Here is a 55,527-nt window from a genome sequence, read left to right as displayed (position 1 = left end):
GCCGCCATCGATCCCGGCGGCGGATTCCTGCGCATCCGATCCTGTACCCCGTCCGAACCCGCCGCGGAGAGCGAGGAGGCGTCCACCTCCAGGACCCTTGAAGACCCTGCAAGCCCGGCCCTGCCGGCAGTCGCTTCCGCGGCCACTGCCGCGACGACGTCCCCCCTCGCGTCCTCCCATGCGTCCAGCATTCCGCCGGCCATGCCGCCCGTCCCCGTCCGCCACTCCGTAACCCCCGGAGGCAGCGTTCTGCGCGTGCCGGGGGAGGTGGTCGACCGTTTCATGGCGCGCATCGACGGCATGGTTCTGCTGTCCGGCGACCTCAATGCCACGGCGCACGACCCGCGCTTCGAAAAGGCGCTGGCGGCTCTGACCGAACGGCTCGGCGCCGGCGATCCCGATCTGCGCGCCCTGCACGAGGCCATGGACCATCATCGCCGCGATCTGCACGATCTCGACACACAGCTCAGCCGTTCCGTCGATCGGCTGCGCGAGGCCGCGCTCGACCTGCGCGTCGTGCCTGTGGAAACCCTGTTCAACCAGTTCCCCCGCGTCGTGCGCGAACTGGCGCGCATTCAGGGCAAATCGGTGCGCTTCGTCATGGAGGGCGGCGAGGTGCGCATCGACAAGAGCATGGTGGAGACGCTCTACGACCCGTTGATGCACATGGTCCGCAACGCCATCGACCACGGCATCGAAACTCCGGCCGACCGCGAGGCCGGAGGCAAGCCGGCCCAGGCGACGCTTTGCCTCCGCGCCATCCAGCGCAACAGCCGGGTGGTGGTGGAGATCGCCGACGATGGCCGTGGGATCGCCACCGAAGCGGTACGGGCCAAGGCGGTTCGCCAGAGGTTGGTCGGCGAGGAGGACAGTCTGCAACTCTCGCCCGAAGCGGTGCGCGAGTTCATCTTCGCACCCGGCTTCTCCACTGCCGATACGGTGACCGAAACATCGGGCCGCGGCGTTGGCATGGACGTGGTGCGCACTGCCATAACGCGGTTGGGCGGCAGCATCTCCATCCGCACGCGGGAGGGGGCGGGCACAGCCTTCGCCATCGATCTGCCGCTATCGGCAGCGATCCTGCGCACCTTGCTGGTCCAGGTGGATGATCAGGTGTTGGCGATCCCCGACCGCTTCGTGGAGGAGGTCTGCGGCTTCACCGCCGACGATTTCCATCTTGTGTCCGGTTGCTGGACCGTGCTGCGGCGCAAGCGGGTGCTTCCCGTGGTCAGGCTGGCCGATGCGCTGGGCTTTTCCGCCGAAGGAGATTGGCCGCCGGTCGGCTCCGGCCAGCGCCTTATCGTCGTGCTCCGCCACGGCAACCGCCGCATCGGGCTGGAGATCGACAGGCTCCTGCGCCGGGGCGACTTGTTCGTCCGCGAAAGCCACCCCGGTCTTGCAGATGTGCCTGGGGTCGGTGGCGTCTCCCTTCTGAATGACGGCCGCATCGTCATCATCCTGGACGGCGATGAGCTCTACCGGCTGGCCGCAGCTGCCCAGCGGCGGGAGGCGGCCACAGCAGCGCTTCACCCCCGCATGAACGCCGGTTCATGACGCCGATTTCATGGTCGGGTCAGGTTCGGGACAGGGCGGCCACGCTAATGTCCTTCTTGTGACGCGGTCGGGCCAGCCCCCCAGAAACACCGGCCGGTCACGAGAGAGCGTCTTCTCATCTGGTGTCTCTTCCCGATGGTCCCCTGCCATCGGACTTGGCCGTCCGGTTCTCCCGTTTGCCCCCGGACGGCACCTATCGGCGGAGCGCGTCCATGGCCTTTCCCCCGGCCGACGTTGCCCCCCACCGCAGGCCCCGGCCATTGGTGCGCTCCGCCGTTCCTTCTTTTCCCCGCCCGCTTTTCTCGGATCGCCTCCAGCGGTCTTGACGCCACGCCGCCCAACCGGCTTTCTGAAGGCCGTCCAAGGCTTTTCCGATAGCGTCCCGCCCGTGCGTCCCGCCATCCTGTTTCCGTTGTTCAAACCGGTCACGGCACTTCCCGGCCTCGGTCCCCGTCTGGGCAAGCTGGTGGAGAAGCTGGCCGGCGCCCATGTGGTCGATCTGCTCTGGCATCTGCCCTGCGGGATCGTCGACCGCCGCTTCTCGCCGAAAATCGCGCAGGCGCCGCACGGCCGCATCGCCACCCTGACGGTGCGCATCGATTCGCATGCGCCGCCGGTGAACCCGCGCCATCCCTACAAGATCCGCTGCACCGACGAGACCGGCGTTCTGGAGCTTGTGTATTTCCACATCCGCGGTGACTGGCTGTCGAAGCAGATTCCGGCGGGAACCACGATGGTGGTCTTCGGGAAGGTGGAATGGTTCAACGACACCGCCCAGATCACCCACCCCGATGCCGTCGTTCCGGTCGATTCGAAGGACGATCTGGAGCTGGTGGAGCCGGTCTATCCCATGACGGCCGGCCTGCCGGCAAAGACCCTGCGCAAGGCGGTGCGCGCCGCGCTCGGCGATGTTCCGAAGCTCGACGAATGGCAGGACCCGGCTTGGCTCGCCCGCCGGCAATGGCCGACCTGGGCTGAGGCACTGACCCGCGCCCACACGCCGGAGGATGAGGGCGATCTTGCCGCGACCTCTCCCATCCGCTGCCGCCTCGCCTATGACGAATTGCTGGCGAACCAGCTGGCGCTGATGCTGGTGCGGGCGAGCCAAAGGCGGCTGGCCGGCCGGGTGACGCAGGGGAACGGCAGCCTGCGCCGTGCCGCACTGGCGGCGCTGCCCTTCTCGCTGACCGGATCTCAGGCGGCATCGCTGGAAGACATCTACGCCGACATGGCGGCTGAGCGACGCATGCTGCGGCTTCTGCAGGGCGACGTCGGCAGCGGCAAGACCGTCGTCGCGCTGATGGCGATGCTGAACGCGGTGGAGGCCGGTGCCCAGGCCGCGTTGATGGCGCCGACCGAGATCCTTGCCCGCCAGCATGCCGAGAGCCTGGCGCCGCTGTGCAAGGCGGCGGGGGTGGAGATCGGGCTGCTGACCGGGCGCGACAAGGGCAAGGCGCGCCAGGCCGTGCTCGACCGGCTGGCGTCGGGTGAACTGCCGCTGCTGGTCGGCACCCACGCCCTGTTCCAGGAGGATGTCGCCTTCAAGGATCTGGCGCTGGCGGTGATCGACGAGCAGCACCGGTTCGGCGTCCACCAGCGCCTGCAGCTGTCGGCCAAGGGTCGTGCAGTGGATGTGCTGGTGATGACCGCGACGCCGATCCCGCGCACTCTGACGCTGACCGCCTATGGCGACATGGACGTGTCGCGCCTGACCGAGAAGCCGGCCGGCCGCAAGCCGGTGCAGACCGTCACAATCGCTCTCGACCGGTTGGAGGAGGTTGTCAACGGCATCCAGCGCAAGGTGGCGGAGGGCGCCAGGGTCTATTGGGTCTGTCCGCTGGTCGACGAATCGGAGCAGAGCGATCTCGCCGCCGCCACCGAACGCCATGCCTTTCTACGCGCCACCTTCGGCGACAGGGTCGGGCTGGTGCATGGCAAGATGCGCGGGCCGGACAAGGATGCGGTGATGGCGGCTTTCGCCGCCGGCAGCCTGGACGTGCTGGTCGCCACCACCGTGATCGAGGTCGGCGTGAATGTGCCGGAAGCGACGGTGATGGTGATCGAGCATGCAGAGCGCTTCGGTCTCGCCCAGCTCCATCAGCTGCGCGGCCGGGTCGGGCGCGGCGAGAAGCCGTCGAGCTGCCTGCTGCTGTTCGAGTCGAACCTGACCGAGACGGCGCGGGCCCGGCTGAAGACGCTGCGGGATACCGAGGACGGCTTCATCATCGCCGAGGAGGATTTGCGCCTGCGTGGCGCCGGCGAAGTGCTCGGTACGCGTCAATCCGGCCTGCCTGGATTCCGGATGGCCGATCTGGCGGTTCACGGTGATCTGCTGGCGGTGGCGCGCGACGACGCCCGTCTGGTGGTGGAACGTGACCCCAACCTCGCCAGCCAGCGCGGGCAGGCGTTGCGGACCCTGCTCTACCTCTTCGAACGCGACGCGGCGGCCAAGACCTTGCGGTCTGGCTGATCACGGCCGTCGTTCTGATCCGGCCCACTCTCGGCCATCGGCTCCACCAGGGTCGGGCGGCGCTCGGGCGGAACGACGATGCCGCCGGACATCACCAGCTTCAGGCCGTCTTCCACCGACATGTTCAGCGCAGTCACCTCGCGCCGCGGCACCATCGCCAGATAGCCGGCGGTGGGCGGAGCGCAGGGGATGAAGACGTTGACCATGTCCTCTGCCTGTCCGGCCAGCTGCAACTGCACCTCCGGATGGGCATTGCCGGTGATGAAGCCCAGAGACCACACGCCGGGACGCGGATACTGGACGATCACCACTTCGCGGAATGCATTGGATTTCTTGGCCAGCACCGTTTCGAAGATTTGCTTCACCGCACCATAGACGGAGCGGACGACCGGCATGCGCCCGACCACCCCTTCGCCGACGCCCAGGACCAGGCGTCCGACATAGCCGGCAGCGAAGGCGCCGATCAGCGTCACGACCACGATCACCACCAGCAGCCCAAGGCCGGGGATCGAGAAGGGAAGGTAATTTTCAGGGTTGTAGGCGGTGGGGATCAAGGGCCTGATATGGCCGTCGATCAGCGAAACGAACCACCAGGCGATATAGGCGGTGATGGCGATCGGAGCAGTGACCAGGATGCCGGCCAGGAAATAGGCGCGCAGGCGTCCCATGAAGCCGATGCCCTCGCGGCGGTGCCGCGCCGGTTCCGCCGGCTGGAATTTCTCCTGTGCCTTCAGGTCTTTCTGATCTCCGCTCACGCCTGTCCATCCGCCCGTCGTCTGCCCGCGCCATAGTGGGGCAAGCGCGCGCCTCTCTCAACTGCCGTGTGGAGCGGACGGGATCAGCCGACAAGCGAACCGGCGATCACGCTCACCAGGGTGACGGCACCGGCGATGGCGGCGCCGTCGACATGGTTGGGGAAGGCCTGCCAGAACTCTTCGCCGGAGATCGGTTGTGGCGCGTCGAACTCGTCCATCGACAGGCCGGCGGCCATCCCGCCGCAGGTGCGGTCGGCGATCGCGCCCGACAGATGGGCCATAGCGACGGCCAGATAACAGAATGTGGTGAAGTCCAGGAGGAAGCCGAGCGTGCTGGTCGATTCGCCCAGCGGGCTGGCCGTGAAGCCGGTGGCGGCGACCGTGCTCGCCATGGCGATGGACGCGGCGAAGGGGATCAGGGCGACGGACAGCAGGCGATGGGAATCGATGCGGCGTGCGGTGGGCACGGGGAACAGGCTGGGCATGATCGACGCTCCGGCAACAGGTGAGGGGGCGGAGGAGGGCTGGTCGGCGGGATTTGAGTCCCTTCTGCCCGCTCAGCGTTAACGGAGGGTTGACATCGCCCATTGGTCACAACGCCTTCCCCCTTTGTGCAGGTCGAGCTATCCTTTCGCGCAACAAGCAATCCGGGCCGGAGGCCGAAACAGTCCCGTGTCTAAAGCCGAATTGCCGCACGAAGACACTTTGCCCGAAGCGCCGCCCGGCGGGTTGGACCGGATCGCGCTGCTGCGTCCGCTGACTGCCGAGCAGCGGTTGGCCGTGGCGCGCCAATGCCGCTGGCGCCGCTTTGCCCCGGACGAGCAGTTGATCGACCATTGGGCGGACACCCGCGACGTCGCCTTCATTGTGGATGGGCGTGTGCGGGTGGTCAGCCACTCCGCCGGTGGGCGCGAGGTGAGCTTCAGCGACATCGAAAGCGGGGAGTTGGTCGGGGAGATGTCAGCGCTGGACGGCCGACCGCGTTCGGCCTCCGTCGTGGCGTTGGGGGAGGGGACGTTGATCGCTTTCCTGCCGGCCCGGCCCTTCCAGCAACTGGTGGCGGCCCATCCCGAACTGGCGATGGCGATGATGCTGCGGCTGTGCGACAAGCTGCGGAGCGCGACCGACCGCATCATGGAACTGTCTACGCTGGGCGCCAACAACCGCATTCATGCCGAGCTTTTGCGCCTTGCCAAACGCGGCACGCGGCGGGGGACCTCGGCGATCATCGCTCCCATTCCGGTCCATTCGGACATCGCTGCCCGCGTCAGCACGACCCGTGAGACCGTCGCCCGTGTGCTGAGCGATCTGACCCGCGATGGAGTATTGGAACGGCGCTCCGATGCGCTGGTGGTGCGTGACCTGCCAAGGCTCGAACTGCTGGTCGAGGATGTTCGCGGCGGCACATGACGCGCCGATGGTCGGATCCTGTTCTCTTCGGGGCCGGGTTGATCGAGAAACAAGTCCAAAAATGAAAAGGCCGCGGCCGCCCGTGTGAACGGGCCATGCCGCGGTCGCCTTTCGGATCCGGTCGAGGTGATGCGCCGACGTCAGCGCTGCAGCGAGCGGAACAGGATCGCCATCGGGGTGGCCTGCACCCAGTCCGTCAGGAATGTGCCGACCGGACGCATCACGATGGCCGCCGGGGTGGCTTCCAGCCAGTCCGCGGCGAAATCGCGGACCGGATGCAGCGACAGACCGTCGTCCTGGATGTCGTGATCACCGCGATGAAGGCTGAGGCTGCTCATGATGGTCTCCGTTGAAGAGAGCGGGAAGGTTGGCGCCGGGATCAGTGCTTCAGCAAGCCGAGAACGATGCCGGCCGGAGTGGCGGCGACCCAATCGTGCAGGAAGGCCGCAACCGGGCGCAGGACCAGATAAGCCGGAGTGGCTTCGAACCAGGCCACCGGGAATTCGGCGACGGCATGCAGGGCATCGGTCGAAGCGTGGTTGTCGGTGCCGGGCTGGAAAGTGGCGGTGGTCATGATCGGTCTCCATCGAGCTGATAAGGGGACTGTATACTGGTATACCCAATGCCAAATGCGTTTCCTTTGCATTGCTGGTTGCTGCAAAAATTACAGCTACCCCGAGATTTTCTCGGGCAAATCATTTGATGTACTGGTAATCGGCAATCCCAACAATCTATCGCCGGCTGGAGGGGCGGACGTGGTCTAGCCGCACGGCTTATATATTCGGACGACCAACCAACATCTTGACAGTTCGGGCAGAAAAACCGACTTCAAGTCCATGGTTCAATATATCGGTCCTGATCCGCTCCGCAGCCTGTACGAAGCCGTGCAAGCCCTGCGGCGCGAACCTTCCGCTGCTCCCGAAGCCTCACGCACGGCAAAGCTGCTTGCGCAGGGGCGTGCCCGCATGGCGCGCAAGGTGGGGGAGGAAGCGATCGAGGTGGCGATCGAGGCCATGCGCGGCGATCGTGACGCGCTGGTGATGGAGGGGGCCGACCTTCTCTACAATCTCGTCGTCCTGCTGGCGGACCTGGAGATCGCGCCCGACGAAATTCTGGCCGAACTGCGCCGGCGGGAACTGGCCTATGGCATCGCGGAAAAATTGCCTAAGTCCGACGATCCCATCAACGGTGTTTCACCCGCAATGGCCAAACGCGACAAGCGCCGCGACTAAGCAGGTTTTCCGAACTCCGCCCACAGATGGGCGGGCTCGGAAAAGCTGCAAAACCATAGAGTCCGCAGGTTTCTCCAGGCCGGGCCTGTGGCCCGATCTGGAGAAACCTGCTTAGGATGCCTCGTCCTCCCGCGGAAAGACCAGGTCGAAGCGGGTGCCGTCATTGTGGGTGAAGCGGTACTCGCCGTGAATTTGGCGGGTAAAGGCGCGGATCAGATCCATACCCATGGATCGCCGTGCCGGCCGGGGCGCAGGCTCCGGGTCGGGAGCGCCGGTGCCGTCGTCCTCCACCGTCAGGTGCAGCATGCCGTCCTCCGCCATGAAGGTTATGGTGACGGTGCCGGAACAGCGATCCGCAAAGGCGTGCTTGAAGGCGTTCGAAAGCACCTCGTTGAGGATCAGGGCGAAGGGAACCACCCTGTTCACGTCGATGGCAACCGGCTCGACGTCATGGCGGATGGCGATCTCCCGGCCTGGGCGCCTGTGGAAGCTGCTGAGATGGCCGACCAGTGCCTCGATGAAATCATCGATCCGGACCGAGGACACTCCGGTGGAGCGGTAGATCTGCTCATGGATCAGTCCCATGGTGTTGATGCGGCTCAACGCTTCGCTGAACGGCGCTTCCAACTCCGGCGAGCGCTGCGCCTGCAATTCCAGCAGGCTGAGAATGACCTGCAGGTTGTTCTTCACCCGGTGATGGATGTCGCGCACCAGCACCTCCTTGTCGGCCAGCGCCTGGTCCAAGTGGCGGGTCCGTTCGGCGATGCGACTCTCCAGCGCTTCGTTGGCACTGCGCAACGCCTCCTGCGCATCGGCGGCCTGCCGAGAACGGCGCACCGCGATGACGCCGAGCAGTCCAAGCAGTCCGATCGACGGGATCGCGAACAGGGCATAAGGCGCCACCCGGTCGCGCCATGCGGCGTCGATGGAGGCGACATCGGTGCCGTAGACCACATAGACCGGAAGATTGGGAACCTTGCGGCGGGCCAGCACCCGCTCCACCCCGTCGAAGGAGGTCACGGCCCGGAAGGTGCCGTTGGCGTCGGGCGTGGTGAGCAGTTCAGGAAAATGGCCGATCTCGGTGTCGTTCGGGGCGCTGTTCAGCGGTTCCCGGACAATTGCGCGGCCGTCGTCGCGCAGAAGCAGGACGACGTCACGGGGATCATGCAGGACTGACCGGTAGAAATCGGCGAAATAGCCGGGCAGCAGAGAGATCTGCGCCACTCCCTGGAACCGGTTGCCGGGCAGTTCCATCCGGCGGCTGAGGGTGAAGAATATCTCCGAGAGGATCTTGCCGCTCAACCGCGGGCCGATATGGATGGCGTTCCCGGCCCCGAGATGGGCACGGAAATACTCTCGGTCGGCAGCGCTCAGCACGCGCATCGGCCATTCGAAGCTGCTGGCGCGGACACGTCCCGCCTCGTCGATGATCCAGTAGGACTGAACCTCCGGCGTTTGCGATGCCAGCGCCTTCAGTCGTTCGTGCAGCAGGGGGGAGGCGTCTATCCGGTCCCATCCCAGATCGTCGACCATCCATTCCAGGTGCGACAGCGTCATGGCGTGGATGCCGAGAGTCCGTGCCGCATGCTCCTCCAGAACGCGGGCGATCGCGGCACTGCGGTTCTCCGCCTCCGTCATCACCTGGCTGTGGTACTGGTGGGACGCGAACGCCAGCATTGCGACCGTTAGGGCAAGGGCGACTGCCAGCAACGCCAGGACCGCAGGCGAGGCGGTCTTGCGTCCCATTCGAACCGCATCCGGCCCGTGCCTGCATGTCGGAGTCCCGGCAGCGCGCGCATTCTGTTCGAAGCCGGCAGGGGGCATCTGGACGTGGCGTTCCGTTGGAGGGCGATGGCTACGCTCAAGCATAGCGCAACGCCGCTCATTCGTCACCCCGCAACCAAGGGATGATTTGATATAAATGACTATCTCGCCATGGTCGGATTGCTGCGCGGGGACTCCGTCTAATGGCGCGCAGCAGTGGGAACTAACAGTGGGAACTCGGAAGGAAACCATCCGAGCTCTACGGATAAAGGGAAGTGCTGAGGCGCGGTGCTTCCGGTTGAAAGCCCTATGGCCGTAAACACACTGAGCTTATCCGTACAGAATCATCCGTTCATAGTCGAAGCGGCATCTTCTTTCAGAAGATTATCAGCTGCCGGCGACAATCTTCTGTCATATGCGACAAATTGAAACGAATGCTATCGAGAGGGCCGAAACGGCCTTGGAAGTGGTCGCGTACAATGCTTCCATCACAGCTGGACAACGTACGGGGGCGGGTCAGGCGGGAGGGCCGGGGCCAACCTGCAGGCTACGGGAGGGGGAATGTCGGGTATGGAAGGAGGACCGGATGACGAACTGCTGTTCGGTCCTGAGGATGGGGCCGTCACGGCGGTACGTCCCCACCGGCCGTCCGGCTTGCCGTGGCCCATCCTTGTGGTGGACGATGATCCGCAGGTTCATGCGATGACCGCAGTGCTTCTGCGCGATTTCGACTTCGATGGCCGTCCCTTCGAGGTGGTCAGCGCCTTGTCGGCGGAAGAGGCGAAGGCAGTGCTGGAACTGCGGCCGGATCTTCCCGTCGCCCTGCTGGATGTGGTGATGGAGACGGAGGATGCCGGTCTCCGGCTGGTGCGCCACATCCGGGAGGAGTTGAGGAACCAGCGCATGCGCATCATCCTGCGCACCGGACAGCCAGGGCAGGCGCCGGAGCGCGACGTCATCGTCGGCTATGACATCAACGACTACAAGGCCAAGAGCGAACTGACGGCACAGCGCCTGTTCACCACGCTGGTCAGCGCGTTGCGGGCGTGGCGCGACATCGTGACGATCGAACGCAACAGGCAGGGGCTGGAGCGGATCCTGAATGCATCGGCCTCCCTGTTCGAAATGCGGTCGATGCGCGCGTTCGTCGAACAGCTGGTGGAGCAGATCGCACGCCTCGTCGATCCGGGCAGAAGCCCGTCCGTGCTTGCCTGCCGGCCGCTGGAGCGCGGTGACGGCAGCCGGTCGGTGGCGCTGGTGGCCGGACTTGGGGTGTTCGCCCGCAGCATCGGCATGCCCATTGCCGAAATTCTTCCGGCCGGCGCGGCAGCAGAAATCGAGGATGTGCTGCTGAGCCAGCGCAATCTGTACCAGGACGACCGGTGTGTCCTGGTTTTCCGAACACGCGAGCATGGCGTGACGGTTTTTCGGCTGGAGCGGGAGGAGCCCTATACCCCCGACGAGCACCGGTTGCTGGAGCTGTTCTGCAACCGTGTCGCGATCGGTTTCGACAATGTCTGCCTGTATGAAGAGCTGGTGGCGCTCAACCGTTCGCTTGAGCAGCGCGTGGAGGAGCGCACCACCGAATTGGCCGCCAACCAGAAGGCGCTGATCCTGGCCAAGGAGAGGGTGGAGCGCGCGCTGGAGTGCGAATTGCTGGCACACGACCGGCAGCGCCAATTCCTGGGTATGGTCAGCCATGAGTTCCGCACCCCGCTCGCCATCATCGACAGCGCCGCCCAACTGCTCGCCATGAAGGCTGAACAGGTGGAACCGGAGATGCTGGAAAGGCTGGCGGTGATCCGTGGCAGCGTCCAGCGATTGACCGGCCTGATCGACGTCCATCTGACCGACGAACGGCTGCAAAGCAATGCGCTGGTGCTAGAGCGTGCTGAAGTCGATCTTCCCGACTTGATCCGCAGCGTCGTCCGCCCCTTCTGCGTCGCCTACCCGGATCGTGAATTCCGGATGGAACTGGATGGGTTGCCGCGTCGCGTGGAAATCGATGCCCATCTCATCGGACTGGTCATGACCAATCTGGTCAACAATGCGGTCAAGTATTCCGGATCGGACAGCGCGATTCTGCTGCATGGCGATGCCGATGGCGCGATGGCCGTGATCGAGGTGACCGACCATGGCCGGGGGATACCGGCCCCGGAGATTCCGCACCTGTTCGACCGGTTCTTTCGCGGTTCCGGCGCGTCGGGCATTCCTGGGACAGGCATAGGACTGCACACGGTGCAGCAGATCGTCCTGCTTCATGGTGGTGCCGTGGCGGTGGACAGTGAACTTGGACGGGGATCGACCTTCCGGGTCGTCTTGCCGGTGTGATGGCACCGGATGTCGCGCCTGTTCAAAAGGCTATGGCCCTTTGGCTTAGGGAGTGAGATAGTCGGCGTATGTCAGGCACTGACGGAAAATCCGGCGGCTCCCATGCTTGCACAGCAGTATGCGGCTATAAAACGCGATCTTGATGACAAGGGTATCCTGTTTTCCTTTAGCGGATACTTGTCCGAAGGGATACTTTATTCCTTGGGCGAGGCTTTGCGGGAAAAGATGGCTTTGGAAGAGGCTGATGGACCCACCATACGCAGGGTCTTCTCCGTGTTTGTCGAGCAGATGCAGAACATCATCCGCTATTCGGCGGAAAAGATGTCCGGCAGGGCCGGCCATCCGGTCGAACTCAGCGCTGGAATGGTGACCATCGGGATGGAGGACGGCAAGGTCTTCATCGTCTGCGGCAACACCGTGCGCAACGGCGACGTTCCACGCCTGAAGCAGAGGTTGGACCATCTGAAGAGCCTGGACCGCAACGGTATCAAGAGCTACTACCGTGAACAGCTTCGGGAGGACCCGGATGACGGCAGTCGCGGTGCGACACTTGGCCTGATCGAAATTGCCCGGCGGGCCAGCGATCCCATCGATTACGACTTCGACGCGATGGATGCGGACCGCAGCTTCTTCTGCCTCAAGGTCCGCGTCTGAGCGGCCGAATCAAGCGACGAGCCATGGACAGCCTGATCATCCCCGCCACCGGACGCACGCCGGGCGTCTCCTTCGATTTCGTCGGCGGCCATTTACGCATGACGGGCGAATCCTATCCCGACGATGTCGCCGGCTTCTTCGGCCCGGTTTTCGACGCATTGCGTGGCTACCTGTCCTGCCCCGATGGCGGTCCGATCCGTTTCGACATGGAGTTGCTGTACTTCAACAGTTCCAGTGCCAAAGCGTTGATGAACATCCTCCAGATGCTGGAGACCGTTGCCAAGGCCGGACGGCCGGTGACGCTGACCTGGTGCGTGGAGGAAAATGACGAGTCCATGCGCGAACTGGGCGAGGACTTCGCCGAGGATTTGCGTCATGTCGTCTTCCGTATGCGGGAGATCCCCGCCGGCGGCGGACCATGAACTTCAACCTCTTCGCCGCGGAGGAGGAGGCCCTTGCCAAAGCCCGCGCGCTGGAGACGCGGCTGGAGGCGCTGGCGCCGCAGTGCCTGTCCGAATTCCGTGAACTCGTCGCCGCCTTCGAACTCAGCACCAGGGAGCAGCAGCGGCTGGTGCGGGTCAGCGATCGGCTGCAGGCACAGTTGAGCGACGCAAACCACGAGCTGGAACGTCGGCGCACCGAGGCAGAAGCCGCATTGGAAAGCCTGCGCGAGGCGCAGGAGGCGATGGTCCAGTCTGAAAAGCTGGCTTCCCTCGGTGCGCTGGTTGCCGGAGTTGCGCACGAGATCAACACACCGGTCGGGATCGCCGTCTCCTGTGCGTCCCATCTTGCCGATGCGACCCAGACCCTCCGCCGCCGGGCGCAGGAGGGAGAACTGGGGAAGGCGGAATTCGCCCGTTACCTCGCCACCGCCATCGATACCACCGATCTGATCCTTGGCAATTGTGAACGGGCGTCGCAACTGATCGCCGGCTTCAAACAAGTCGCGGTCGACCGGGCCAGCGCAGAGCGGCGCGGTGTCAATCTCGCCGCCTACATCCAGGATACGCTGGTCAGCCTGCAGCCGAAGCTGCGACCGTCCGGCCATGTGGTGGCGGTCAACTGTCCCAGCGATCTGGAATTGGACAGCTATCCCGGCGTGCTGTCGCAAATCCTGTCGAATCTGGTGATGAACGCCCTTACCCATGCCTTCGCCGACGGGCGGCCCGGTGACATGGCGATTGCGGTGGACCTCCCAACCCAGGAGACCGTCCGCCTGTGCTTCACCGACAATGGCCGCGGCATGAGCGAGGAGGAGCGTGCCCGGGTGTTCGAGCCGTTCTTTACGACTCGCCGTGGACGCGGCGGCAGCGGACTGGGGCTGCACATCGTCCACAATCTGGTGGTCGGTGTTCTGAAGGGATCGATAACGGTGAACAGTGCGCTGGACCGAGGGACCAGCTTCACGCTGCTGTTTCCGCGGCGGACACCGGGGAAAGACTGACCTAGCCTTGTGCCGCGCCCATCACCCGAATTGGCGCGGAGAAGACGTAGCCGACGCCATGGACCGACTTCAGCGGGGCGGGGCCGCCGATGGCACCCTCCACCTTGTGGCGCAGCCGGCCGACGACGGTGTCGATGGAGCGGTCTTCCGGGTTCCAGCGGCGATTGTACAGAGCCTGGGAGATCTGGTCGCGAGTGGCCGGCTTGCGTGCTTGGGCGGCCAGCAGGCTGGTCAGTTTCATCTCCATGCTGGTCAAACTGATGCGGATGCCGGAGGGATTGGTCAGGCTCCATTCCGTTGGATCCAGAGACCAGCGCGCCTCGTCCATGCCGTCATGGACTGCGTCCGCGGGCACGGTGGTGCCCGTTGCCTGGGCCACCGATTCGGCCGCGCGCTCACTCAGTCGACGCAGCAGGGATTTCACCTGCGCTTCCAGTTCGCGCAGTTCGACAGGTTTCACCAGATAGGCATCGGCGCCGATTTCCAACCCGACAACGCGATCGACTGTTGAACTGCGGGCGGTGACCATGATGATGCCGGCGCCATGGCCATCGCGCAGACGCGCGGCGATCTTGAACCCGTCCTCGTCCGGCAGGTTCACATCCAGGACAACGATGGACGCGTTATGGCTCTGCAGCAGACGGTCGAGTTCCGCACCGTCGCGTGCGCCGATCACATGAAATCCGCAGCCCGTCAGGTATTCCACCATGTCGGACCGGAGCGAATTCTCATCTTCGACCACGACGATCGTCGGACCTGCCATGCCGTGCTCTCCCTGATGCCGCGACCATGAATACCACCGCAACGGGTGGACCATACCCCAGAATGACTAAACTTTGAAACAAAGTTGATGCGTTTCGGAAACCACCCCTGCGCCTATCCCTGACCTGTCGCAGACGGCGCGTCACAACCTGTTACAAAAGGTGACATCTCTGTAACAGATTTGCGCAATCGGTCCATGTCTTTTATGCGGCTCGCCGACCGGAATCCGGTCGGTCAGCGGCGGCTGCGTCGGTCAGCCGCACGCGGAATCCGAATAGTGTTATGTCGTCGCGCTGTTCGCGCCCGGACTGGAAATGGTCGAGGGAGCATTCCAACTCCGACTTCAGCCGATCCAGCGGACCGGTGCCGCCCCGCCGGAGCATCTCCCGCAGGCGGACTTTGCCGAAGCTGCGTCCGTGCTCGCCGCCGCTCTGATCGGTCAGCCCGTCGGTTCCCAGGATGAAGGTCTGACCCGGTCGCAGGCGAATGCTGTGATTCGTGAAGCACGACTCGGCACCACACCGTCCGGCGGGCTGCCCGGCCGGACGGTAACCCAGGCTGCGCCGGTCGCCGCGCAGCTCCGCCACGCCCTCGTCGCTGACGACCAGCAAGGGAATGCGTGCACCCGCGTAAACCAGCCTTCCTTCTGCAGGCTGGATATGGCAGAGCGCGAGATCAAGCCCGTTGTCGAAACACTCGGCCCTGCTGCGGGCTTCACCCTCCTGGTGCAGGGCGGCGCGTACCTTGCGGTCGACGGCGGAGAGCACCGCAGCCGGATCGGACGCGCCCATAAGGTCCAGCGCGTTGTTCAGCATCGCGCTGGCGGTCATCGTCATGAAGGCGCCGGGCACGCCATGCCCTGTGCAGTCGGCGACCGCGACGACGTATCCGTCCTGTACTTCCCGGCAGACATAGAAATCGCCGCTGACCACGTCGCGCGGACGCCACAGAACGAAGTGTTCGGTAAGGCCGGCCGACAGGGCCTCTGTCGATGGCAGGATGGCGGACTGGATCAGCCGAGCGTAGTTGATGCTGTCCATGATGGCGCGGTTGGTGGCGGCCAATGCCTCGGTCCTTTCGCGGACCCGGCTTTCCAGCGTGCCGGTATGCTCTTGCACAGTGGCGGCCATTCGGTTGAAGCCGTCCGCCAGCACGCCGATTTCGTCGCTGCGGCCAGTCCCCATGCGAGCCCCGTAGTCGCCGCGCGCCATGGCGCTGGCCAGCTGGGTCAACCGGCGCAACGGGCGCAGCACCATGCGGTCAAGCGTCAGGCCAAGGGCCGCCATCGCACCCAGCAGAGACAGCACCAAGAGTCCGACCACCGGTATCAGCGCATCGAGGGTCGCCTGCCGGACCTCTGCGGTCGAATAGGCGATCTGCAGGGTTCCGACCGTCTGGACCCGTCCCTCGCGTCCGTGCAGGACGATGGGCCGTTCGACGGTGATGAGTTCGGCGTCGCTCTCGCCGCCAGCACCGATATCGGCGAGAGGCACGTCGCGGTCGGCTTCAAAGACCCTGATGGAGCGGATGGCGGGATCGCGGCCGGTCAGCGCCTCGATCATACGCTGGGCACTGCGGCTGTCGAGTTCCCATACCGGGCCGCTCAATGCGTCGGCCTGGGTCGCCGTGACGAGTTCGGCACGACGCAGCAGGTCCTGGTGGCGTTGGCCCTCGACGATCCATTCCGACAGCAGCACGGCTGCCGATCCGATGGTCGCGGTTGTCAGCAGGATGGCTCCGGCCACCCGCGCCAGCAGGGAGGAGCGGCGTTTCATGACAGGATCCCGCTCCGCCGCCACAGTGTTTCCAGCTGCCCGTCCGCGGCGAGCCGGTCGAGCAGCGTATCGAGCCAGGCGATCGTGACGGGGCCATCCCGTCTGGTCAGGAGGGTATGCTCGTAAATCTGGTCGGACCGCTGGGACACCACCAGCTGCCGGGCCAGTTCGGGTTCGCGTTGCAGGAAGCGGCTCAGGAAGGAGCGGGTGACGATGGCAAGATCGGCACGGCCGGCGACCACGCTGCGGACATTGCCCTCATGAGTCACCGTTACACGGGTGCGGAACCGCTGTTCGAGGATCTTCGGGTCGGCCTCGAACCCGGCGAACGCATAATGGAAGCCAAGCCGTCCGAGAATCGACTTGCCGGACAGATCGTCGAAATAGCTCTGGTCGATCCCTGGGGCCGCCCGTGCGATGAACACTTCGGCATCGCGCAGGAAGGGACGGCTGGCCTCCACTGCCCGGCCTTCCCAGCCCCAATTGCGGCATTCGAAGGCGATCATGTCGAAACGCCCCTGCTCCAGGTCGTCGTACCGCCGCTGCGGGGCGGTGCGGACCATCTCGAATCGTCGCTCCGATTGTGTGGCGTTGAACAGGTTCAGCAGCTCACGGGTGACGCCGGCGCCCGTCTCGTCGACGTAAGGAGGAAATTCGTAAGCGCCGACCCTGATGACGGCCGAATCGCCGGAGGACGCCGCATACGCCTCGGCCGGGCGTCCCGCCAGCAGGGGCAGGCAGGACAGAAGGGGCAGCGCGGTTTGCAGAATTGTGCGGCGGGATAGCGGTCCCGTCATCGCCTACCCCCCTCATGTTACCCTATTCGGATCAAGATTAATCTACCCCGGTATGCACCGGCGCCGCAATGCGGGACATTTCCTGTTGGTGGAGGGGGGAAACAACGGCGTCCAGCCCACCATTTCGGCTGCGTGGTCTCAGGCCGCCTCCGTTGCGCGTTCCTCCTGGCGCTGCGCCAGTTCCGCGATCTCGTCGCCGCTCAGCGTCTCACGCTCCAGAAGGGCGTGGGCGATACCGTCCAACGCTGTGCGGTCGGTGCGCAGCAGGCGGCGGGCATGCTCCATGCCTTCGTCGGTGATGCGGCGGACCTCCTCGTCGATGCGCCATGCGGTGCGCTCGGACCGGGCTCCGGGCTCCGCCGCGGCATGGGCGACATAGCCGATCTCCTCGCTCATTCCCCATGCCGTGACCATGCGGCGGGCGAGGTCGGTGGCGGCGCGGAAGTCGGCCTCGGCGCCGGTGGTGACGTGATCGGGCCCGAAGACGATCTCCTCCGCCGCCCGGCCGGCCATGGCGACGGCGATGTCGGCCATCAGCTTGGCGCGCGAAACCGACACGCGGTCGCCCTCCGGCAGCCGCACGACCATGCCCAGTGCGCCGCCGCGCGGGATGATGGTGGCCTTGTGGATCGGGTCGGCCTGCGGGCAGCGCAGGGACACCAGCGCGTGGCCAGCCTCATGCACCGCGATCAGCCGCCGCTCGTGCGCCGACAGGGCAAGGCTGCGGCGCTCCGTGCCCATCAGCACGCGGTCCTTCGCCGCTTCGTAATCCGCCATGCTGACGACGACACGGCCCTGGCGCGCCGCCGACAGGGCGGCCTCGTTGGTCAGGTTCGCCAGATCCGCCCCGGAGAAGCCGGGGGTGCCGCGCGCCACCGTGCGGGCGCAGACGTCGGGAGCCAGGGTCAGCCGGCCGGCATGGACGCCCAGGATGGCCTCGCGCCCCGCCACATCGGGCAGGCCGACATGGATGTGGCGGTCGAAGCGGCCGGGGCGAAGCACCGCGGCGTCCAGCATCTCCGACCGGTTGGTGGCGGCGATCACCACCACCTCGCCGCCCTCGACGATGCCATCCATCTCGACCAGCAACTGGTTCAGCGTCTGCTCGCGTTCCGAATGGCTGTTCGATTCACCGCGCTTGCCGGCCAGCGCGTCGATCTCGTCGATGAACAGGATACAGGGCGCGCTGGCGCGCGCGGTCTTGAACAGGCTGCGGACGCGCGCCGCTCCCAGACCGACGAACATCTCGACGAAGTCGGAGCCCGAGGCGGCGAAGAAAGGCACGCCCGCTTCGCCCGCCGCCGCCTTGGCCAGCATGGTCTTGCCGGTGCCGGGCGGACCGACCAGCAGGATGCCCTTGGGCACGCGGGCGCCGGCCATGGCGAAGCGGCGCGGGTCCTTCAGGAACTGCACCGTCTCGCGCAATTCATCCTTGGCCTCGTCCACACCGGCAACGTCGGCGAAAACAGTGTTGGTGTCCTCCGGACGCACGCGGGTGGCGCGTCCCATGCCGAAGAACTGTCCGCCGCCGAGCAGCAGTCCGCCGATCAGCAGGGCTACCACCAGGAAGGGAGCCGCGCGGTCGAGCACGCGGACCGTCTGCGCCATCAGCCCGTCCGGCCCTTCGTCGAAGGCGATGGCGACCTTGTGGCTGCGCATTTCCTTCAGAAGATCGTCGGTCACCGGCATCACGATGCGGTAGCGGCTGCCATCGGTCGCCACCGCATGGCCCGTGCCGTTGGAGAAGGTGATGGACTCGATTTCGCCGCGGCCAGCCCGTTCGATCAGTGCGCTGTAGGTCGCCGTCCGTTCGTCCGCCCGCCGGCTGTGATCGTACCACGCCGCGAAGCCGAGCCACGCAGCGAGCAGGGCGGCCAGGACGGCAAGCGCGATCATCGGGCGTTTCGGCAGCGTGGGCATCTCGGCTCCGCAATATGAAGGGCTGTCTTTCGATCTATGCCATTGATGCGGGACTTGCCGCTGCTGCGGCAACCGATAACGCCCCCGGTCCCTTCTTTGACACCGTAAGCGGTGCGTTTGCGGAATGGCTCGTCACGGATCTGACGGGGATCTCAATTGGTTGCCGATAGGCGGAAGTTCGGACAGTATGATTTCTCAACCAAAGTGATCCGCCCGAACGATAAGGACCACACCGATATGGCCGAGGCCGCCGTGGCGCCCGCCCTTCAACTGGACGGCGTGACCTGCACCTTTCCTTCACCCGACGGCCGGGGACGTTCCTACACTGCCGTACAGGGGGCGAGCTTCACCGTTGCGGACGGGGAGTTCGTGTCGATCGTCGGACCGACCGGCAGCGGCAAGTCGACGATGCTGAACGTCGCCGCCGGCCTGCTGAAGCCCAGCGAGGGCCGTGCGCTCTCCTTCGGCCAGCCGGTGACCGGCATCAATCCCAAGGCCGGCTACATGTTCCAGGCCGAGGCGCTGATGCCCTGGAAGTCGGCGCTGGACAATGTCGCCGCCGGGCTGGAGTTCCGCGGCGTGCCGAAGGCGGAAGCGCGCGAGCGCGCGCTGCCCTGGCTGTCCCGCGTCGGGCTGGAAGGGTTCGGCGACCGCTTTCCGCACCAGCTGTCGGGCGGCATGCGCAAGCGCGTTGCGCTGGCGCAGACGCTGATCGTCGATCCCAAGATCATCCTGATGGACGAACCCTTTTCGGCGCTCGACGTCCAGACCCGCCAGATGATGGAGAACGAACTGCTCGACCTGTGGGCGGCGGACCGCAAGTCGGTGGTCTTCATCACCCACGACCTGGAGGAGGCGATCGCCATGTCCGACCGGGTGCTGGTGTTGTCGGCCGGGCCGGGGGCGCGGCTGATTGGCGAGTACCGCATCGATCTGGAGCGTCCGCGCGACGTGGCGGAAATCCGCATGACGCCGCAGTTCCTGGCCCTTCACAAGGAAATCTGGGGCCAGCTGCGCGACGAAGTTCTGAAGGGCTACGCCCAGACCAAGCTGCGGTGATGACATCATGAGATCCCATGCCAAACGCCTGCCCGGCCGTCCGGTCATCCTGCTGCTGCAGCTGGGCGTCCTGATCGCCTTTTTCCTGATCTGGCACGTCCTGACCGATACCAAGATCCTCAGCCCCTTCTTCTTCGGCACGCCGGGGGAGGTGCTTGCCCGCACCTGGGCGGATTTCGCCTCGGGCGTCATCTGGTATCACCTGGGCATCACGCTGTTGGAAACGGCGCTGGCCTTCGTCATCGGCACGGTGGCGGGCATCGCCTTCGGCTTCTGGTTCGCCCGCGCGCCGCTGGTCTCGCTCGTTTTCGACCCGTACATCAAGGCGATCAACGCGCTGCCCCGCGTGGTCCTGGCGCCGATCTTCGCGCTGTGGCTCGGGCTCGGCATCTGGTCGAAGGTTGCGCTGGGGGTGACGCTGGTCTTCTTCATCGTCTTCTTCAACGTCTATCAGGGCGTGAAGGAGGTCAGCCCGGTGGTTCTGGCCAATGCCCGCATGCTGGGCGCCAGCTCCCGCGACCTGTTCCGCCACGTCTATCTGCCGTCCGCCCTGTCCTGGGTCTTCTCCTCGCTGCACACCGCCGTCGGCTTCGCCATGGTCGGTGCGGTGGTGGGCGAGTATCTGGGCTCCGCCGCCGGGCTCGGCTACCGCATCCATCAGGCAGAAGGCGTGTTCGACACCGTCGGCGTCTTCTCCGGCATGCTGGTGCTGACGATCTTCGTCGTCCTGATCGATGCCGCCGTCACCATGGTTGAAAAGCGCCTTCTGCACTGGCGTCCGCAGGACAGTCATGGCGGGCAGCACTGATTTCAAATTTGGGGGAGGAAACAAATGACGCTCAAATCACTGATCGCGGCCGCCGCGGTCGCCCTGACCCTGGGAACGGCCGGATTGGCCGCGGCCCAACAGAATCTTGAGAAGACCGACATCAAGATCGCCGTTGGCGGTAAGCCGCTGCTCTATTACCTGCCGTTGACGCTCGCCGAGCGGCTGGGATACTTCAAGGATGCCGGCCTGAACGTCCAGATCAACGACTTCGGCGGCGGTGCCAAGAGCCTTCAGGCCCTGATCGGCGGCTCGGCCGACGTGGTGACCGGCGCCTACGACCACACCATCCAGATGCAGGCCAAGAGCCAGCCCATCGTGGCGGTGGCCCAGCTCGGCCGCTATCCCGGCATCGTGCTGGCCTCCGTCAACAAGGCCGGCACCATCAAGTCGGTGAACGACCTGAAGGGCAAGAAGGTCGGCGTGACCGCCCCCGGCTCCTCCACCAATTTTATGCTGAACCATGTGCTCACCTCCATGGGCATGAAACCTGAGGATGCCTCTGTCATCGGCGTCGGCGGCGGTCCCAGCGCCATCGCGGCGATCAAGCGCGGGGAAATCGACGCCATCGTCAACCTCGACCCGGTGATCAGCCAGGCGCAGGCCGACGGCGACATCACCGTCCTGCTGGACACCCGGACGGAAAAGGGCACCATGGACGTCTATGGCGGTCCCTATCCCGCCGCGGTGCTCTACATGAAGCCCGACTTCATCAAGGAGAATCCCAAGACCACGCAGGCGCTGACCGACGTCTTCGTCCGCACCATGCTGTGGCTGAACAAGGCCAGCACCGACGACGTGCTGAAGGTGCTGCCGGAGGAGTATTTCCTGGGCAACAAGTCGCTCTACGCCCAGGCCTTCGAGCATTCCAGGCCGACCTATTCACCGGACGGCCGCTTCACCCAGGCCGGTGCCGATGCCGCGCTGAAGGTGCTGAAGGCTTTCGACCAGGCCGTGGCGTCGACCAACATCGACCTGTCCAAGACCTATACCAACCAGTATGTCGAGGATTCCCTGAAGCGCCTGGAAAAGTGAGCCTCGCGGGCAGGGTGGGAATACCCATAGAAAAAATGTGGGCGCGGCATTCCGTCGCGCCCATTTTCATGATGCACTGCCGTTAGACTGGACGAAATCGGTCCTGATTGCTCCCGGATCAGGATCCTCCATCCAACAGCGGAGTGCCCGATGGCCGAAGTGATTTTCTACGGAATGGCCGGTTGCCCGGCAAACGCCAAGCAGAAGCAGCAGCTGATCGCCGCCGGTCATACGCTGGTTGAACGCGATCTTGCCACCGCCGAATTGACCGCCGCCGACCTCCGTGCCTTTTTCGGCGACAAGGATGTCGACGCTTGGTTCAACCGCCGTGCCACCGCAGTGAAGTCGGGGGCCGTCAATCCCGATGCTCTCGACGACAGCGCCGCGCTGTCCGCCATGCTGTCCGACCGCGAGTTGATCCGCCGTCCGCTGATCCAGTCCGGCGAGCGCCGCGAGGCCGGTTTCGACCCCACCACGCTGCATGGCTGGATCGGCCTGACATCCGGCGAGAGCTGCGACGACAAGCATGCCCGTGGCCAGTGCGACCACGGGCATCAGCATTTCGTCAAGGCACCGGCCGCCTGACGGGACTCACTCCGGCGGCACTTCCCGTGGCTTGCGGTCCTCGCCGATGGCGACGTAGGTGAACACGCCCTCCGTCACCTTGATCGGATCGGAGCCGGAACGTTCGCGCCGCACCCATGTCTCGATACGGACGCGCAACGAAGTGCGGCCGACCTTCTCGATGCGGGCGAAGCAGCTGACCTCGTCGCCGACGAACACCGGCTTGTGGAAGGTCATCGCCTCGATTCCGACGGTGGCGACGCGGCCATGGCTGCGCCGCACCGCCACCGTGCCGCCGGCCAGATCCATCTGGGCCAGCAGCCAGCCGCCGAAGATATCGCCGTTCGGATTGGTGTCCGCCGGCATCGCGATGGCCCGCAGGGCGGGGCCATTGTCGAAGTCGTATGCGTCCGCTGCGCTCATGCTTCCTCCGGCGTCACGAAAAATTCCTGCCCCAAAGCCTGTGGCACCGCACTATAAACGGCCCAGGACGCGCTTGCGCACCCCTGACGAAATTCCTATCATCCCACCATGAGCGATCTTTTCGAGAACACGGCCCCCAAGGCCGACAGCTATTCCGCCCAGGACATCGAGGTTCTGGAGGGGCTGGAGCCTGTCCGGCGCCGTCCGGGCATGTATATCGGCGGCACCGACGACCGTGCGCTGCACCATCTGGTGGCCGAGGTCCTGGACAACGCCATGGACGAGGCCGTGGCCGGACATGCCAGCCGCATCGACCTTGAGCTGTCCGTCGACGGCACGGTGATGGTGCGCGACAACGGGCGCGGCATCCCCATCGACGACCACCCGAAATATCCGGGAAAGTCGGCGCTGGAGGTCATCATGACCACGCTCCACTCCGGCGGCAAATTCTCCAACAAGGTCTATCAGACCTCGGGCGGCTTGCATGGCGTCGGCCTGTCGGTGGTGAACGCCCTGTCGGACCGGCTGACCGTCGAGATCGCCCGCGAAAAGCAGCTTTACATCCAGGAGTACAGCCGCGGCCTGCCGCAGGGTCCGCTGGCGCACCGCGGCAACGTCAACCGCCGAGGCACCACCATCCGCTTCCATGCGGATGCGGAGATTTTCGGCGAGACCGCTCATTTCGAACCGCACCGGCTGTACCGGCTGGCGCGCTCGAAGGCCTATCTGTTCCGTGGGGTGGAGATCCGGTGGAGCTGCGATCCGGCGCTGCTGTCGGTCGATGCCACCACGCCGGCCTCGGAGACCCTGCATTTCCCGGGCGGCCTGCTGGATTACCTGACCGCCGCGCTGAAGGACCGCAAGACGCTGACCCCGTCGCCCTTCGCCGGTGCTCTCGACTTCCCCAACGGCCAGGGCCGGGTGGAGTGGGCGGTGGCGTGGCCCGACGATGACGAGGGCTTCTCGCACACCTACTGCAACACCGTGCCGACCCCCCAGGGCGGCACGCACGAGGCCGGCCTGCGCACCGCGCTGACCCGCGGCCTGAAGGCCTATGGCGAGCTGACGAACAACAAGCGCGCCGGTCAGGTCACTGCCGACGACGTGATGGGCGACGCCTGCATCCTGCTGTCGGTCTTCATTCGCGAACCGCATTTCCAGGGCCAAACCAAGGAGAAGCTGGTGACGGCGGAGGCGCAGCGCCTCGTCGAGACCGCGGTAAAGGATCATTTCGACCATTGGCTGTCCGGCGACCCGCAGAGCGCCAACGGCCTGCTGGAACGGCTGATCGAGAAGGCCGAGGAACGGGCGCGCCGCAAGCAGTCGAAGGAGATGACGCGCAAGTCGGCCACCCGCCGCCTGCGCCTGCCCGGCAAGCTGGCGGATTGCTCGCGCAACTCCCCCGAGGGCACCGAGCTTTTCCTGGTCGAGGGCGACTCGGCCGGCGGATCGGCCAAGCAGGCGCGCCAGCGCGAGACCCAGGCCATCCTGCCGCTCCGCGGCAAGATCCTGAACGTCGCCAGCGCGTCCGTCGACAAGATGAAGGCCAACCAGGAGCTTAACGATCTGGTGCAGGCGCTGGGTTGCGGCATCGGCAAGGACTTCTCGACCGACAAGCTGCGCTACGAGCGGGTCATCATCATGACCGACGCCGATGTCGACGGCGCACACATCGCGTCGTTGCTGATGACCTTCTTCTACCGCGAGATGCCGGGCCTGATCCAGGAAGGCCACCTGTATCTCGCCCTGCCGCCGCTCTACCGTCTCAGCCATGGCAACAAGCAGGTCTATGCCCGCGACGACGCTCATAAGGACGAGCTGCTGTCGAAGATGTTCAAGGGCAAGAAGCCTGATATCAGCCGCTTCAAGGGTCTGGGCGAGATGATGCCGGCGCAACTGCGCGACACCACCATGGATCCGTCCAAGCGCTCGCTCCTGCGCGTGGTCGTGCCCAACGCCGCCGATCCGGAGGAAAAGCCGGAGTTCGAACGCACCCGCTCCCTCGTCGAGGAACTGATGGGAAAGAAGGCGGAGCTTCGCTTCCGCTTCATCCAGGACAACGCGAAGTTCGTGAAGGCGGACGATATCGACGTCTAGGTTCAATGGGTGGCTGGCAGGCGCGGTTGGGGAGCCAACACTCGCCATGCCGGCCGCGGGCTCCCATATCAAAGGCGCAAATCCCAACGGACAGCCAGATCATGCGCACGCTTCCACCGCTCGCCGCCCTTGTGCTGGGTGTGTCCCTCCTCGCCGCCTGCACCAACGAACGGGTGGTGGCAAGCGAGCCGGCCCCCGCCTATACACGCAGCGAGGTCTCCTACGCGGCGGGAAACCGTGACCTGCGGGTGGTCTTGCATGGCGACCCCTTCGGCCTGCCGCCGGAGCGCTTCGCTGAAAAGGTTCTGCCCCATATGCAGAACCGCGTGTCCGGTGTGAAGACCAACCTCACCACCACGCCGAACGAGACGGCACGGCGGGACTACAAGGTGGTTCTGGCCTTCAATGTGGCGGAAAACATGCTGAACTCCGCCCTCTGCACGGATGGGCCGATTCCGACCTCACCGCCGGGCGGTCCCATCGTCGTGCAGGGAGCGTTTTGCCGTTCCGGTGGGGCGCTGACCTCGGCCACCGGCTGGCTGGACCGGCCACAGGGGCCGGACGATTCCGATTTCCGCAGCCTGATCAGTGACATGACCTTCAGCCTGTTCCCCAGCCGGAGGGCCGACCTGTTCTGCGGCGCCATCGACTGCTGAGGGAGGAAGCGACACGTCAGTCCTGCAACAGCCAGTCGCGCATCAGGGCGGTCACCGCCTGCGGCTGTTCCATAGCCGACAGGTGCCCGCACTCCTCGACCAGCACCAACCGGGAGCCAGGGATGGCGGCGGCCATTTCCTCGTGCAGGGCGGGCGGGGTCAGCAGGTCCTGGCGCCCGCAGACCACAAGCGTGGGGCAGCGGATGGCGGCGAGGCCGGGCCGGCTGTCGGGACGGTCGATGATCGCCTCCTGTTCGCGCGCATAGCCGTCGACGCCCACCCGCTCCATCTGGGCCAGCACCGACCGGACGAAGGCCTCGTCGGCCATGCGGTCGGGGTGAATCAGGCGGGGCAGGGCGGCGCGGATCACCTGTCCGTAGCGGCCCTGGAGGGCGAGCGACACTGCCTCCCGCCGGGTCGCGGTCGCCTCCGCCGTATCGGGACGGGCATTGGTGTCGAGCAGCGCCAGTCTCTCCACCCGCTCCGGCGCTCGGCGCAGGAGCTCCAGCGCCACATAGCCGCCCATCGACAGGCCGGCTACGGCGAAGCGTTGCGGCGCCTGGGCCAGCACTTTGCCGGCCATCGCCGCGATGCTGTCGCAGTCGGCCAGTTCGACCACCTGCGGGTCCGCCACCTCGCCGAGATGCCGGACCTGATGGTCCCACAGCGCGGCGTCCAGCGGCATGCCGGGCAACAGGATCAGGGCAGGGCGGCCGGCGGGACGTTCTGACATGCATGTTCTCCCGCGTTCACTTCACCAGGGCGCTGACGACCTTGAAGACCGGCGTGCCTGCGCGTTCCATCCACTCGAACAGCACCATCTCGGTGGTGACGATGGTGACGCCGGCGGCGCGCATCCTCTCCAGCGCGGCGGCGTGGTTGGCGGGGGTGCGCGACGACACCGCATCCGCGACCAGATAGACCTCATGGCCCTGCTGGCGCAGACCCAGCGCCGTCTGCATGACGCAGACATGCGCCTCCGTCCCGCACAGCACGATCTGCGGACGCTGCACCTCCTGAATCGCGGCATTGAAGGCCGGCTCGCCGGTGCAGCCGAAGGTAATCTTCTCGATCACCGGGGTTCCGGGCGGCAGATCGGCGCGAACAGCCTCAACCGTCGGTCCAAGGCCGCGCGGATATTGCTCCGTCACCAGCACCGGCACGGACAGGGCCGCCGCTGCCTTGAGCAGCATCCCGGTATGCCGGACGACGCTGACGGATTCGTGGATGGCCGGCAGCAGGCGTTCCTGGACGTCGACCACCACCAGCACCGATTCCTGGGCACGAAGAATCATCAAATGCACCCGACCGTTCCATTTGGGGCTTGGCACCCTTGTCCAGGGCGCCGGCAATGGCGGCGACTCGCCGCAATGCCATCGCACAGCCTATCGCAGGGCAGCGATTTCGCCAACGCGGCGTGTTTCCGCGCCTATTTTCGGAGTTGGAACATCGGATCTATTGACATGGCGCCTTGTCCACCTATTCTTCGGCCTCATCCAGGCATCGGGCGATGATCGCTCGATTTGCGCACTCCAGAACAGAAACAGGTTGGATGCTTTTTTCGGAACTTGGGCTTGGCCCTGACGTCCTGCGCGCCATCGAGGACAAGGGTTACACCCAACCGACGCCCATTCAGGAACAGGCAATTCCCTGTGTCCTGCAACGCCGCGACGTGCTGGGCTGCGCGCAGACGGGCACCGGCAAGACGGCGAGCTTCACCTTGCCCATGATCGACATCCTTGCGTCGGGCCGTGCCCGGGCGCGGATGCCGCGGTCTCTGATCCTGGAGCCGACGCGCGAGCTGGCCGCCCAGGTTGCGGAGAGCTTCGAGACCTACGGCAAGCACCACAAGCTCAGCATGGCGCTGCTGATCGGCGGCGAGACCTTCACCGAACAGGTCAAGAAGCTCGACCGCGGCGTGGATGTGCTGATCGCGACTCCGGGTCGTCTGATCGACCTGTTCGAGCGCGGCAACATCATGCTGAACGACATCAAGGTCTTCGTCATCGACGAGGCCGACCGCATGCTCGACATGGGTTTCATCCCCGACATCGAGCGCATCGTCAGCAAGCTGCCGAAGAACCGGCAGACCCTGTTCTTCTCGGCAACGATGCCGCCGGAAATCCGCCGTCTGGCCGATGCCTTCCTCAGCGATCCAATGGAGATCAGCGTCGCACCGCCCGCCTCGCCGGCGGAGACGGTGACGCAGGCGATGGTCCTGGTGCACGAGATGGACAAGCGCAAGGCGCTGCGCCATCTGCTCCAGACCGAGGACGTCAAGAACGCCTTCATCTTCTGCAACCGCAAGCGTGACATCGCGGTGCTGCAGAAGTCTCTGGAACGCCACGGCTTCAATGCCGGCGCTCTGCATGGCGACATGGTGCAGTCAAAGCGGACCGAAACGCTGGAGCGCTTCAAGCAGGGCGAAATCACTCTGCTGGTCTGCTCCGACGTCGCCGCACGCGGGATCGACGTTCAGGGGCTAAGCCATGTGTTCAATTTCGATGTGCCGCTGACGCCCGACGATTACGTCCATCGCATCGGCCGTACCGGCCGCGCGGGCAACAAGGGTCGTGCCTTCATGCTGGCCACGCCCGACGACACGAAACTGGTCGGCGCCATCGCGCGCCTCATCAAGCGGGAGATCCCCATGATCGCCATCGACGGCCTGGAGACGGCCGAGTTCGGCGAGGAAGACAGCAGCTCCCGCGGGCGTGGCCGTGGCCGTGGCGGCCGCGCTGCCAAGTCTGAGGCTCGTCCGCCCCGAGGCGGCCGTGAAGATCGCGCCCCGCGCGAGGAGCGTGCACCCCGCGAAGAGCGCGCTGTGCGCGAGGAGCGGCCGGTTCGTGAGGAGCAGCGGCCTGTGCGTGAGGAGCGTATCGCTCGCGACGACCGTCCCGTTCGCGAGGAGCGTCAGCCGCGGGAATCGCTTGCCGCCGCCGAGGCGCGCCGCAGCAATGACCCGCGCCGCGACCGTGATCGCGATCGCCGCCGTCGCCGCGAAGACGATGATGACGACGTGCCGGTGATCGGTTTCGGCGACCATATGCCGGCCTTCATGCTGCGCTCCGCCCGCCCGCGCCCGACCGCCGAAACCTCGACCGACCCGTCGCAGGAGGGCTGAGCCCGTGCAGACCATCTTCGTCATGGTCAAATGCGATCTCGGCAAGGCCTATGAGGTCGCAGATCAGGCCGTGCAAGCGATCGAACAGGTGTCGGAGGTCCACTCGATCTCCGGCCAGTACGATCTGCTGATGAAGTGCTATTTGAAGCAGGACGACGACATCGGCCGTTTTGTGACCGAACATGTCCAAACCCTGCCAGGTGTGCGCGACACTTTCACCCTGATCGCGTACAAGGCCTTCGCCTGAGCACAAGTGGTGCGGAAATGGAAAGGCCGGGCGTTTGCCCGGCCTTTCTGTTTTTCGGGGACGATCGGCCGCAGCCGGCCTTACCAGCCCACCACGATGCGCGCATGCGACGGCACCGGCACGATGCCGTCCACCGCCTGTGTGTCGAACCGCCGTGCGATGTCCGCCTCCAGCGCGTCGCGCTGTGATGCGTCCAGGCCGCCCAGCCGGTGGCCGAAGCTCATGTCCAGGGCCGCGCGCCAGAATGGCTGGCCCGCTGGTGCCTTGCGGACCGGGGTCAGATCGGTTTCCGCAGTTTCATCGAACCCGGCGGCCCGCATCGCGTTGGCCAGCAGTCCTGGTTCGGCAAAGCGGAACAGAGGGTCCAGGCTGCCGTCCTCGCCAAGATGGGCGGCCACGACGTCGCCGATCTCGGCGAACAGGCCATTTGCGTGTCGCGGCCCCCACACCATGAATGCGGCCTTGCCGCCGGGGCGTAGCACGCGACGGACTTCCCGCAGGGCAGCCTCCACCGCCGGCACGAACATGATCCCGAAGCGGCATGTCACGCGATCGAAGGTGGCATCCGCAAAGGGCAGGGCGGTCATGTCCGCTGCGCTGAAGGTGGGCGCCGGTCCATCGACACCGCGGGCACGGCGTATTGCGCCGGCCATCATGCCGGGAACGAGATCGCTGCCGACCACAAGCCCAGACGGTCCGGCATGGCGCGCGGCACTCAACGCCGGCTCCCCCGCTCCTGAGGCAAGATCGAGCAACCGGTCGCCTTCCGCCAGTCCGGCAGCGTCCAGCAGCGGACGGTTCAGCTTGTCGGCCAGATCGGCCATCGGGTCGGCCCAGCGGTCCCAGGCGTCGGCACTGGCGGTCCAGCGGTCGCGCTCGCGGACGGAGTCGAGGCCTGCGGAATCGGAAAGCGGTGTCGCGGTCAATGAAGAAGCCTCGCCGTGCCGGCAACGCGCTGGACCGTGTCGGCATCGCTCAGCCGCTCGCCGAGAGCCGTCAACTCGTCGGACATCTTGCGGTTGGCGTCGGTCAGTTGTTGGATGCGGGTCTGCGCCGCCTGATGCTGCGCGGACAGGCTTGCCACCGTCTCCGTCAGCTTGCGGATCTGTTGGGACTGCCGGGCCGCCGCCTCGTTCAGGCTGCGGCGGATCGACCCGACGGCCACCAGCACGACAAGGCTGATGGTCACGCCGGCCGCAATGGCGACGATGCTGATTGCGGTGAACCAATCCATGGGCGGAAAGCTTCCGCCGATTTCACCAATTGGTCAAGCTGCCTGACAATCCGTGACCAATGCACAGATGCCGAAAACCCGACGCCATTCCAGACGCCGGGTCCGTCGGTCGATGGTTCGATTTGAGAAAGGCTGGCGGTCAGCCGACCGTGCCGCTCACCGGACGCTCTGCCTTCATGCGCAATTCCTTCAGGTGGTCGCCGAAGGCACGCAGGACCGGCATGATGCGCTGGGTCTGGTCGGTCGTGACATGGGCGTCGGTCTTCAGCACGATGGTCGGCGCCTCGCTCATCAGGCGTTTGGCACGCATCGGGCCGACCTTGTCGTCGAGGAACATGGCCATGCCCATCAGAATGCCCAGCGTGACGTCGTCGGGAGCCTTGGGCAGTGCCAGGACGTCATGAAGCTCGTTCAGCAGCGTGTAGGCGACGATGGAGGTGCGTTCGATGGTGTCGACGTCGGCGGCCATGGGCATCGGGCAGGTCCTCGGGAAACGTTCGGATGAAACGTTGCGGGTGAGACGCTGGCGGGTGACGCGGGAAGGCGTCCTTGTTTGTCCAGGGCGCCAGCACTTGCGAAATCCGTCGTTCCCGAGGGTAATCGTCACTTTATAACCAAAGTGTTAACCAACCGAACTCCGAGTCGCCCGAGTCGCATTTTTTCGAGTCGCAATCTTGCATTTTCAGCGCTTGCCACCGCCACGCGCTCTGGTCGAAAGCGACAGCTCTGCCACCTCTTCTCGCGCGGTGCTGACCAGACCGGCGGACTGTACGATTCCACGGTTGAAGGGGTGATAGGTCTGCGCGTAGATGCTGCGGATCTTTACGACGTAATCCTGGGTCTCGCGGTAGGGCGGGATGCCCTTGTACTGCAGGACTACCCCCTCGCCGGCATTGTAGCCGGCCAGGGCATGGGTGACGTTGCCGTCGAAATAGGCCAGCAGCCAACGCAGGTACTTCATGCCCCCCCGCAGGTTCTGTTCCGCGTCGAACGGGTTTATTACGCCGAAGCGCTCCGCCGTTTCCGGGATCAGCTGCATCAGCCCTTGGGCATTCTTGTTCGACACCACATCGATGCGGTAACCCGACTCCACAGCGATGACCGCCAGGACGAGATCGGGGTCGAGGCCGTAGGTCGGCGCCATCTTCTGCACCATGGCGCGGATTTCGGCGGGCGGCTTGCGGATGATGCCCCAGCGCAGGTTGGGCGGTTCGCAGCGGTCCGGGGTCTTTACGTCGCCATTTACGCTGCCGACCAGCCGCTCCGCCTGCTCGCTGCCCAGTGCGGCGGCCTTCCGCAGCCAGGCGCGGCCAAGCTCTGCGTCCTTGTTGACGCCGCCCACGCCGGCCATATGCATGCGTCCGGCCATCAATGCCGCGTCGGCATGATCCTGACGGGCCGCACGGCAGTAGAGCGATAAGGCCAGTCGCGGGTCTGCCTTCACTCCGTCGGCCCGTTCATAATGCCGGGCCAGTTCATACTGGGCTCGGACGCTGCCCTTGTTGGCGAGGGCCTCCAGCGCAGCGACGGTTTTCTCCGCGATGCCGGCCTTGGCGGGGACGGCTGCCAGAAGGCCGGACATCATCAGGGCGACAGCAAGCGCACTGATGTGCGCACGCTTGGAGACCTGCCATCTGGGCCGGTGGGGTGTGGAGGCGCGCGACGCGGATGGCGTACCGCAAAGGCTCGTGTGGTGTTCCACCAGACCCCCCAGTATGATTTTCTTGAGGCCGTTTGAGACCATCGAAAGGTGGAGGTCAGAACTCGCAAGGAGGACGCTGCCAGGCCTTCTATGCCAACTGGCTGATCTGTCTGCATAATACGAAACGGCCTGCCGGTTGCCTGCCGGTCTTCCGGAAAAACTGCTTGATATGACGCTAACAATAGAAAAATCATAGACTGATCGATATATTTCGGTCGGTATTTTTCTTTCTATCTTGGTCATGCGCCCTCCAATCGTGGTGGAGAGATAGCGAAAGACCAGTTTTTAAGCCAATGCCCGAACGGTGATTGCCCTGGGATACACGGGGTACTCTATGGGTAATCTGCCCAGATTGTATGACCCCCTAGCCTTTTTCCCAACTGGCAGCCCCTTTGTACGCTCATTACGTAGGGATCGGGCCAGATAATCGGCTGCAAATTCGACGACCGCGGATGAAGGATGCACTCTTCGTCCGTGGCCGTCGCGCCGAAGGCCCCGGCAGTGCCGGACACCGCGAAAGCGGTCGGTGCGGCCGTGGCGAACGGCATTGAAGGAGGCATCGTTTTTCCGATGGCGAACCACGTCGCGACCACCTTGAGGCAGCGAATGCGCGGCCCGGCCCCGGTCGAGCCAGTTGCCTTCGGCGCCGAGGCCGTCGGCCGGATCCGTTCGGATCGCGCACCGACCGATACTGACCAGGACCCCACCGATGCCCGCACCGGCCGCGCCGCCATCGATGGCGCGCGGAATGCCGCGGCTCAGACGGAGATACATTTGAACGTTCATGCCGAGGCCATCGAGGCCGAAGCCGGAAGCGATGCGGCCGGGAACGACGCAACCGAGATGGACGCGGCCCGCATCGGGCCTGTCGACGGTTCGCCACCCGCCGACGAATTCCGTCCCGATCCCAATGCTCCGCCGGACCCTGCGGTGATCCGGCAGATCGAAGAGGAAATCCCGCGGTTGCGCCGCTTTGCCCGCGCCATGGTGCGCGATGCCACGCTGGCGGACGATCTGGTCCAGGAATGTCTTGAACGCGCGCTGTCCCGTCTGCATCTGTGGCGCCCCGGCACCAACCTCCGCGCCTGGCTGTTCACCATCCTGCGCAATCTGCACATCAACGGGGTCCGTCGGCGCCAGCCGGTGGTCGATATCGACGCCGAAGCGCAGGCTGCCATCGGTGCGGCACCGGGGGCGCAATTCGTGCGGATGGAGCTTCGCGACCTGCGCCGAGCGCTTGCCCTGCTGCCGAACGAACAGCGTGAGGTGGTTCTGCTGATCGGGCTGGAAGGGATATCCTACAACGAGGCGGCCGACATTCTCGGCATTTCGATCGGGACGGTGAAGTCGCGCCTGTCGCGTGGGCGCCGCGCGCTCCGCCTGTTGATGGAAGGCCGCGATCCGGGGGAGGACGCCGACTCCTGATCCCGAGCAACGAGTCTTGTGAAATGCGGAGTGGCCGGATGCCCGGCTTTCATGGTCGCACTCCGTCTGCGTGTTTCACGGCGGGGAAGAAAGAATGGCGGCGTCCAGGGAAGACGCCGCCGGAGTCGGGAACAATCGAAGCATCGTCGGGGCTCGCCGGCCCTGAGGTCAGCTATGGGGAAGAATGTGTGTTGCAGCGTCGGGAGATGCCGCAATCAATCTGACCACCGGCCGCTGGCTTCATTCCGTGATGGACGAGTCAGAGGCCGGTGGCTCGGTGCGTGCTTTGGTGCTACCGCCGCCGGACCAGCCCCATGATCAGGCTGATGGCGAACAGCACCAGGAACAGGAAGAACAGGATCTGCGCAATGCCGGAACTGGCCGATGCGATCCCACCGAACCCGAGCGCGCCGGCGATCAGCGCGACAACGAAGAAAACAAGAGCCCAATAAAGCATCATATCCTCCTTCGCTCGCCCGAAGATCTGGAAAGAACCTCGAGCGTCGCGCATCAGACAAGTCATTGCCGTATCCGCCGTCCCCGTCATCCGCTTCCAATGGTTGTCGTCCTGTAAGGGAAGGTTGGCCAATGTGACGGTCAGCACAGCCGGTGCGGCGGCATTCGAAGAGCAGAACAACGCCGTGGGCATGATGTTCCCGCCGTCTGTATCGTCCGTACGATCCCAGCCCACCCGGATCACGCAGCTCTGGCATTTGTGCAACAATGGGCACTCTCGGGCGTTTCCTTCCACTGACGGCCGGCGGTTCGGCCTCCGGCGAGGATCGGCAGGAGAGGAAAAGATGAAGAGCAAACTCTGTCTGGCGGCCTTCGCCGTCGTGCTTGCGGCGGCTCCGGCCGCGATGGCGCAACACACCTATTCGAGCACCTATTCCGGCAGCACGGGTGTCGACCAGTCGACCACGCCCGGCATGGGAAGCTCCGGTGGGACCTCGTCGGATAGCAGCGTCCGCCGCACGCCCGGCCAGAAGCCGGTCGAGTTGCAGCAGACCACGCTGCTGAACCAGCTCAGTGCCGCCGGCTATGTGTCGGTGCGCGACTTCCGCAAGGAAGGCGACCGGTATGTCGCCAGCGCGATGGACCGGCAGGGGCGATGGACCACCGTGATCCTGGATCCGCATACAGCCGCCACGACGCCCACCGCAACGCCTGCCCGCTGACCTCAATTCAACAGGCGGGACCATGTGCCGGCGAGGCGGCCATAGCCTCCCGGCACCCGCAGATCATAGAGAGGCAATGGCTGCTGCAGGCGCTGTCCCGCATCTCGCCCCAGCGTGCGCACTGCCGTCTCGACGGTGCCGCCGACCGGCATCCAGCCCGAGGCCCCGATCGGCACCACCAGCGCCAGTCCCCAATCCATCCGCCCGCCGAAGCGGCTCTGGGCACCGTCCGGCCCTTCGGTCCAGGTGGCATGGGCGGTCAGGCCGATGCCGCCGTCGAAGCGGCGCATCACCTCCACCGTTCCACCCCAGTCGCCGCCGAGATAGCGTCCAAGCCGCAACGCGGTGGTGGTGTCCGCCCCCGGCGTCTCCCAATAGAGGCTGGCATGGCCGGTGCCGCGCGCATCGCCGCGGTCGATGCCGAACAGGCTGTCCGGCCGCCGCTTCCACAGCCGGTTGAGATCGAGGCCGAGGGCCCAGCGGGCGGCCAGCGGCTGGTACAGCGCCTCCGCCCCGATGCCGCCATACATCTCCTCGAATTGGCCCAGTGACAGCCGGGTGGTCAGCCCGTCCGTCGGGTTGGCGAGCCACGCCGCATAGGCATGGTCGAGCGACAGCGGGCGGTCCACATAGCGCGGCAGGTCGCTGCGCACCGGATGTGCCGCCGGCAGGGCGTTGGTATCGAGCAGGTCGAGATCACTTGCAGCGTTCATGCGCAAGCCGCCGCCCAGCACCAGCCCGCGAACGGGTTCGCCGCGCAGCATCACATCGGTGTGGGTGCGTTGGGTGAGCGTGGTTCCAAGTTCCGCCAGATCGAAGGTCGCGACCAGCCGGGTCGACAGGTCGAGCCGAGGGCGCCAGTTGGGCGAAGGGCCGGCGGACGGCTCTATGACCGCGGTGCGCCAGATTTCCTCGGAACTGCCGCGATGCCCGGCGGCGCGCTCCAGATCGCGGCGCAGCAGGGTGGTGGCGGCGGACGCGATCCCCGCCGCACCGGTGACCACGCGCAGCCTCTCCACCTGCGGCGGGGCGAGATCGGCGAGCAGCCGTGCCGCGTCACCGACTTCGCGGGCCAGCGGCAGACGCCCGCCCCCCGCCGGGTCGAGCCAGAGGGTCGCCACGTCGCCGTCGATGCGGGCGGACCGGGCGGGCAGGCCGCGGCTGCGGGCGACCAGTGCGATGGCCTCCGCCGACAGCGCAGCCCCTTCCGACGGCCGTGGCCCGACCGCAGGGGGAGGACGTTGGGTGCGGTCGGCATCCACCGCCGGATCGAAGCGGACCGACAGACGCAACATCATCCGGCGACCCTGCTCATAGGCGGCCCCCAGATCGGCCCAGGATGCCGGGCGCCAGGACAGGCCGAGGCTGTAGCGGCTGCCGGGATCGAATCCGGGCTCGTCCTGCCGTTGCGCCCGAAAGCGGTCGCCGGACGATTCCAACTTCAGGCTGAGCCCTTCCAGCGGTCCCATGGCTGGCATGTGCCATTCCGCCCCGCCGAACAGGGCCACCCGCTCGCCGCTGAACCAAGCCTCCGGTCCGCGGCTGGTTGGCCATGCCGACGGGTCGCGGTCTCGGCGGAACCGGCCGCCCAGGAAGCGCAACGGGTTGCGCAAATGCCCGGCCTCGCCGAGCGTTCCCCATCCCAGGCCGACGGTGAGGTCCACATCCCACCAGCGGCGCGACAGGGCAATGTACTCGCCGGCAAAGCGCCCCTTGCCCGGCAGGTCTAGCCCGGAGCCGGTGACGTCGCGTCCGCCGATGACCAGTGCCGGACCATGTTCGTCCTCCCGCCGCAGGCGAAACTTGAGGTCCAGGCCGGGTTCGCTGAGGCCGTAATAGCCGGGATAGGCGCTGTTGCGCGCCGTGACCTCCAGCCAGGGCAGCGGCTGCGCGGAGATGGCATAGTGACGGTGCAGATCGCCGAGCGCCGTCAACCCGCCGCTCATCGATCCGTCGGCAGCCATCCGCGCGGTCGGCATCTGCAAAAGCCCTACCCCGCCCCAATCGGACAGGCTGGATCGCGCGTCGTCGGCAAGGGCAGGGAAGGCTGCCGCAAAGATGAGAAGAGCGAGAATGCGCACGCGATGATCGCGAAGGAGCGGACAGATTGTCCGATCCTTCGCCGTTCATGCGTATGGATGCAACTGAAAAAGGGCGTCGGCGATGGCCGGGGACACTCTCAAGGCGCCTCGACCACCTCGAAGTCGTGGGTGATGGTGGCGGTCTGGCCCAGCATGATGGAGGCGGAGCAGTATTTTTCCGCCGACAGGGCGATGGCGCGCTCCACCTTGGCTGGATCCAGCTTGCGGCCGGTCACCGTGAAGTGGACGTGGATCTTGGTGAAGACCTTCGGGTCGGTCTCCGCCCGCTCGGCCTCGATGGCAGCGACGCAGTCGGTGATCTGCTGGCGGCCCTTCTCCAGGATCATCACGACATCGAAACAGGTGCAGCCGCCCATCCCGATCAGCAGCATTTCCATCGGGCGGACACCGGCGTTGCGGCCGCCGGATTCGGGCGCACCATCCATCACCACGGCATGGCCGCTGCTGGATTCGCCGACGAACATCTTGCCGTCCACCCAGGTGACGCGCGCTTTCATGACCAGTTCCTTCGTTCACGGTTGGTGTGAGTGACCGCGCGAAGCTAGGCGCGGCGGCGGATCGGCGCAAGAGGGGGGCAGGCGGCGGGGTTGCGGGTCTTGCCCTGCTGCAACGGCGGGAGCATGGTTGGGTGCGCTGCAGCGCAGCTTCACGCTGGTGATCGTCGCCGGCACCTGGGGACTGCTGCGTGTTTCGGTACGGCCGGCCATAGGATCGCTTCGGCATCGGCCACGCCACCATCCAGGTGGAGCATGACGGCAACTGCTGCCGTCTGGCTCCGGCGGACGTGGTGTGAGTGATCAGGCCTGTTCGCGGGCGAGGCGGCGGGCGTTCGCCCGCACCTTCCGGTAGGCGGGATTCATGCCGGCGGCGGCCAGAGCAGCCGTGGCCTCGATCAGGCGCAGGTTCGCGTGGATGCCGGCATCGACCGCGTCGGCCAGCAGGCGCTGCTGGACGTCGACGATCTCCACCGGATTCTTGCAAGCGGCAAGGCCGCCGATGGTGACGGCAGCGGCCTGGGTCTGCTTCGTCACCATGGTGAACCAGGCCTGCCCGAACTCGCTGAGGCCGGTGGCGACGGCGTGGAAAGCCTCCACCGCCGCTTCGACCTTTTCGGATCCCATACGGATGAACTCCGGGTTGGCGAAGTCGATGGGGTTCGACATCGCTGCCGCCATCATCGCCGTGCGGTAGCCGATGGTTTGCGCCGCCGCGACGCCCATTTCGCTGCCGCGAAGGCCGGTTTTGGTGAGCTGGCCCGCCACCGCGAGAAGCCTGTCGGTGGGGTGGCCGTTGCCGGCGTTCTGTCGTGACATGGGCGTCGCCTCTCTCAAATCGTTGCCGGAACCTGGGCTGCAGCCTCAACGCTGCACTGCAACATAAGTTCCGGCACGATCTTTACGCCTCGGCGAGCGCGCGGTCGAGATCTTCGATGATGTCCTGCGGGTCCTCCAGACCAACGGACAGGCGCAGCAGGCCGGGTTCGATCCGGGCGGCGACCTTTTCCTCGTCGGTCAGCTTGGAATGGGTGGTAGTGGCGGGGTGGGTGATCAGGCTCTTCGAATCGCCGAGATTGTTGGAGATCATCACCATCCGCAGGCCGTTCAGGGCATTGAACGCCTCGGTCTTGCCACCCTTCAGGAAGACCGACAGCATGTTGCCGCCGCCGGTCATCTGCTTGCGCACCAGATCATATTGCGGATGGCTGGGCAGCAGCGGGTAGAGCACCTGGGCGACCTTCGGATGGCTTTCCAGGAACTCCGCCACCTGCAACGCCGCCGCCGACTGGGCATGCACGCGCAGCTCAAGCGTCTCCATGCCCTTCAGCAACAGCCAGGAATTGAACGGCGAAATGGTCGGGCCGGTGTGACGCAGGAACGGATGGATGACGTCCGACCCGTACTTCCTGTCCTTGGCCAGGATGACGCCGCCCAGGCAGCGGCCCTGACCATCGATGTGCTTGGTCGCCGAATAGATGACGACGTCTGCACCGAACTCGAACGGGCGCTGCAGCACCGGCGTGGCGAAGGCGTTGTCGGCGACGACCACCGCGCCCGCCGCGTGGGCCAGCTTGCAGACGGCCTCCAGGTCGACGACCTCAAGTCCGGGGTTCGATGGGGTTTCCAGGAAGACCGCCTTGGTCGGCTTGGACAGCGCCTCTTCCCACTCCGCCAGATTGGTGCCGTCGACGAACACCGATTCGATGCCGAAGCGGCTGCACAGCTCCTTGACGATCCAGTAACAGGAGATGAAGAGCGAACGCGGCGCCACCACCCGGTCGCCGGTGCGGAGCCCGCTCATCAACGCGCCATGCACCGCCGCCATGCCGCTGGACGTGGCATAGGCCCACTCCGCCCCTTCATACTCGGCCAACCGGTCCTCGAACATCGCCGAGGTCGGATTGCGGAAGCGTGAATAGACATGGCGCGAACCGTCGTTGGCGAAGGCGCTCTCCGCCTCCTCGGCCGAGCCGTAGACGAAGCCGGAGGTCTGGTACAGCGCCTCGCAGGTCTCGTCGAACTGCGAGCGGCGGATGCCGCCATGGACCAGCTTGGACCGCGGGCGCAGGCCCGCAACGTTCGGATTGCGATGATCGGTGCGCGACATTCCGCCACTCTCCCCTGATGATCGCCGGTGGGGCGAGGCCGGCCGCAAACAAAAAAGCCCCGACCGATCGGGTCGAGGCGCGGACGCGGCTCGGACCTTTTTAGCGGGTTGTTTTACGTGGCCCGCAAGCCGGCCGACCAAATCACCACGTGGGGTCGCTTGTACGACTGCCTATGACCGCCGTCAAGTGGGGTAGCCCCGCATCATCATCGCCTCTCCTCTGCGGCGAGCGGGGATTTCGACAGCATGCCCTTCACATCTCCCAGGCTTGCCCCGCCCAGCGCCACAGCCAGCGCTCCGAAGGCCGCGGCACCGCCGGCGACCAGCAGAGCCAGGGCGGTGAACCGCATTGCGGTGGACGGCGCCTCCAGCCATGGCGCCAGCAACCCGCCACCCAGCGCCAGAACCGCTCCCATGCCCACCGCCGCCGCGGCAATGCGCGGCGCGCGGTGTTGCAGCCGGTCGTCCAGGTCGAACAGTCCGCGCTTGCGCATCGCCGCAACCAGCAGCACGACATCCAGCCATGCCGTCAGTCCGGTGGCGAGTGCGATGCCGACATGTCCCAGCCACGGCATCAGCGCCAACGCCAGCGCGGCGGTTGCAACGGTCACGATGATCGCGACCCGCACCGGCGTGACCGTGTCGTGGCGGGCGAAGAAGGCCGCGTTCAGCGACTTGACGATCACATAGGCCGGGATGCCGATGGCATAGGCGGCGAGCGCCATGGCGGTGGCGTGCGCCTCTTGCGGGCCGAAGGCGCCGCGCTGGAACAGGACGGATACCATCGGCTCCCCTGCCACGCCCAGCGCGACCGCGGCGGGCAGGCCGAGCAACAGGCTGAACTCCAGCGCGCGGCTCAGATAATGGCGCACCATTCCGTCGTCCCCGGCGGCGGCATGGCGGGCCAGCACCGGCAGAAGGGCGGTGCCGATGGCGATGCCGATGACCCCCAGCGGCATCTGGTTCAGACGGTCGGCATAGTAGAGGAACGACACCGCACCCGACGGCAGCAGCGAGGCGAGCACGATGTTCAGGAACAGGTTGATCTGCATGACGCCGGCCCCGATGGCTCCCGGCCCGATCAGCCGGAACAGCCGCCACATGCCGACGGTCATCCTTGGCCGGCGCAGGCGCAGGGTCACGCCGGCAGTGCGGCAGGCCCAGGCCATCCATCCGACCTGCACCGCTCCGGACAGGGTGACCGCCGCCGCCATCGCGATGCCCGGTTCCAGCCCCAACCGCGGCGCGACCAGCAGGGCGGCGACCAGGGTCAGGTTGAAGGCGATGGGAGCGGCGGCGAAGGGACCGAAGCGGTCCAGCGCATTCAGCACCCCGCCCAGCAACGCCACCAGCGAGATCAGCGCAAGATAGGGAAAGGTCAGCCGGGCCATGTCCACGGCCAGGGCGAACTTGGCAGGCTCGTCGGCGAAGCCGGGGGCGAGGCCGTGCATCAGCCATGGCATGACGACGACGGCCGCCAGCGTGAAGGGCAGCAGCATCGCCAGCAGCATCGCCAGCGACTCCTCGGCGAAGCGGACGGCGGCAGCCCGGCCGCGTGTCTGAAGTTCCGCGGCGAACAGGGGGACGAAGGCGACGCCGAAGGCGCCTTCGGCGAACAGGCGGCGGAACAGGTTGGGCAGCTTCAGCGCGACGAAGAAGGCGTCGGCCACCGGACCGGCTCCCAGGACCGCAGCGGTCAAGATGTCGCGTGCGAAGCCGGCCAGCCGGCTCAGCAGGGTCAGTCCGCCGACGGTGGCGATGGCGCGGGCAAAGCTCATTCCCGCGGTATAGCGGCCTGCCGGTGCGCCGCAAAGCCGGCATTTCGGTGGGCTGGCCGATGGGACGGTGCGCTGGAGCGCATAGCCGGAGCGTTCGGGGGGCGCCATCGCTGCTTCCGGTTCGCGTCGGTGGAGCAACTTCGCTGCGCTGCCACCTTGCCGGTAACGCCGTTGCGTCCGTACCTGCGTTGCGGCATGCTTGCGTCCGTCTGCTGCAGCCGTCCGCCTTTCGCCGATGGAGTGGCGGGCGGACGATCCACCGCGTTCGGAGTCTACGTGAAGCGGGCGCTCTGGCTTTTTTCCGGTTTCGGCGGGCGTCTGGTCCTGCCTGCCCTGGCGGTCGTCCTCGCGATTGCCGCGTTGTGGTGGATTCTGCTCGACCGGCTGGGGCGGGAGGAACGGCTGCTGGACCTCACGGTCCATGAAAAGACCGCCGTCGTCGCCCGCCTGGTCGAAGAGCATGCGATCTCCACCTTTCGCCGGGTCGACGACCTCCTGCTGGATCTGATCGCCAATACCGAACGCAACCGGACCATGCGCCTGGACACCCGGCGCGCCTTCGAGGAAGGGCTGGTGGTGGGGGTGCGTGTCTATGATTCGGCGGGGATGCTGACCATGGGCGGCGGACGGGCGACCTTCCAGGGCAGCGTCTCCGACCGGGATGAATTCCGCATCGCCCGCGACAGCGCGCCGCGCGGGCTGGTGATCGGCATGCCCTATGCTTCGTCGGAGACGCAGGATGTTCTGATCCCCGTTGCGCGGCGGCTGGAGTCTGCCGACGGCACCTTCGCCGGTATCGCGGTGGCCGATATTCCGGTCGAATCCTTTGTTCGTTACTACCGGGTGCTTGGGCTTCCTCCCGATGGGGCGGCGGCGCTGCTGCGCACGGACGGCGTCATCATTGCCCGCAATGTCGGATCCAGTTCGGTATCCGGCCGTGCTACCGCCAGTTCCGAACTCTGGCAGGCGGTGAAGCAGAATCCCATCGGCCACATTCGCATGGTCAGCCTGGTCGACGGGGTGGAACGGATCCTGGCATTCCGCTCGGCCCCGGACTATCCGGTGATCGCCGTCGTCGGCGAGTCGGTGGAAGCGGTGTTCGGATCCTGGCGTGACAATGCCCGCCTTTACATCGGCTGGGCGGTCGCCACCACGGTGGTGATCCTGCTGTTCATCATCGCCTTCATCGTCGAACTGCAATGGCGACGTCACACCGATCGGGCCCTGCGCGTCCGGAACCGTGCGTTGGCCTGGAGCAACGACGGCATCATGATCGCAGACGCGACCCAGCCCGGCATGCCCATCGTCTATGTCAATCCGGCGCTGGAAAAGCTGCTGGGGATGCCGATGCCGGGCCTGATGGGCAGCGGCGCCCTGACGGCGCTGGAGCGGGCCACGAACGACCGCGCCGCGCTGCAACCACTGCGCGACGCCATCGTCGTCGGCCGCGACGCCCGGGTGGAACTGGCGCGGGCCGCCGACGGTCCGGAGGAGCCCCGCTGTCTGGAACTGAGCGCATCGCCGGTCCGGGACCACGACAACCGGCTGGTCAGCCTGATCGCGACCGTCCGCGACATCTCCGATCACAAGCGCGCCCAGGCGGCGATGGCCGATGCCCGCCGGGAGGCCGACCTTGCCAATGTCGCCAAATCGAAATTCCTGGCTGCCGCCAGCCACGACCTGCGCCAGCCGGTTCAGTCGCTGATGCTGCTGATGGAGGTGCTGTCCGGCCGTGTCACGGACGGGATGACGCGCAACGTTCTGGGCACCATGGAACGGGCGCTCGGTGCTCTGAAGATGCTGCTGGACGGTCTGCTCGATGTGTCCAGGCTTGAAGCCGGCGCCGTGGTGCCGGAAGTGGAGGCGTTCGCCCTGTCCGAAGTGATGGAGCGTGTGGCCGCCAACAGCCGGTCCGTCGCCGTCCAGAAGGGATTGATCCTGCACATCGTGCCCAGCCGCGCCCATGTGCGCAGCGACCCGATGTTGCTGGGACGCATCCTGCAGAATTTCGTGGAGAATGCGCTCCGCTATACTGACAGGGGACGCATCCTGATCGGCTGCCGCCGCCGCGGTGGGAACCTGCGGATCGAGGTGTGGGACACCGGCATCGGCATCCCGGCCGACCGGCAGGACGACATCTTCCAGGAGTTCGTGCAGGTCGGCAACGCCAGCCGCAACCGCGACCAGGGCCTTGGTCTCGGGTTGGCGGTGGTTCGGCGGCTGTCGGTGATGCTCGGTCATCCGGTGACGGTGCGCTCGATACCCGGCCGGGGCTCCGTCTTCTCGGTCGAGGTGCCGCTGGCCGCGCCGCCCCCCGCCAAGGTGCTCAATCCGGCTTTCACACCGCGTCCGGCGTTCTCGACCACGGTGCTGGTGATCGAGGATGACGGGATCGTGCGCGAGGGGCTGCGCGCAATGCTGGCGGAATGGGGATACACGGTGCTGGCGGCCGAATCCTGCGCCGAGGCGCTGGATCTTGCCCATCGTGGACCGACTCCCGATTTGATCGTCGCCGATTACCGCCTGCGCGACGGCCGCACCGGGACCGAAGCGATCCGCGAGGTGCGGTTGGCCCTTGGCCGCATTCTGCCGGGCATTCTGGTAACCGGCGATACCGCACCCGCCCGCGCCCAGGAGGCGGAGGCCGGCAATTTCCGAGTCATGCACAAGCCGGTGATCGCCGCCGATCTGCGCCGTGCCGTTGCCGAGGCGCTGGAGCCGCTGCTGCGCGAACATCAGACGGTGGCTTGAAGCCGGTCTTGGCGGCCTCAGGCGAGGTCGGGCGCCTGCCGCGGCACCCGAAGGACGAAGACGGCGCCTCCGCCTGTGCTGTTGCCGGCGCTCAACTGACCGCCCAGTGTCCGGGTCGCCAGGTTGTAGGCGATGTGCAGCCCCAGCCCGACGCAGCCGGCATGGCGCGCGGTGGTGAAGAAAGGGTCGAAGATCCGCGGCAGGTCGGCCTCCAGGATGCCTTGGCCGTCGTCGCTGTGCACCACCTTGATCCAATCGTCGCCGTCGGCGTGGATATCGATGACGATCCGGCCGCTCTGCTCCGGCCGGAAGGCGTGGGTCAGCGAATTGCGCACCAGGTGGGTCAGCACGCGGGCGAAGGCGCCTGGAAAACTTTCCAACTGCAGGGCTTCGGGACAGGACAGCTCCACCCGGTGGCCGGACGAGCCGATCTGCGTGTGCAGGCTCAGCAGCACATCCTCGGTGTATTCGCGCAGGTAGAAGGTGCGGCGCTCGTCGCCGGTCTGGTCGGCGGCGACCTGCTTGAACATGTGGACCAGCGATGCGATCCGCTCGGTGTTGCCGACCAGCAATTGCCCCGCCTCCTGTGCCACCTCCAGGAAACTGGCAAGGGCCGAGCGGGTCAGGGCGTTGGCGGCGAACTGGCGCTTCACGTCCTCGGCCCGGCTCAGCAGGTGCGAGGCGGTGGTCAGCGCAACGCCGACCGGCCCATTGACCTCATGCGCCACCCCGGCGACCAATTGGCCGAGCGAGGCCATCTTCTCGGTCTGGACGAGACTGTCCTGGGCGTCCTGCAAGTCACGATATGCCTGCTCGACCCGGTCCTTGGCGGCACGCAGGGCGTCCGCGGCGCGGGCGCGTTCGGTGGTGTCGAGCATCACGCCGAACAGGTGGGTCAGCCGTCCATCCAGGTCGAAGCGCGGCGCGCAGGAGGATGACACGTAGCGGACTTCCCCCGCCGGATCGACAACCCGGTACTCGACATAGACCCGCTTGGAGTTGCCGATCACGCTCTCCAGCATGTTGCCGAAGGACAGGCGGTCATCGGGATGGAGAATATCCAGCAGGCGGTCGAAGGTCGGCTCGAACCGGTCCGGATCCTGGCCATAGATGTCGAAGGCCTCGCGATTCCACACCAGCGTGCCGCTGTGGATTCCGTATTCCCAATAGCCGAGATGGCCGGTGCGGTAGGCCTCCTCCAGCCGTTGCTTGGCGGCTTCGAGCTGTGCGGCCGATTCGGCGCGCTCGGTGCTGTCCATCATGACGCCGAAGAGGTGCGTCAGCCGTCCGTCCGCATCCAGCCGCGGGGCGCAGGAGGAGGAGACGTAGCGCAGACACCCCTCCCCGTCATGGACACGATATTCGACATAGACCCGCTTTGGATTGTCGACGACGCTTTCCAGCATGTTGCCGAAGCGTGGCCGGTCATCCGGATGCAGGATTCCCAGCAGGGCATCGAATCCCTGGACGAAATGGCCGCGGCCATGACCCAACACGGCAAGGGCGGCGTCTGTCAGCATCAGGTCGCCCGATCGGATGCCGTATTCCCAATAGCCGAGCTTGGCGGTGAGATAGGCCTCTTCCAGCTTTGCGGTCGCCAAATCCAGGCTGCGGGCGGTACGGCGCTGGTCCGTCACGTCCTCCACCGTCGCGATCCAGGGAGGACCACCGACGCGGACCAGCAGGTCGCGCGGTTCGCCCGTATCGGATTTGGCGGAAATCTCCCGCACCGAACCGGGGAGGGCCTCAGCCAGATCGGCCGGCAAGCTGTCTGCACTGCCGTAGCGGTCAAGGAAGCAGCGGTTGCTGCACAGCCGGCCGTTGGCGCCCCGCACCAGAGCCGGAATGGGCAGGGCGTCGAACAGCGGAGCCGGCATTGGGTGGCTCTCCGCTCCCGGAGTTCCCGCCGTATCCCTGGTGCCACCCGCTGCCATCATGTGCATCTCCACAGCCGGCCCCCATCCGTGGGCGCCACCGTCACCGAACACTACACAAGCAATATTGCCCGTCCTATGTCCAATTCGACGCGAATTGTCGCTAGTCCATACCGATTCGAACCGGAGGCGGTGGAGCGATGGCTTGCGAGCTCAGGGAATCAGCGCGTTGAGGTCGAAATCCTGCGCGAACGCGATCATCGCACCGGAGGCGCCGGGCGAGTTCACCCGCATCACGCCGCCGCTGACCACGGTCGGCAGCTTGCTCTTCTGCAGGGCCTGCTGGGCCTTCACCGGATCGGCGATGCGCACGACGAAGCCGGCGAAGAAGGGAAGGGGGGTGGCGAAGGCCGGATCGGCGGTCCAGGCCCACTGCAGCCGGTCGGGCGTGGCGACCATCACCGGCACCTGCCCGTCGCCGGGCTGGCCCGGCTCGACCACGCGGGCGGCCCCGCGGTCGGCGACGGTGCCGCCCAGCAGTCTGGCATAGGTTGCGGCCACGGCATCGGGATCGGCGGCTGCGATCACCAGCGCTTCCAGGCCGATGGCGCTGTTGGCATGTTCGAACTTGTCGGGGCGCCAGACCAGCTCCGGCGTGTGGTGCTGGCACAGGAAGACGTGGCCGGCCGGTGTCGCGGCGGGATCGATCTGGGTGATGGTGAAGCCTGCGTCGCGCGTGCCCTCCGGCAGTTCCACCGGCCGGCCGAAATCGACGGACTCCGCCGTGGGGAAGCCGGCAGCGGCCAGCGGCCCGGCCGCAGCGCGGGCGTCCGGTGTTTTCAGCGCGATGGCGGCGATGCCCTCGCGCTTGCGCAGGAATGCGGCGTAATGCGCGTTGGCGGGGCGCTGCTCCTCGATGCCCAACAACTCCAGATAGGTGCCGGTGGGGAACAGGATGGTGTGGTTGGCGGATTTCAGCTGCGTGTGGTGTCCGCGCGGCGTCACCGTGAAGCCGAGCCGGCTGTAGGCATCGCGCGACGCGTCCAGGTCGCGGGTCGCGATGACCAGATGATCCAGTCCGGTGATGCCGTCGATGCTCATGGCGTCCTGCCGCTGTCGGTTGCTGTGCCGCCAGCGATAGAACAGCCGGCCCGCCGCGGCAAGGGCGAAGCGGCCGGGCCCTCCTGTGGGAGGCCCGGCCTTTCAGGTCACAGCGCCTGCTGCAGGTCCGGCAGGGCCTTGAACAGGTCGGCGACGAGGCCGTAGTCGGCGACCTGGAAGATCGGCGCCTCCTCGTCCTTGTTGATGGCGACGATCACCTTGCTGTCCTTCATGCCGGCCAGATGCTGGATGGCGCCCGAGATGCCGACGGCGACATAGAGATCCGGCGCAACGATCTTGCCGGTCTGGCCGACCTGATAGTCGTTCGGCACGAAGCCGGCATCGACGGCGGCCCGGCTGGCGCCCACCGCTGCCCCCAGCTTGTCGGCGATGGCCTCCAGCAGGTGGAAATTGTCGCCCGACTGCATGCCGCGCCCACCGGAGATGACGATCCGGGCGGAGGTCAACTCCGGACGCTCCGACTTCGACAGCTCGGCCGAGACGAAGCTGGACAGGCCGGGGTCGGTGGCGGCAGCGATGCTCTCGACCGGGGCGGCGTTGGTGGCGGCGGCAGCCTCGAATGCAGTGGTGCGGACGGTGACGACCTTCACGGCGTCGGCCGACTGCACGGTGGCGATGGCGTTGCCGGCATAGATCGGCCGCTCGAAGGTATCGGCGGAGACCACGGCGGTGATCTCGGAGATCATCGCCACGTCGAGCAAGGCGGCGACGCGCGGCAGCACATTCTTGCCCACCGAGGTGGCGGCGGCGAGGACGTGGCTGTAGCCGGAAGCGAGCGAGACCAGCAGGGCCGCCACCGGTTCGGCCAGGGCGTGCTCGTAGGCTGCATCGTCGGCGAGCAGCACCTTGGCGACGCCGGCCAGCTTGGCGGCCTGCTCGGCGGCGGGGGCGGCGTTGCGGCCGGCGACCAGGAGGTGGATGTCGCCGCCCAGCTTGGCGGCGGCGGTGACTGCGAGGGCGGTGGCGGGCTTGAGGCTGGCGTTGTCGTGCTCGGCGAGGATCAGGATGGGCATGGGGCGGGTCCTTGGTTGGAGGGTGGCGAGGTGTCTGCTTGGAAGGCCCTTTCCCAACCCTCTCCCGCGAAGCGGGGGCGGGGTGGGGAGGGGGCACCCCGATACGACCAGTCCTCAGATCACCCGCGCCTCGTTCTTCAGCTTGTCGGCCAGGGTGGCGACGTCCGGCACCTTGATGCCGGCCTGACGCTTGGCCGGCCCGGCGACCTTCAGCGTCTTCAGGCGCGGGGTCACGTCGACGCCGAGCGCATCCGGCGTGACCGTCTCCAGCGGCTTCTTCTTCGCCTTCATGATGTTGGGCAGCGAGGCATAGCGCGGCTCGTTCAGGCGCAGGTCGGCCGTAACCACCGCCGGCAGCTTCAGCGACACGACCTCAAGCCCGCCGTCGATCTCGCGTGTCACTGCAACGGCATCGCCAGCCGGCGCGACCTTGGAGGCGAAGGTGCCCTGGCCCCAGCCGAGCAGCGCCGCCAGCATCTGGCCGGTCTGGTTGCAGTCGTCGTCGATCGCCTGCTTGCCGAGGATGACGAGGCCGGGAGCCTCCTTCCCGACCAGCGCCTTGAGGACCTTGGCGACGGCCAGCGGCTGGGTCTCCATATCGGTCTGAACCAGGATGGCGCGGTCGGCCCCCATGGCGAGCGCGGTGCGCAGCGTCTCCTGCGCCTGGGCCGGGCCGACGGAGACGACGACGATCTCGGTCGCGGTGCCGGCCTCCTTCAGGCGGACGGCCTCCTCGACGGCGATCTCGTCGAAGGGGTTCATCGAGAACTTCACGTTGGACGTCTCGACGCCGGACTGGTCGGTCTTCACCCGGATCTTGACGTTGTAGTCGACGACCCGCTTCACGGGCACCAGCACCTTCATGATGGCGTGTCTCCTCTCGGATGGTGTTGTTGTTTCGATTCAGGCCGCGGGCAGGCTTTGCCCGCGCAAGGCGGCGACCGCATCGGGAATCGGTGGGGAGGCGGCGTTGGTGCCGAGCGTGGCGAGAACCTCCGCCGGGGCGACCACGCCGTTGGCGCCGACAATGGCGCCTTGGACCACGGCCAGCGCGGCCAGCCCGCCTGGCGTTTCCATGCGGTGTTCCATAAAGATGTAGCGATCGTCCCAGCACAGCACCCGGCTGACCAGGGTGAAGCGCTGGAAAGGACGCAGTGAGCGGCGGTAGCGGATGGTGGCGCCGCCCAGCACCGGCTGCCAGCGGTTGCGCAGGATCGCCGGTCCCAGTCCGACGCGGATCATCAGATCGGCCCGCCCCAGGTCCATCACGCTGAAATAGCGCGCGTTGGTCATGTGCAGGTTGATGTCCAGGTCGGTCGGCCAGACCCGGAATTTCAGCGTCGACGGCTCCAACAGCCCGGCGCGGCGACCGCGCAGGGCTGCGAGAATGGCGGCGGCTGCAACCGCCAGCAGTCGGAAAATCAGGTTCATGACCGCTTTCCCGCATCACCGGGGAGGAGGTCGACTGCCGCCCGCGGCCAAAACTGTCCCGTCATGCTCCGATCCCCCGTCTGGGCCGACCGGAGCGCGTCGGGCGTCCGGCCGGTCAGCTGTCCTTCGCGGCGGCCTTCATCTCCGCCAGGGTGTTGGTGACCTGCACCTCGATGTCGTGCAGTTCCTGGACGGTGGCCTCCAGGTCCTCCCGCTGTTGGGCGAGGTCCTTCAGCCGCTTCTGTACGCGCTTCAGCAGGTTCTTCTGCTGTTCCAAACCGCCATTGACGTTGTAAAGGTCGAGATACTCGCGGATTTCCGCCAGAGAAAAGCCCAGGCGCTTGCCGCGCAGGATCAGCTTCAGCCGGGCGCGATCGCGCTTCGTATAGACCCGGTTGTTGCCGACACGGTTGGGTGCCAGCAATCCCTTGACCTCGTAGAAGCGCAGAGCCCGCGGCGTGATGCCCAGCTCCTCCGCAAGCTGGTTGACCGTGTAGAGCTGTTCCATCCCTGGGAAGACCTTTTGTTCGTGTCCGGCACAATGCGCCTGCCGTTTGGTAGCACAGCTGCCGTCGCGTGATAAGGCTTCCCTTTACGTCCGGGTCAGGACAGTGACTTCGGGTCATCCGCCGTTCGATAGAGCCTGCTGCGCCTCGGCGATCAGTTCCTTCTTCGACAGCTTGCCGACGGCGGTTTTCGGCAGTTCCTCGCGGAACTCGATGGCGGTCGGCATCTCGATGCGGGAGATCTTGTCGCGCAGGAAGTCGCGCAGAGCCTCCGCGGTCAGGGTGGCGCCCGGCTTCAACTGCACGAAGGCCTTCGGCGTCTGGCCGCGGTAATCGTCGGGCAGGCCGATGACGCAGGCGGCGACCACGTCGGGATGCTGGTAGATCGCCTCCTCGATCATGCGCGGATAGACGTTGTAGCCGCTGCAGATGATGAGATCCTTCAGCCGGTCGAGCAGGAAGACGTAACCGTCCTCGTCCATGGTCCCGACATCGCCGGTCAGCAGGAAGCCGTCGACCACGGTGCGGTCGCTTTCCTCCGCCCGGCCCCAATAGCCGGCCATCACGTTGGGGCCGGAAATCGCCACCTGCCCCTTCTCACCGATGCCGAGCTTGCGGGCCGGATCCTCCAGGTCGCGGATCTCGATGGCGATGCCGGGAAGCGGCAGGCCGATCGAGCCTTCCTTGTTGACGCCGTTCAGCGGGTTGGCGGCACAGACCGGGGAGGCTTCGGACAGGCCGTAGCCTTCGATCAGCACGCAGCCGGTGGCCGTCTCGAACTGCCGCTTCAACTCCATCGGCAGCGGCGCGCCGCCGGAGATGCAATAGCGGATCGAGGTCATCGGATAGCGGGCGACCTGCGGGTGACCGAGCAGAGCCTTGTACATGGTGGGCACGCCGGGAACGAGGGTCGGCTTGCGCTTGGCAATGGTCTTCAGCACCTGCTCCGTCTCGAAGCGCGGCAGCATGATCAACTCGGCCCCGCAGGCCAGCCCCATGTTCAGCACCACGGTCATGGCGAAGACATGGAAGAAGGGCAGCACGGCCAGCATGCGCTCCTGGCCCAACGCCACGGTGGGGAACCAGGCCTGCACCTGCCGGGCGTTGGACAGAAGATTGTGGTGGGTCAGCATCGCGCCCTTGGGCACGCCGGTGGTGCCGCCGGTGTATTGCAGCACGGCGATGTCGCGCAGCCCGTCGATGCGCACCGGGCGCAGCGTGCCGTCGTTGACCAGCAGGCTGGCGAAATCGAGATGGCGGCCGTCGCGCGGCACCGCGGCCAGTTCCCCGCGCTTGAGTACGCTGAACAGCGCCTTCTTGACCGCAGGCAGGATGCTTGCCATCCGGCAGACGATGATCCGCTTCAGCGGCGTCCGGTCCAGCATCGCCGCGACGCGCGGATAGATCTGCTTGAGGTCCAGCGTCACCATGATCTCGGTCTGCGAGTCGGTTATCTGGTACTCGAGCTCCCGCTCGACATAGAGCGGGTTGTAGTTGACGACGGTCCCGCCGGCCTTCAGCACCGCGAAGTAGGAGATGACGTAGGTCGGGCAATTGGGCAGGCACAAGCCCACCCTCACCCCCGGCCCGACGCCAAGATCCTGGAATCCGCGGGCGGCGCGGTTCACCAGATCCAGCACCTCGGCATAAGTGTAGCGGCGGCCCAGGAAATCGAGGCATGGGCGGCCGGCGTAACGTCCCGCCGCCTCCTCGAACAGCATGTGCAGCGGCATCGGCGCAAAATCCTGGTCCCAGGCGATCCCCTCGGGGTAATGCGCCAACCAGGGCCGGGCGGTGTCGTTTGCGGCGTCATTTGCGGCGGCGGCAGTCGGGTGGGCGCTCTGCGCAAGCGGCTCGGACATGTTTCGCTCCCCTTGGCGGTGGCGCGTTCCGGATCACCTGGCGGCCGACATTCGGGCCGAACGGCCCGTTGGGCGGTGGGTGTCTGAAACGCTTTCGTTATGACGTTGACGTAAACGTAATGCGGGCCTACTGTCAAGGGCGGTCCTACGAACAATCCTGAGGGCATGCTTTCATGGTCGACGACATTGTGCAGGAACTGCGCAGCCGCAGCGGCGATCTGCGCTCGCTCAACGCCTCGGTCCGTTTCCTGCTGGGCAAGGAGGGCGAGGTGATCCGGGTCGATGGCCGTGCCAATCCGATCAGCATCAGCCGCGAGGATTCCGAGGCCGACTGCACCATCCGCATATCGCCGGAAAACCTGCAGAAGCTGATCAATGGCAAGCTGAACCCGATGCTGGCCTTCACGATGGGCAAGCTGAAGGTCGAGGGATCGATGGGCGTTGCCATGAAGCTGGCGCAACTGCTGGACGACTGAGCGGCCGCAAGAGCCGCCAACCGCACCCAACCGGGAGGAAACGCACATGACGACGATGCGCACCCAATGCGCCACCCTGGCCGCTGCCCTCGTGGCGGCCTCGCTGCTGACCGGCCTGACGGGCACCGCCGCTGCCCAGGGAACAGCTCGGACGCTGACCTATCAGATCCTGATGGGCGAGGATCCCATCGGCAGCGAGCAGGTGAAGATCGAACCGCAGGGTGACCGCACCAAGGTCACCGTCACCGCCACCACGCGGGTGAAGGTGCTGTTCATCAACTTCCGCTACGACCACAAGCGTGAGGAGCTGTGGAAGGGCGGTATTCTCGACTCGATGACCGCCACGACCGACGACGACGGTACGCCGCACAAGATCGAGATGGCGCGCGATGCCGGCGGTTATCGCCTGACGGTGGACGGCAAGACCCAGCAGGCACCGTCCGGCACCCTTCCGCTGACCCTCTGGACTCCGCAGGTGCTGAAGCACACGCAGCTTCTGTCGGTCATCGACGGCGCGCCCTACAAGGTCGCGGCGCGCAAGGTCGGGGCGGAGAGAGTGGAGGCCGGCGGCAAGGCCGTGGAGGCCGCCCATCACCGCATCGAAGGCGATGTCGAACGCGACCTGTGGTTCGCGGCGGACGGGACGCTGATGAAGACGCGCTTCAAACGCAGCGGCTATGATATCACCTACGTCCTGAAGTGATTTCTGCCTGCCGAGGACCCGATGCCCATTTTCCTGTTTCCCGACGAGCCCTTCTGGAACGAGGAGGCCGACGCCGTGGAGTTCCCGGTGCAGGTCGGGGAGTATCTGGGCCGTGTCTTCGTCACCCGCCGTACCCTGCAGGGCATCGTCGGCCACACTCCGAAGCCGGAGGAGGCGGTCCAGCAGGTCTGCATGAACCGCCCCCTGTTCGAGCGGGCAACCGAACAGCGCATCCTGGCGCGCGCGCTCGATCCCGATGCCAACATCCACCTGACCGGCCGCGACCTTCACCGCGCGGCCGGATAGGACATCGCCAGGTCACCCCAGATGGGCGTAACGCCCGCGGAAATACAGCAGCGGGGCGCCGTCCTCGCGCGAGGCCAGCTTGCGCACGCGGCCCAGCACGATGACATGGTCGCCGCCGTCCAGCAGATGCTCGCGGTCGCATTCCAGAGTCGCGAGGCAGCCGGTCAGCAGGCGCACGCCGCCGCGGCCGGTGGTGGTCTCCAGGCCGGCCCAACGCTCCTGCAGGTCGCGGCGGGAGAAGCGGTTGGACAGGTCCTCCTGGTCGGCAGCCAGGATGTTCACCGCGAAATGCGGTGCGATGTTGAAGGCTTCGAAGGACATCGCCGCACGCCCCAGGCAGAACTGCACGAGCGGCGGATCGAGCGACACCGACGAGAAGGAATTCACCGTGACCCCCAGCGGCAGCCCGTCGGGAGCGATGGTCGTGATGACGGCGATCCCGGTGGCGAAGCAGCCGAGGGCGGAACGGAACGCAAGCGGATCGATCGGCTGTTCGGTGGTCATGACGTCCTGTGATGCGGGCCAAGGTGGAGGGGACTGACAGGGCAGGGCAACCGTCGACGGCCTTGGAGCCGCCGAAGATGACACTCAAAGTAGGAAATACCGGGAATTAATCCAGCACGCCACCCCGTGCAAGCCGCATCTCGGCCACGCCGCCGCCCCCGGCAACGTCGTTAAACGGATCTTAATGAAACCCCGTCAGGGTTCAGCCGCGGCGGACGGCCGCCGATTCCACCGTGGCTTCCGTCGGGGGGCCGCGTGCGAAGATCGGCCTTCGGGCCGCGAACCATTCGCCACGGCCAGGGCATGAGCGCGAATTCCGGCGGCAACGAACGGCCGATCATCATCAAGAAGAAGAAGGGCGGGCACGGCGGCCATCATGGCGGCGCGTGGAAGGTCGCCTATGCCGACTTCGTGACCGCGATGATGGCCTTCTTCCTGCTGCTGTGGCTGCTGAACGTCACCACATCGGACCAGCGCAAGGGCATCGCCGATTATTTCTCGCCCGTTTCGGTCAGCCGGGAACAATCGGGATCCGGCGGCATGCTGGGCGGCAAGACCATCACGGTGCCGGGCGCACAGATCTCCCCCAGTTCGCCCATGTCGGCCGACGTGCCGGTTTCGGGCCCCCCCGGCTATTCCTCTCAGCAGACCGACGACGCCGACGACCCGACCGAGTCCGCCACCGGCCCCGGCCAGGGCACCGGTCCCGGTCAGTCCGGCACGGAGGCTGCGGCCAATGGCGCCGCGGCGAATGCGGATGTCGCCGACCAGAAGCCGAACGAGACCCGCGCCGAGTTCCAGAAGCGGATGGAGGAGCTCGCCAAACAGCTGGGCATTCCCGGCCAGAAGCCCGGCGAGAAGCTGTCCGACTTCGGCGAGCGGGTGAAGGAGGCGATGGAGAGCCTGCAGGGTGCGGCCAAGGAGGCCCGCCAGTTCCAGCAGGCCGCGACCGAGATCCGGCAGGCCATCCAGTCGGTGCCGGAATTGGAGCCGCTGGCCCAGAACCTGATGATCGACCAGACGCCGGAGGGCCTGCGCATCCAGATCGTGGACCAGGACCGCGTGTCGATGTTCCCCGGCGGTTCCGGCCAGATGTATCCGCAAACCCGCCAATTGGTGCAGCAGGTGGCCAAGGCCCTGTCCAAGCTGCCCAACAAGCTGTCGATCAGCGGCCACACCGACTCCACCCCCTTCCCGGCCGGTTCGGGCCGCGACAACTGGGACCTGTCGACGGAGCGGGCGAACGCCACCCGCCGCGCCCTGCTGGCCGGTGGCATCGATCCGGTGCGAATCCAGGATGTCGTCGGCAAGGCCGACCGCGACCCTCTGGTCGCCGATCAGCCAAACAGCCCGCGCAATCGCCGCATCACCATGGTCCTGCTGCGCGAAACCCAGGCGGCTCCGGCTGCCGGGGGTCAATCCGGCAATGCCGCCGCTCCCAATGCCGCCGCGGGCGCCACCAAAGCACGATAGCACCTTCGCGGCACCGGTACTTTGGCGCTAATTTCCGGATGTGTCCGCGTCCGAATTCTTGCTTTGTCATCGCGTCGTACAACGGTCAGCGCGATTGCCCTGTTCAAAGCGCGCGGCGATGGGTCATACTTCCTGCACAATGCGACATGGCCGGGGCGATGCCGCCCGGCCCGCGATGATCGGTCAGATACAAGCGCGGGGGAGTCTGTGAGCGTACCCGAGGGCAAACCGTCCGACCTTTTGTCATCCTACAATCCTGGCCTGTACTTCGACGAATTGTTCGGAGCCATGGATTTACCAGCCGAACATACGGCGCTGATCCGCCAGAGGCTGGCCGCACTCGATTTCGATGAACTGCGCCGACGCGCGCAGGATGCGGAGCGGGAGCTTTACAATCTCGGCATCACCTTCATCGTCTATTCCGACAAGGACGCCGTCGACCGCATCCTGCCGTTCGACGTCATCCCGCGGGTGATCTCCGCGCAGGAATGGAAGCATCTGGAGGCGGGCGTTACTCAGCGGGTCGCCGCGCTGAACCTGTTCCTGCACGATATCTATCACGACCAGAAGATTCTGAAGGACGG

55 protein-coding genes and 1 riboswitch (2 of these 56 only partly in view) are annotated in these 55,527 nt (G+C 66.1%); of the genes, 24 read left to right on the top strand and 31 right to left on the bottom strand.

Annotated features, from left to right (window positions below; genetic code table 11):
• Window positions 1-1,554 carry the 3' portion of an ATP-binding protein gene (locus tag A6A40_RS07090; protein ID WP_063634777.1) on the top strand. The gene continues 1,446 nt to the left of window position 1, outside the view, so only the last 1,554 of its 3,000 coding nucleotides appear in the window; its start codon lies beyond the left edge, outside the window; it ends in the stop codon at window positions 1,552-1,554.
• A gap of 388 nt (window positions 1,555-1,942) precedes the next feature.
• Window positions 1,943-4,024: an ATP-dependent DNA helicase RecG gene (recG, locus tag A6A40_RS07085; protein WP_063634776.1), complete on the top strand. Its 2,082-nt coding sequence runs from the start codon at window positions 1,943-1,945 to the stop codon at window positions 4,022-4,024.
• Here the strand turns inward: recG and A6A40_RS07080 are convergent.
• Window positions 3,976-4,779, bottom strand: a complete 804-nt coding sequence (locus tag A6A40_RS07080) for a DUF502 domain-containing protein (protein ID WP_063634775.1) — start codon at window positions 4,777-4,779, stop codon at window positions 3,976-3,978. The genes recG and A6A40_RS07080 overlap by 49 nt on opposite strands.
• An 83-nt stretch (window positions 4,780-4,862) precedes the next feature.
• On the bottom strand, window positions 4,863-5,264 hold the full coding sequence (locus A6A40_RS07075; protein WP_063634774.1) for a hypothetical protein: 402 nt from the start codon (window positions 5,262-5,264) through the stop codon (window positions 4,863-4,865).
• 187 nt (window positions 5,265-5,451) lie between these two features.
• On the opposite strand from A6A40_RS07075, the gene A6A40_RS07070 reads away from it, so the two are divergent.
• A complete protein-coding gene (locus tag A6A40_RS07070; protein ID WP_236783765.1) occupies window positions 5,452-6,189 on the top strand; it encodes a Crp/Fnr family transcriptional regulator in 738 nt (245 codons plus the stop codon).
• Between the two features lie 140 nt (window positions 6,190-6,329).
• Here the strand turns inward: A6A40_RS07070 and A6A40_RS07065 are convergent, their stop codons facing one another.
• Both A6A40_RS07065 and A6A40_RS07060 read right to left on the bottom strand, forming a co-directional pair.
• Window positions 6,330-6,527, bottom strand: coding sequence for a hypothetical protein (locus A6A40_RS07065; protein WP_063634772.1), 198 nt, complete (start codon window positions 6,525-6,527; stop codon window positions 6,330-6,332).
• A gap of 41 nt (window positions 6,528-6,568) precedes the next feature.
• Entirely contained in the window at window positions 6,569-6,763 is a 195-nt protein-coding gene (locus A6A40_RS07060) for a hypothetical protein (protein ID WP_063634771.1), read from the bottom strand.
• A gap of 262 nt (window positions 6,764-7,025) precedes the next feature.
• Between A6A40_RS07060 and hisE the strand changes: the two genes are divergently transcribed.
• Window positions 7,026-7,421 carry a phosphoribosyl-ATP diphosphatase gene (gene hisE, locus A6A40_RS07055; protein ID WP_063634770.1) on the top strand — a complete coding sequence of 132 codons (396 nt, stop codon included), beginning with the start codon at window positions 7,026-7,028 and terminating at the stop codon, window positions 7,419-7,421.
• 111 nt (window positions 7,422-7,532) lie between these two features.
• Here hisE and A6A40_RS07050 read toward each other — a convergent pair whose 3' ends face one another.
• Entirely contained in the window at window positions 7,533-9,167 is a 1,635-nt protein-coding gene (locus A6A40_RS07050; RefSeq protein WP_236783764.1) for a sensor histidine kinase, read from the bottom strand.
• A 720-nt stretch (window positions 9,168-9,887) separates the two neighbouring features.
• Here A6A40_RS07050 and A6A40_RS07045 point away from each other — a divergent pair.
• Genes A6A40_RS07045 through A6A40_RS07030 form a run of 4 tightly spaced genes read left to right on the top strand, consistent with a single transcriptional unit; the run spans window position 9,888 to window position 13,614 of the window.
• A complete protein-coding gene (locus A6A40_RS07045; protein ID WP_236783763.1) occupies window positions 9,888-11,516 on the top strand; it encodes a DUF3369 domain-containing protein in 1,629 nt (542 codons plus the stop codon).
• 9 nt (window positions 11,517-11,525) lie between these two features.
• Window positions 11,526-12,170, top strand: coding sequence for a SiaB family protein kinase (locus A6A40_RS07040; RefSeq protein WP_236783762.1), 645 nt, complete (start codon window positions 11,526-11,528; stop codon window positions 12,168-12,170).
• A 23-nt stretch (window positions 12,171-12,193) separates the two neighbouring features.
• Window positions 12,194-12,592, top strand: coding sequence for a DUF1987 domain-containing protein (locus A6A40_RS07035; protein WP_063634766.1), 399 nt, complete (start codon window positions 12,194-12,196; stop codon window positions 12,590-12,592).
• Window positions 12,589-13,614, top strand: coding sequence for a sensor histidine kinase (locus A6A40_RS07030; RefSeq protein WP_063634765.1), 1,026 nt, complete (start codon window positions 12,589-12,591; stop codon window positions 13,612-13,614). The genes A6A40_RS07035 and A6A40_RS07030 overlap by 4 nt, the downstream gene beginning before the upstream one ends.
• 1 nt (window position 13,615) lies before the next feature.
• Here the strand turns inward: A6A40_RS07030 and A6A40_RS07025 are convergent, their stop codons facing one another.
• The 4 genes from A6A40_RS07025 to ftsH all read right to left on the bottom strand — a co-directional run bounded on the left by A6A40_RS07025 (window position 13,616) and on the right by ftsH (window position 18,868).
• Complete coding sequence (locus A6A40_RS07025) at window positions 13,616-14,377, bottom strand: response regulator transcription factor (protein ID WP_063634764.1); 762 nt, start codon at window positions 14,375-14,377, stop codon at window positions 13,616-13,618.
• 202 nt (window positions 14,378-14,579) lie between these two features.
• Window positions 14,580-16,151 (bottom strand): SpoIIE family protein phosphatase, encoded by a 1,572-nt coding sequence (locus A6A40_RS07020; protein WP_063634763.1) that lies wholly within the window; start codon window positions 16,149-16,151, stop codon window positions 14,580-14,582.
• Entirely contained in the window at window positions 16,148-16,948 is an 801-nt protein-coding gene (locus A6A40_RS07015) for a substrate-binding periplasmic protein (RefSeq protein ID WP_063634762.1), read from the bottom strand. The genes A6A40_RS07020 and A6A40_RS07015 overlap by 4 nt, the downstream gene beginning before the upstream one ends.
• A gap of 138 nt (window positions 16,949-17,086) precedes the next feature.
• Window positions 17,087-18,868, bottom strand: a complete 1,782-nt coding sequence (gene ftsH / locus A6A40_RS07010) for an ATP-dependent zinc metalloprotease FtsH (protein WP_063634761.1) — start codon at window positions 18,866-18,868, stop codon at window positions 17,087-17,089.
• Window positions 18,869-19,105: 237 nt separating this feature from the next.
• On the opposite strand from ftsH, the gene A6A40_RS07005 reads away from it, so the two are divergent.
• From A6A40_RS07005 to A6A40_RS06990, 4 genes are all read left to right on the top strand, one after another.
• Window positions 19,106-19,927 (top strand): ABC transporter ATP-binding protein, encoded by an 822-nt coding sequence (locus A6A40_RS07005; RefSeq protein WP_063634760.1) that lies wholly within the window; start codon window positions 19,106-19,108, stop codon window positions 19,925-19,927.
• A 7-nt stretch (window positions 19,928-19,934) separates the two neighbouring features.
• Window positions 19,935-20,735, top strand: coding sequence for an ABC transporter permease (locus A6A40_RS07000; protein WP_063634759.1), 801 nt, complete (start codon window positions 19,935-19,937; stop codon window positions 20,733-20,735).
• A gap of 24 nt (window positions 20,736-20,759) precedes the next feature.
• The gene (locus A6A40_RS06995; protein WP_063634758.1) at window positions 20,760-21,788 is read left to right on the top strand and encodes an ABC transporter substrate-binding protein; all 1,029 of its coding nucleotides are present in this window, start codon (window positions 20,760-20,762) and stop codon (window positions 21,786-21,788) included.
• Between the two features lie 150 nt (window positions 21,789-21,938).
• On the top strand, window positions 21,939-22,373 hold the full coding sequence (locus A6A40_RS06990; RefSeq protein ID WP_063634757.1) for an ArsC/Spx/MgsR family protein: 435 nt from the start codon (window positions 21,939-21,941) through the stop codon (window positions 22,371-22,373).
• A gap of 6 nt (window positions 22,374-22,379) precedes the next feature.
• On the opposite strand, the gene A6A40_RS06985 is transcribed toward A6A40_RS06990, so the two are convergent.
• Window positions 22,380-22,775, bottom strand: coding sequence for an acyl-CoA thioesterase (locus A6A40_RS06985; RefSeq protein ID WP_014247936.1), 396 nt, complete (start codon window positions 22,773-22,775; stop codon window positions 22,380-22,382).
• 108 nt (window positions 22,776-22,883) lie between these two features.
• Between A6A40_RS06985 and parE the strand changes: the two genes are divergently transcribed.
• Together parE and A6A40_RS06975 are read left to right on the top strand one after the other, a co-directional pair.
• The gene (gene parE, locus A6A40_RS06980; RefSeq protein WP_063634756.1) at window positions 22,884-24,872 is read left to right on the top strand and encodes a DNA topoisomerase IV subunit B; all 1,989 of its coding nucleotides are present in this window, start codon (window positions 22,884-22,886) and stop codon (window positions 24,870-24,872) included.
• A gap of 101 nt (window positions 24,873-24,973) precedes the next feature.
• Complete coding sequence (locus A6A40_RS06975) at window positions 24,974-25,528, top strand: hypothetical protein (RefSeq protein ID WP_063634755.1); 555 nt, start codon at window positions 24,974-24,976, stop codon at window positions 25,526-25,528.
• Between the two features lie 16 nt (window positions 25,529-25,544).
• On the opposite strand, the gene A6A40_RS06970 is transcribed toward A6A40_RS06975, so the two are convergent.
• Window positions 25,545-26,261 (bottom strand): alpha/beta fold hydrolase, encoded by a 717-nt coding sequence (locus A6A40_RS06970; RefSeq protein ID WP_063634754.1) that lies wholly within the window; start codon window positions 26,259-26,261, stop codon window positions 25,545-25,547.
• A 16-nt stretch (window positions 26,262-26,277) separates the two neighbouring features.
• Window positions 26,278-26,823, bottom strand: coding sequence for a hydrolase (locus A6A40_RS06965; RefSeq protein ID WP_063636163.1), 546 nt, complete (start codon window positions 26,821-26,823; stop codon window positions 26,278-26,280).
• Between the two features lie 257 nt (window positions 26,824-27,080).
• On the opposite strand from A6A40_RS06965, the gene A6A40_RS06960 reads away from it, so the two are divergent.
• Both A6A40_RS06960 and A6A40_RS06955 read left to right on the top strand, forming a co-directional pair.
• A complete protein-coding gene (locus A6A40_RS06960; RefSeq protein WP_063634753.1) occupies window positions 27,081-28,652 on the top strand; it encodes a DEAD/DEAH box helicase in 1,572 nt (523 codons plus the stop codon).
• A gap of 4 nt (window positions 28,653-28,656) precedes the next feature.
• Window positions 28,657-28,899 carry an Lrp/AsnC ligand binding domain-containing protein gene (locus A6A40_RS06955; protein WP_014247930.1) on the top strand — a complete coding sequence of 81 codons (243 nt, stop codon included), beginning with the start codon at window positions 28,657-28,659 and terminating at the stop codon, window positions 28,897-28,899.
• Between the two features lie 80 nt (window positions 28,900-28,979).
• Here the strand turns inward: A6A40_RS06955 and A6A40_RS06950 are convergent, their stop codons facing one another.
• The 5 genes from A6A40_RS06950 to A6A40_RS31115 all read right to left on the bottom strand — a co-directional run bounded on the left by A6A40_RS06950 (window position 28,980) and on the right by A6A40_RS31115 (window position 32,621).
• The gene (locus tag A6A40_RS06950; RefSeq protein ID WP_063634752.1) at window positions 28,980-29,825 is read right to left on the bottom strand and encodes a class I SAM-dependent methyltransferase; all 846 of its coding nucleotides are present in this window, start codon (window positions 29,823-29,825) and stop codon (window positions 28,980-28,982) included.
• Window positions 29,822-30,133: a hypothetical protein gene (locus A6A40_RS06945; protein WP_063634751.1), complete on the bottom strand. Its 312-nt coding sequence runs from the start codon at window positions 30,131-30,133 to the stop codon at window positions 29,822-29,824. Before A6A40_RS06945 ends, A6A40_RS06950 begins: the two co-directional genes overlap by 4 nt.
• Window positions 30,134-30,272: 139 nt before the next feature.
• Window positions 30,273-30,608 carry a hypothetical protein gene (locus A6A40_RS06940; protein ID WP_063634750.1) on the bottom strand — a complete coding sequence of 112 codons (336 nt, stop codon included), beginning with the start codon at window positions 30,606-30,608 and terminating at the stop codon, window positions 30,273-30,275.
• Window positions 30,609-30,815: 207 nt separating this feature from the next.
• Entirely contained in the window at window positions 30,816-31,718 is a 903-nt protein-coding gene (locus A6A40_RS06935) for a lytic transglycosylase domain-containing protein (protein ID WP_063634749.1), read from the bottom strand.
• A gap of 402 nt (window positions 31,719-32,120) precedes the next feature.
• On the bottom strand, window positions 32,121-32,621 hold the full coding sequence (locus A6A40_RS31115; protein WP_211112034.1) for a hypothetical protein: 501 nt from the start codon (window positions 32,619-32,621) through the stop codon (window positions 32,121-32,123).
• Here A6A40_RS31115 and A6A40_RS06930 point away from each other — a divergent pair.
• Window positions 32,610-33,260 carry a sigma-70 family RNA polymerase sigma factor gene (locus A6A40_RS06930; RefSeq protein WP_236783761.1) on the top strand — a complete coding sequence of 217 codons (651 nt, stop codon included), beginning with the start codon at window positions 32,610-32,612 and terminating at the stop codon, window positions 33,258-33,260. The genes A6A40_RS31115 and A6A40_RS06930 overlap by 12 nt on opposite strands.
• Window positions 33,261-33,552: 292 nt before the next feature.
• Here A6A40_RS06930 and A6A40_RS06925 read toward each other — a convergent pair whose 3' ends face one another.
• Window positions 33,553-33,717 (bottom strand): DUF1328 domain-containing protein, encoded by a 165-nt coding sequence (locus tag A6A40_RS06925; RefSeq protein ID WP_045582124.1) that lies wholly within the window; start codon window positions 33,715-33,717, stop codon window positions 33,553-33,555.
• 343 nt (window positions 33,718-34,060) lie between these two features.
• On the opposite strand from A6A40_RS06925, the gene A6A40_RS06920 reads away from it, so the two are divergent.
• Entirely contained in the window at window positions 34,061-34,438 is a 378-nt protein-coding gene (locus tag A6A40_RS06920) for a hypothetical protein (RefSeq protein ID WP_063634747.1), read from the top strand.
• A gap of 2 nt (window positions 34,439-34,440) precedes the next feature.
• On the opposite strand, the gene A6A40_RS06915 is transcribed toward A6A40_RS06920, so the two are convergent.
• From A6A40_RS06915 to murJ, 5 genes are all read right to left on the bottom strand, one after another.
• Complete coding sequence (locus A6A40_RS06915) at window positions 34,441-36,417, bottom strand: YjbH domain-containing protein (RefSeq protein WP_236783760.1); 1,977 nt, start codon at window positions 36,415-36,417, stop codon at window positions 34,441-34,443.
• Between the two features lie 200 nt (window positions 36,418-36,617).
• Window positions 36,618-37,037: an OsmC family protein gene (locus A6A40_RS06910; RefSeq protein WP_063634745.1), complete on the bottom strand. Its 420-nt coding sequence runs from the start codon at window positions 37,035-37,037 to the stop codon at window positions 36,618-36,620.
• A gap of 300 nt (window positions 37,038-37,337) precedes the next feature.
• Window positions 37,338-37,853, bottom strand: a complete 516-nt coding sequence (locus A6A40_RS06900) for a phasin family protein (protein ID WP_063634744.1) — start codon at window positions 37,851-37,853, stop codon at window positions 37,338-37,340.
• Between the two features lie 82 nt (window positions 37,854-37,935).
• Complete coding sequence (metZ, locus tag A6A40_RS06895; RefSeq protein WP_063634743.1) at window positions 37,936-39,144, bottom strand: O-succinylhomoserine sulfhydrylase; 1,209 nt, start codon at window positions 39,142-39,144, stop codon at window positions 37,936-37,938.
• Window positions 39,145-39,223: 79 nt separating this feature from the next.
• Window positions 39,224-39,303, bottom strand: a riboswitch (SAM riboswitch).
• Window positions 39,304-39,350: 47 nt separating this feature from the next.
• Window positions 39,351-40,922 (bottom strand): murein biosynthesis integral membrane protein MurJ, encoded by a 1,572-nt coding sequence (murJ, locus tag A6A40_RS06890; protein WP_063634742.1) that lies wholly within the window; start codon window positions 40,920-40,922, stop codon window positions 39,351-39,353.
• 276 nt (window positions 40,923-41,198) lie between these two features.
• On the opposite strand from murJ, the gene A6A40_RS06885 reads away from it, so the two are divergent.
• Window positions 41,199-43,673, top strand: a complete 2,475-nt coding sequence (locus A6A40_RS06885; protein WP_236783759.1) for a hybrid sensor histidine kinase/response regulator — start codon at window positions 41,199-41,201, stop codon at window positions 43,671-43,673.
• Between the two features lie 17 nt (window positions 43,674-43,690).
• Here the strand turns inward: A6A40_RS06885 and A6A40_RS06880 are convergent, their stop codons facing one another.
• From A6A40_RS06880 to A6A40_RS06850, 7 genes are all read right to left on the bottom strand, one after another.
• Complete coding sequence (locus A6A40_RS06880) at window positions 43,691-45,550, bottom strand: PAS domain-containing sensor histidine kinase (protein WP_063634740.1); 1,860 nt, start codon at window positions 45,548-45,550, stop codon at window positions 43,691-43,693.
• Window positions 45,551-45,760: 210 nt separating this feature from the next.
• A complete protein-coding gene (locus A6A40_RS06875) occupies window positions 45,761-46,648 on the bottom strand; it encodes a VOC family protein (RefSeq protein ID WP_063634739.1) in 888 nt (295 codons plus the stop codon).
• 107 nt (window positions 46,649-46,755) lie between these two features.
• Window positions 46,756-47,682, bottom strand: coding sequence for an electron transfer flavoprotein subunit alpha/FixB family protein (locus A6A40_RS06870; RefSeq protein ID WP_063634738.1), 927 nt, complete (start codon window positions 47,680-47,682; stop codon window positions 46,756-46,758).
• Between the two features lie 114 nt (window positions 47,683-47,796).
• Complete coding sequence (locus tag A6A40_RS06865) at window positions 47,797-48,546, bottom strand: electron transfer flavoprotein subunit beta/FixA family protein (protein ID WP_063634737.1); 750 nt, start codon at window positions 48,544-48,546, stop codon at window positions 47,797-47,799.
• 39 nt (window positions 48,547-48,585) lie between these two features.
• On the bottom strand, window positions 48,586-49,113 hold the full coding sequence (locus A6A40_RS06860) for a thioesterase family protein (RefSeq protein WP_063634736.1): 528 nt from the start codon (window positions 49,111-49,113) through the stop codon (window positions 48,586-48,588).
• A 115-nt stretch (window positions 49,114-49,228) separates the two neighbouring features.
• A complete protein-coding gene (locus A6A40_RS06855) occupies window positions 49,229-49,621 on the bottom strand; it encodes a MerR family transcriptional regulator (protein ID WP_063634735.1) in 393 nt (130 codons plus the stop codon).
• 114 nt (window positions 49,622-49,735) lie between these two features.
• On the bottom strand, window positions 49,736-51,481 hold the full coding sequence (locus tag A6A40_RS06850) for a long-chain-fatty-acid--CoA ligase (protein ID WP_063634734.1): 1,746 nt from the start codon (window positions 51,479-51,481) through the stop codon (window positions 49,736-49,738).
• A 173-nt stretch (window positions 51,482-51,654) separates the two neighbouring features.
• Between A6A40_RS06850 and A6A40_RS06845 the strand changes: the two genes are divergently transcribed.
• From A6A40_RS06845 to A6A40_RS06835, 3 genes are read left to right on the top strand one after another with little or no spacing between them, the layout of a single operon-like run.
• Window positions 51,655-51,957: an SCP2 sterol-binding domain-containing protein gene (locus A6A40_RS06845; protein ID WP_063634733.1), complete on the top strand. Its 303-nt coding sequence runs from the start codon at window positions 51,655-51,657 to the stop codon at window positions 51,955-51,957.
• 46 nt (window positions 51,958-52,003) lie between these two features.
• A complete protein-coding gene (locus A6A40_RS06840) occupies window positions 52,004-52,660 on the top strand; it encodes a DUF6134 family protein (protein ID WP_063634732.1) in 657 nt (218 codons plus the stop codon).
• Between the two features lie 21 nt (window positions 52,661-52,681).
• Window positions 52,682-52,966: a DUF1488 family protein gene (locus A6A40_RS06835; protein WP_063634731.1), complete on the top strand. Its 285-nt coding sequence runs from the start codon at window positions 52,682-52,684 to the stop codon at window positions 52,964-52,966.
• Window positions 52,967-52,978: 12 nt separating this feature from the next.
• Here the strand turns inward: A6A40_RS06835 and A6A40_RS06830 are convergent, their stop codons facing one another.
• The gene (locus tag A6A40_RS06830) at window positions 52,979-53,470 is read right to left on the bottom strand and encodes a flavin reductase family protein (protein WP_063634730.1); all 492 of its coding nucleotides are present in this window, start codon (window positions 53,468-53,470) and stop codon (window positions 52,979-52,981) included.
• A 303-nt stretch (window positions 53,471-53,773) separates the two neighbouring features.
• On the opposite strand from A6A40_RS06830, the gene A6A40_RS06825 reads away from it, so the two are divergent.
• Together A6A40_RS06825 and A6A40_RS06820 are read left to right on the top strand one after the other, a co-directional pair.
• Window positions 53,774-54,943 (top strand): flagellar motor protein MotB, encoded by a 1,170-nt coding sequence (locus A6A40_RS06825; protein WP_063634729.1) that lies wholly within the window; start codon window positions 53,774-53,776, stop codon window positions 54,941-54,943.
• A 288-nt stretch (window positions 54,944-55,231) separates the two neighbouring features.
• Window positions 55,232-55,527, top strand: partial view of a circularly permuted type 2 ATP-grasp protein gene (locus tag A6A40_RS06820; RefSeq protein ID WP_236783758.1) — the beginning only. The gene runs 1,087 nt beyond the window's last position; only the first 296 of its 1,383 coding nucleotides appear in the window; it begins with the start codon at window positions 55,232-55,234; its stop codon lies beyond the right edge, outside the window.

It is taken from the genome of Azospirillum humicireducens (assembly GCF_001639105.2).
GTDB classification, from domain to species: Bacteria; Pseudomonadota; Alphaproteobacteria; order Azospirillales; family Azospirillaceae; genus Azospirillum; species Azospirillum humicireducens.
Note: the sequence above shows the minus strand (reverse complement) of the source record. Positions and strands in the feature narration are given on the sequence as shown.

What these genes read in the sequence shown, in the direction of transcription:
- A6A40_RS06875 (WP_063634739.1), bottom strand. Translation starts at nt 46,648, where the DNA reads ATGAGCATCGACGGCATCACCGGACTGGATCATCTGGTCATCGCGACC.
- A6A40_RS06960 (WP_063634753.1), top strand. Translation starts at nt 27,081, where the DNA reads ATGCTTTTTTCGGAACTTGGGCTTGGCCCTGACGTCCTGCGCGCCATC.
- A6A40_RS06965 (WP_063636163.1), bottom strand. Translation starts at nt 26,823, where the DNA reads ATGATTCTTCGTGCCCAGGAATCGGTGCTGGTGGTGGTCGACGTCCAG.
- A6A40_RS31115 (WP_211112034.1), bottom strand. Translation starts at nt 32,621, where the DNA reads ATGAACGTTCAAATGTATCTCCGTCTGAGCCGCGGCATTCCGCGCGCC.
- A6A40_RS06975 (WP_063634755.1), top strand. Translation starts at nt 24,974, where the DNA reads ATGCGCACGCTTCCACCGCTCGCCGCCCTTGTGCTGGGTGTGTCCCTC.
- A6A40_RS06945 (WP_063634751.1), bottom strand. Translation starts at nt 30,133, where the DNA reads ATGGATTGGTTCACCGCAATCAGCATCGTCGCCATTGCGGCCGGCGTG.
- A6A40_RS06825 (WP_063634729.1), top strand. Translation starts at nt 53,774, where the DNA reads ATGAGCGCGAATTCCGGCGGCAACGAACGGCCGATCATCATCAAGAAG.
- A6A40_RS07060 (WP_063634771.1), bottom strand. Translation starts at nt 6,763, where the DNA reads ATGACCACCGCCACTTTCCAGCCCGGCACCGACAACCACGCTTCGACC.
- A6A40_RS06925 (WP_045582124.1), bottom strand. Translation starts at nt 33,717, where the DNA reads ATGCTTTATTGGGCTCTTGTTTTCTTCGTTGTCGCGCTGATCGCCGGC.
- A6A40_RS07015 (WP_063634762.1), bottom strand. Translation starts at nt 16,948, where the DNA reads ATGACGGGACCGCTATCCCGCCGCACAATTCTGCAAACCGCGCTGCCC.
- A6A40_RS06920 (WP_063634747.1), top strand. Translation starts at nt 34,061, where the DNA reads ATGAAGAGCAAACTCTGTCTGGCGGCCTTCGCCGTCGTGCTTGCGGCG.
- A6A40_RS07030 (WP_063634765.1), top strand. Translation starts at nt 12,589, where the DNA reads ATGAACTTCAACCTCTTCGCCGCGGAGGAGGAGGCCCTTGCCAAAGCC.
- A6A40_RS06845 (WP_063634733.1), top strand. Translation starts at nt 51,655, where the DNA reads ATGGTCGACGACATTGTGCAGGAACTGCGCAGCCGCAGCGGCGATCTG.
- A6A40_RS07050 (WP_236783764.1), bottom strand. Translation starts at nt 9,167, where the DNA reads ATGGGACGCAAGACCGCCTCGCCTGCGGTCCTGGCGTTGCTGGCAGTC.
- A6A40_RS07065 (WP_063634772.1), bottom strand. Translation starts at nt 6,527, where the DNA reads ATGAGCAGCCTCAGCCTTCATCGCGGTGATCACGACATCCAGGACGAC.
- A6A40_RS07075 (WP_063634774.1), bottom strand. Translation starts at nt 5,264, where the DNA reads ATGCCCAGCCTGTTCCCCGTGCCCACCGCACGCCGCATCGATTCCCAT.
- A6A40_RS06910 (WP_063634745.1), bottom strand. Translation starts at nt 37,037, where the DNA reads ATGAAAGCGCGCGTCACCTGGGTGGACGGCAAGATGTTCGTCGGCGAA.
- murJ (WP_063634742.1), bottom strand. Translation starts at nt 40,922, where the DNA reads ATGAGCTTTGCCCGCGCCATCGCCACCGTCGGCGGACTGACCCTGCTG.
- A6A40_RS06840 (WP_063634732.1), top strand. Translation starts at nt 52,004, where the DNA reads ATGACGACGATGCGCACCCAATGCGCCACCCTGGCCGCTGCCCTCGTG.
- A6A40_RS07000 (WP_063634759.1), top strand. Translation starts at nt 19,935, where the DNA reads ATGAGATCCCATGCCAAACGCCTGCCCGGCCGTCCGGTCATCCTGCTG.
- hisE (WP_063634770.1), top strand. Translation starts at nt 7,026, where the DNA reads ATGGTTCAATATATCGGTCCTGATCCGCTCCGCAGCCTGTACGAAGCC.
- A6A40_RS06970 (WP_063634754.1), bottom strand. Translation starts at nt 26,261, where the DNA reads ATGTCAGAACGTCCCGCCGGCCGCCCTGCCCTGATCCTGTTGCCCGGC.
- A6A40_RS06995 (WP_063634758.1), top strand. Translation starts at nt 20,760, where the DNA reads ATGACGCTCAAATCACTGATCGCGGCCGCCGCGGTCGCCCTGACCCTG.
- A6A40_RS06880 (WP_063634740.1), bottom strand. Translation starts at nt 45,550, where the DNA reads ATGCCGGCTCCGCTGTTCGACGCCCTGCCCATTCCGGCTCTGGTGCGG.
- A6A40_RS06940 (WP_063634750.1), bottom strand. Translation starts at nt 30,608, where the DNA reads ATGCCCATGGCCGCCGACGTCGACACCATCGAACGCACCTCCATCGTC.
- A6A40_RS06835 (WP_063634731.1), top strand. Translation starts at nt 52,682, where the DNA reads ATGCCCATTTTCCTGTTTCCCGACGAGCCCTTCTGGAACGAGGAGGCC.
- A6A40_RS07020 (WP_063634763.1), bottom strand. Translation starts at nt 16,151, where the DNA reads ATGAAACGCCGCTCCTCCCTGCTGGCGCGGGTGGCCGGAGCCATCCTG.
- A6A40_RS06860 (WP_063634736.1), bottom strand. Translation starts at nt 49,113, where the DNA reads ATGAACCTGATTTTCCGACTGCTGGCGGTTGCAGCCGCCGCCATTCTC.
- A6A40_RS07045 (WP_236783763.1), top strand. Translation starts at nt 9,888, where the DNA reads ATGACCGCAGTGCTTCTGCGCGATTTCGACTTCGATGGCCGTCCCTTC.
- A6A40_RS07040 (WP_236783762.1), top strand. Translation starts at nt 11,526, where the DNA reads ATGTCGCGCCTGTTCAAAAGGCTATGGCCCTTTGGCTTAGGGAGTGAG.
- A6A40_RS06990 (WP_063634757.1), top strand. Translation starts at nt 21,939, where the DNA reads ATGGCCGAAGTGATTTTCTACGGAATGGCCGGTTGCCCGGCAAACGCC.
- A6A40_RS07005 (WP_063634760.1), top strand. Translation starts at nt 19,106, where the DNA reads ATGGCCGAGGCCGCCGTGGCGCCCGCCCTTCAACTGGACGGCGTGACC.
- A6A40_RS06855 (WP_063634735.1), bottom strand. Translation starts at nt 49,621, where the DNA reads ATGGAACAGCTCTACACGGTCAACCAGCTTGCGGAGGAGCTGGGCATC.
- metZ (WP_063634743.1), bottom strand. Translation starts at nt 39,144, where the DNA reads ATGTCGCGCACCGATCATCGCAATCCGAACGTTGCGGGCCTGCGCCCG.
- A6A40_RS06985 (WP_014247936.1), bottom strand. Translation starts at nt 22,775, where the DNA reads ATGAGCGCAGCGGACGCATACGACTTCGACAATGGCCCCGCCCTGCGG.
- A6A40_RS06850 (WP_063634734.1), bottom strand. Translation starts at nt 51,481, where the DNA reads ATGTCCGAGCCGCTTGCGCAGAGCGCCCACCCGACTGCCGCCGCCGCA.
- A6A40_RS07025 (WP_063634764.1), bottom strand. Translation starts at nt 14,377, where the DNA reads ATGGCAGGTCCGACGATCGTCGTGGTCGAAGATGAGAATTCGCTCCGG.
- ftsH (WP_063634761.1), bottom strand. Translation starts at nt 18,868, where the DNA reads ATGCCCACGCTGCCGAAACGCCCGATGATCGCGCTTGCCGTCCTGGCC.
- A6A40_RS06900 (WP_063634744.1), bottom strand. Translation starts at nt 37,853, where the DNA reads ATGTCACGACAGAACGCCGGCAACGGCCACCCCACCGACAGGCTTCTC.
- A6A40_RS06830 (WP_063634730.1), bottom strand. Translation starts at nt 53,470, where the DNA reads ATGACCACCGAACAGCCGATCGATCCGCTTGCGTTCCGTTCCGCCCTC.
- A6A40_RS06870 (WP_063634738.1), bottom strand. Translation starts at nt 47,682, where the DNA reads ATGCCCATCCTGATCCTCGCCGAGCACGACAACGCCAGCCTCAAGCCC.
- A6A40_RS07035 (WP_063634766.1), top strand. Translation starts at nt 12,194, where the DNA reads ATGGACAGCCTGATCATCCCCGCCACCGGACGCACGCCGGGCGTCTCC.
- A6A40_RS06865 (WP_063634737.1), bottom strand. Translation starts at nt 48,546, where the DNA reads ATGAAGGTGCTGGTGCCCGTGAAGCGGGTCGTCGACTACAACGTCAAG.
- A6A40_RS06935 (WP_063634749.1), bottom strand. Translation starts at nt 31,718, where the DNA reads ATGATGTCCGGCCTTCTGGCAGCCGTCCCCGCCAAGGCCGGCATCGCG.
- A6A40_RS06915 (WP_236783760.1), bottom strand. Translation starts at nt 36,417, where the DNA reads ATGCCGACCGCGCGGATGGCTGCCGACGGATCGATGAGCGGCGGGTTG.
- parE (WP_063634756.1), top strand. Translation starts at nt 22,884, where the DNA reads ATGAGCGATCTTTTCGAGAACACGGCCCCCAAGGCCGACAGCTATTCC.